Annotated in this window: 54 protein-coding genes, 1 tRNA gene and 1 pseudogene (2 of these 56 cut by a window edge); 22 read left to right on the top strand and 34 right to left on the bottom strand. The window is 70.7% G+C overall.

What is annotated here, in order from left to right:
• Positions 1–750, bottom strand: the 5' portion of a protein-coding gene (gene hmgA, locus JHB91_RS11930; protein WP_199373560.1) for a homogentisate 1,2-dioxygenase. Its footprint begins 555 nt before the window's first position; the window shows 750 of its 1,305 coding nt (coding positions 1–750); its start codon is at positions 748–750; the stop codon falls past the left edge of the window.
• 24 nt (positions 751–774) lie between these two features.
• Positions 775–1,887 carry a 4-hydroxyphenylpyruvate dioxygenase gene (gene hppD, locus JHB91_RS11925; RefSeq protein WP_199373561.1) on the bottom strand — a complete coding sequence of 371 codons (1,113 nt, stop codon included), beginning with the start codon at positions 1,885–1,887 and terminating at the stop codon, positions 775–777.
• Positions 1,888–1,971: 84 nt separating this feature from the next.
• Between hppD and JHB91_RS11920 the strand changes: the two genes are divergently transcribed.
• Entirely contained in the window at positions 1,972–2,448 is a 477-nt protein-coding gene (locus tag JHB91_RS11920) for a MarR family transcriptional regulator (RefSeq protein ID WP_199473018.1), read from the top strand.
• Positions 2,449–2,520: 72 nt separating this feature from the next.
• Positions 2,521–4,152: a sulfotransferase gene (locus JHB91_RS11915; protein WP_199473017.1), complete on the top strand. Its 1,632-nt coding sequence runs from the start codon at positions 2,521–2,523 to the stop codon at positions 4,150–4,152.
• Between the two features lie 313 nt (positions 4,153–4,465).
• Here JHB91_RS11915 and JHB91_RS11910 read toward each other — a convergent pair whose 3' ends face one another.
• The 4 genes from JHB91_RS11910 to JHB91_RS11895 all read right to left on the bottom strand — a co-directional run bounded on the left by JHB91_RS11910 (position 4,466) and on the right by JHB91_RS11895 (position 9,414).
• The gene (locus JHB91_RS11910) at positions 4,466–6,040 is read right to left on the bottom strand and encodes a peptide MFS transporter (RefSeq protein ID WP_199373564.1); all 1,575 of its coding nucleotides are present in this window, start codon (positions 6,038–6,040) and stop codon (positions 4,466–4,468) included.
• 163 nt (positions 6,041–6,203) lie between these two features.
• The gene (locus tag JHB91_RS11905) at positions 6,204–7,697 is read right to left on the bottom strand and encodes an oligopeptide:H+ symporter (RefSeq protein WP_233398727.1); all 1,494 of its coding nucleotides are present in this window, start codon (positions 7,695–7,697) and stop codon (positions 6,204–6,206) included.
• Between the two features lie 180 nt (positions 7,698–7,877).
• Positions 7,878–8,531, bottom strand: a complete 654-nt coding sequence (locus JHB91_RS11900; RefSeq protein WP_199473015.1) for an energy-coupling factor ABC transporter permease — start codon at positions 8,529–8,531, stop codon at positions 7,878–7,880.
• A gap of 7 nt (positions 8,532–8,538) precedes the next feature.
• Positions 8,539–9,414, bottom strand: coding sequence for a tryptophan 2,3-dioxygenase family protein (locus JHB91_RS11895; protein ID WP_199473014.1), 876 nt, complete (start codon positions 9,412–9,414; stop codon positions 8,539–8,541).
• A gap of 133 nt (positions 9,415–9,547) precedes the next feature.
• Between JHB91_RS11895 and JHB91_RS11890 the strand changes: the two genes are divergently transcribed.
• The 5 genes from JHB91_RS11890 to JHB91_RS11870 all read left to right on the top strand — a co-directional run bounded on the left by JHB91_RS11890 (position 9,548) and on the right by JHB91_RS11870 (position 17,617).
• Positions 9,548–13,231, top strand: a complete 3,684-nt coding sequence (locus tag JHB91_RS11890; RefSeq protein WP_199473013.1) for a Calx-beta domain-containing protein — start codon at positions 9,548–9,550, stop codon at positions 13,229–13,231.
• 365 nt (positions 13,232–13,596) lie between these two features.
• Positions 13,597–14,670: a pyruvate dehydrogenase (acetyl-transferring) E1 component subunit alpha gene (gene pdhA / locus JHB91_RS11885; protein ID WP_199373569.1), complete on the top strand. Its 1,074-nt coding sequence runs from the start codon at positions 13,597–13,599 to the stop codon at positions 14,668–14,670.
• Positions 14,667–15,674 (top strand): alpha-ketoacid dehydrogenase subunit beta, encoded by a 1,008-nt coding sequence (locus JHB91_RS11880; protein WP_199473012.1) that lies wholly within the window; start codon positions 14,667–14,669, stop codon positions 15,672–15,674. Before pdhA ends, JHB91_RS11880 begins: the two co-directional genes overlap by 4 nt.
• Positions 15,675–15,749: 75 nt before the next feature.
• Complete coding sequence (locus tag JHB91_RS11875; protein WP_199373571.1) at positions 15,750–17,162, top strand: dihydrolipoamide acetyltransferase family protein; 1,413 nt, start codon at positions 15,750–15,752, stop codon at positions 17,160–17,162.
• 71 nt (positions 17,163–17,233) lie between these two features.
• The gene (locus tag JHB91_RS11870; RefSeq protein WP_199373572.1) at positions 17,234–17,617 is read left to right on the top strand and encodes a VOC family protein; all 384 of its coding nucleotides are present in this window, start codon (positions 17,234–17,236) and stop codon (positions 17,615–17,617) included.
• A 19-nt stretch (positions 17,618–17,636) separates the two neighbouring features.
• Here JHB91_RS11870 and JHB91_RS11865 read toward each other — a convergent pair whose 3' ends face one another.
• The 6 genes from JHB91_RS11865 to rocF all read right to left on the bottom strand — a co-directional run bounded on the left by JHB91_RS11865 (position 17,637) and on the right by rocF (position 22,039).
• A complete protein-coding gene (locus JHB91_RS11865; protein WP_199473011.1) occupies positions 17,637–18,575 on the bottom strand; it encodes an MBL fold metallo-hydrolase in 939 nt (312 codons plus the stop codon).
• 4 nt (positions 18,576–18,579) lie between these two features.
• Entirely contained in the window at positions 18,580–18,906 is a 327-nt protein-coding gene (locus tag JHB91_RS11860) for a hypothetical protein (protein WP_199473010.1), read from the bottom strand.
• Positions 18,903–20,240, bottom strand: a complete 1,338-nt coding sequence (locus JHB91_RS11855) for a tryptophan--tRNA ligase (RefSeq protein WP_199473009.1) — start codon at positions 20,238–20,240, stop codon at positions 18,903–18,905. Before JHB91_RS11855 ends, JHB91_RS11860 begins: the two co-directional genes overlap by 4 nt.
• A 142-nt stretch (positions 20,241–20,382) precedes the next feature.
• Positions 20,383–20,583 carry a CsbD family protein gene (locus tag JHB91_RS11850; RefSeq protein WP_199373576.1) on the bottom strand — a complete coding sequence of 67 codons (201 nt, stop codon included), beginning with the start codon at positions 20,581–20,583 and terminating at the stop codon, positions 20,383–20,385.
• A 222-nt stretch (positions 20,584–20,805) separates the two neighbouring features.
• Entirely contained in the window at positions 20,806–20,961 is a 156-nt protein-coding gene (locus tag JHB91_RS11845; RefSeq protein ID WP_199373577.1) for an entericidin A/B family lipoprotein, read from the bottom strand.
• A gap of 154 nt (positions 20,962–21,115) precedes the next feature.
• Entirely contained in the window at positions 21,116–22,039 is a 924-nt protein-coding gene (rocF, locus tag JHB91_RS11840) for an arginase (RefSeq protein ID WP_199373578.1), read from the bottom strand.
• Between the two features lie 146 nt (positions 22,040–22,185).
• Between rocF and JHB91_RS11835 the strand changes: the two genes are divergently transcribed.
• Positions 22,186–22,728, top strand: a complete 543-nt coding sequence (locus tag JHB91_RS11835; RefSeq protein WP_199473008.1) for a hypothetical protein — start codon at positions 22,186–22,188, stop codon at positions 22,726–22,728.
• A gap of 3 nt (positions 22,729–22,731) precedes the next feature.
• Here JHB91_RS11835 and JHB91_RS11830 read toward each other — a convergent pair.
• From JHB91_RS11830 to birA, 4 genes are all read right to left on the bottom strand, one after another.
• Positions 22,732–22,807 (bottom strand) — tRNA-Thr (locus tag JHB91_RS11830).
• Positions 22,808–22,840: 33 nt separating this feature from the next.
• Entirely contained in the window at positions 22,841–23,698 is an 858-nt protein-coding gene (locus JHB91_RS11825) for an SPOR domain-containing protein (RefSeq protein WP_199473007.1), read from the bottom strand.
• A 9-nt stretch (positions 23,699–23,707) separates the two neighbouring features.
• Positions 23,708–24,451, bottom strand: coding sequence for a type III pantothenate kinase (locus tag JHB91_RS11820; RefSeq protein ID WP_199473006.1), 744 nt, complete (start codon positions 24,449–24,451; stop codon positions 23,708–23,710).
• Positions 24,448–25,488 (bottom strand): bifunctional biotin--[acetyl-CoA-carboxylase] ligase/biotin operon repressor BirA, encoded by a 1,041-nt coding sequence (gene birA / locus JHB91_RS11815; protein WP_199473005.1) that lies wholly within the window; start codon positions 25,486–25,488, stop codon positions 24,448–24,450. Before birA ends, JHB91_RS11820 begins: the two co-directional genes overlap by 4 nt.
• A gap of 116 nt (positions 25,489–25,604) precedes the next feature.
• On the opposite strand from birA, the gene JHB91_RS11810 reads away from it, so the two are divergent.
• Together JHB91_RS11810 and JHB91_RS11805 are read left to right on the top strand one after the other, a co-directional pair.
• Positions 25,605–25,874 (top strand): hypothetical protein, encoded by a 270-nt coding sequence (locus JHB91_RS11810; protein ID WP_199473004.1) that lies wholly within the window; start codon positions 25,605–25,607, stop codon positions 25,872–25,874.
• Positions 25,841–26,636: pseudogene (locus JHB91_RS11805) on the top strand (M90 family metallopeptidase). The gene JHB91_RS11810 and the pseudogene JHB91_RS11805 overlap by 34 nt, the downstream one beginning before the upstream one ends.
• Before the next feature lie 6 nt (positions 26,637–26,642).
• On the opposite strand, the gene JHB91_RS11800 reads toward JHB91_RS11805, so the two are convergent.
• The 5 genes from JHB91_RS11800 to dusA form a co-directional block, all read right to left on the bottom strand.
• A complete protein-coding gene (locus tag JHB91_RS11800) occupies positions 26,643–28,058 on the bottom strand; it encodes a sensor histidine kinase (RefSeq protein ID WP_199373583.1) in 1,416 nt (471 codons plus the stop codon).
• Positions 28,059–28,107: 49 nt separating this feature from the next.
• Positions 28,108–28,794: a response regulator transcription factor gene (locus JHB91_RS11795; protein WP_199373584.1), complete on the bottom strand. Its 687-nt coding sequence runs from the start codon at positions 28,792–28,794 to the stop codon at positions 28,108–28,110.
• 82 nt (positions 28,795–28,876) lie between these two features.
• Positions 28,877–29,281 (bottom strand): hypothetical protein, encoded by a 405-nt coding sequence (locus JHB91_RS11790; protein ID WP_199373585.1) that lies wholly within the window; start codon positions 29,279–29,281, stop codon positions 28,877–28,879.
• A 138-nt stretch (positions 29,282–29,419) separates the two neighbouring features.
• On the bottom strand, positions 29,420–30,331 hold the full coding sequence (locus JHB91_RS11785; protein WP_199473003.1) for an arginine deiminase-related protein: 912 nt from the start codon (positions 30,329–30,331) through the stop codon (positions 29,420–29,422).
• A 7-nt stretch (positions 30,332–30,338) separates the two neighbouring features.
• Positions 30,339–31,343 (bottom strand): tRNA dihydrouridine(20/20a) synthase DusA, encoded by a 1,005-nt coding sequence (gene dusA, locus JHB91_RS11780; RefSeq protein WP_199473002.1) that lies wholly within the window; start codon positions 31,341–31,343, stop codon positions 30,339–30,341.
• A gap of 119 nt (positions 31,344–31,462) precedes the next feature.
• Here dusA and JHB91_RS11775 point away from each other — a divergent pair, with 119 nt between their 5' ends.
• Complete coding sequence (locus JHB91_RS11775) at positions 31,463–31,957, top strand: acyl-CoA thioesterase (protein ID WP_199373588.1); 495 nt, start codon at positions 31,463–31,465, stop codon at positions 31,955–31,957.
• On the opposite strand, the gene JHB91_RS11770 is transcribed toward JHB91_RS11775, so the two are convergent.
• The 4 genes from JHB91_RS11770 to JHB91_RS11755 all read right to left on the bottom strand — a co-directional run bounded on the left by JHB91_RS11770 (position 31,954) and on the right by JHB91_RS11755 (position 34,459).
• Positions 31,954–32,478 (bottom strand): hypothetical protein, encoded by a 525-nt coding sequence (locus JHB91_RS11770; RefSeq protein WP_199473001.1) that lies wholly within the window; start codon positions 32,476–32,478, stop codon positions 31,954–31,956. The two genes, JHB91_RS11775 and JHB91_RS11770, sit on opposite strands and share 4 nt — an antisense overlap.
• 19 nt (positions 32,479–32,497) lie before the next feature.
• On the bottom strand, positions 32,498–32,923 hold the full coding sequence (locus JHB91_RS11765; RefSeq protein ID WP_199373590.1) for a copper resistance protein NlpE N-terminal domain-containing protein: 426 nt from the start codon (positions 32,921–32,923) through the stop codon (positions 32,498–32,500).
• Positions 32,924–32,998: 75 nt separating this feature from the next.
• Positions 32,999–33,712, bottom strand: a complete 714-nt coding sequence (locus JHB91_RS11760) for an HAD family hydrolase (protein WP_199473000.1) — start codon at positions 33,710–33,712, stop codon at positions 32,999–33,001.
• A 384-nt stretch (positions 33,713–34,096) separates the two neighbouring features.
• Positions 34,097–34,459, bottom strand: coding sequence for an EF-hand domain-containing protein (locus tag JHB91_RS11755; protein WP_199472999.1), 363 nt, complete (start codon positions 34,457–34,459; stop codon positions 34,097–34,099).
• Positions 34,460–34,891: 432 nt separating this feature from the next.
• On the opposite strand from JHB91_RS11755, the gene JHB91_RS11750 reads away from it, so the two are divergent.
• A complete protein-coding gene (locus tag JHB91_RS11750; RefSeq protein WP_233398726.1) occupies positions 34,892–35,986 on the top strand; it encodes a PQQ-dependent sugar dehydrogenase in 1,095 nt (364 codons plus the stop codon).
• Between the two features lie 12 nt (positions 35,987–35,998).
• On the opposite strand, the gene JHB91_RS11745 is transcribed toward JHB91_RS11750, so the two are convergent.
• Positions 35,999–36,409, bottom strand: a complete 411-nt coding sequence (locus tag JHB91_RS11745; protein ID WP_199373594.1) for a hypothetical protein — start codon at positions 36,407–36,409, stop codon at positions 35,999–36,001.
• Between the two features lie 127 nt (positions 36,410–36,536).
• Here JHB91_RS11745 and JHB91_RS11740 point away from each other — a divergent pair, with 127 nt between their 5' ends.
• Entirely contained in the window at positions 36,537–36,806 is a 270-nt protein-coding gene (locus JHB91_RS11740; protein WP_199373595.1) for a hypothetical protein, read from the top strand.
• 24 nt (positions 36,807–36,830) lie between these two features.
• On the opposite strand, the gene JHB91_RS11735 is transcribed toward JHB91_RS11740, so the two are convergent.
• Both JHB91_RS11735 and JHB91_RS11730 read right to left on the bottom strand, forming a co-directional pair.
• A complete protein-coding gene (locus JHB91_RS11735; RefSeq protein ID WP_199472997.1) occupies positions 36,831–37,301 on the bottom strand; it encodes a YbjN domain-containing protein in 471 nt (156 codons plus the stop codon).
• Positions 37,302–37,330: 29 nt separating this feature from the next.
• Positions 37,331–38,191 carry an EcsC family protein gene (locus tag JHB91_RS11730; protein WP_199472996.1) on the bottom strand — a complete coding sequence of 287 codons (861 nt, stop codon included), beginning with the start codon at positions 38,189–38,191 and terminating at the stop codon, positions 37,331–37,333.
• Between the two features lie 184 nt (positions 38,192–38,375).
• On the opposite strand from JHB91_RS11730, the gene JHB91_RS11725 reads away from it, so the two are divergent.
• Positions 38,376–40,316: a pyridoxal-dependent decarboxylase gene (locus JHB91_RS11725; RefSeq protein WP_199472995.1), complete on the top strand. Its 1,941-nt coding sequence runs from the start codon at positions 38,376–38,378 to the stop codon at positions 40,314–40,316.
• Positions 40,317–40,331: 15 nt separating this feature from the next.
• Here JHB91_RS11725 and JHB91_RS11720 read toward each other — a convergent pair whose 3' ends face one another.
• Entirely contained in the window at positions 40,332–41,459 is a 1,128-nt protein-coding gene (locus JHB91_RS11720; RefSeq protein WP_199472994.1) for a hypothetical protein, read from the bottom strand.
• Between the two features lie 108 nt (positions 41,460–41,567).
• On the opposite strand from JHB91_RS11720, the gene JHB91_RS11715 reads away from it, so the two are divergent.
• A complete protein-coding gene (locus tag JHB91_RS11715; RefSeq protein ID WP_199472993.1) occupies positions 41,568–42,056 on the top strand; it encodes a hypothetical protein in 489 nt (162 codons plus the stop codon).
• A gap of 48 nt (positions 42,057–42,104) precedes the next feature.
• Here the strand turns inward: JHB91_RS11715 and JHB91_RS11710 are convergent, their stop codons facing one another.
• The 3 genes from JHB91_RS11710 to JHB91_RS11700 form a co-directional block, all read right to left on the bottom strand.
• Positions 42,105–42,884 (bottom strand): NrdJb, encoded by a 780-nt coding sequence (locus JHB91_RS11710; protein WP_199373600.1) that lies wholly within the window; start codon positions 42,882–42,884, stop codon positions 42,105–42,107.
• Between the two features lie 63 nt (positions 42,885–42,947).
• Positions 42,948–43,541: a hypothetical protein gene (locus JHB91_RS11705; RefSeq protein ID WP_199472992.1), complete on the bottom strand. Its 594-nt coding sequence runs from the start codon at positions 43,539–43,541 to the stop codon at positions 42,948–42,950.
• A 132-nt stretch (positions 43,542–43,673) separates the two neighbouring features.
• Complete coding sequence (locus JHB91_RS11700) at positions 43,674–45,833, bottom strand: adenosylcobalamin-dependent ribonucleoside-diphosphate reductase (protein ID WP_199472991.1); 2,160 nt, start codon at positions 45,831–45,833, stop codon at positions 43,674–43,676.
• A 455-nt stretch (positions 45,834–46,288) separates the two neighbouring features.
• Here JHB91_RS11700 and JHB91_RS11695 point away from each other — a divergent pair, with 455 nt between their 5' ends.
• From JHB91_RS11695 to JHB91_RS11665, 7 genes are all read left to right on the top strand, one after another.
• On the top strand, positions 46,289–47,743 hold the full coding sequence (locus JHB91_RS11695; RefSeq protein WP_199472990.1) for a Do family serine endopeptidase: 1,455 nt from the start codon (positions 46,289–46,291) through the stop codon (positions 47,741–47,743).
• 22 nt (positions 47,744–47,765) lie between these two features.
• On the top strand, positions 47,766–48,128 hold the full coding sequence (locus JHB91_RS11690; RefSeq protein WP_199373606.1) for a hypothetical protein: 363 nt from the start codon (positions 47,766–47,768) through the stop codon (positions 48,126–48,128).
• A 99-nt stretch (positions 48,129–48,227) separates the two neighbouring features.
• The gene (locus JHB91_RS11685) at positions 48,228–48,776 is read left to right on the top strand and encodes a phage holin family protein (protein WP_199472989.1); all 549 of its coding nucleotides are present in this window, start codon (positions 48,228–48,230) and stop codon (positions 48,774–48,776) included.
• A gap of 13 nt (positions 48,777–48,789) precedes the next feature.
• Positions 48,790–49,266, top strand: coding sequence for a hypothetical protein (locus JHB91_RS11680; RefSeq protein WP_199472988.1), 477 nt, complete (start codon positions 48,790–48,792; stop codon positions 49,264–49,266).
• A gap of 17 nt (positions 49,267–49,283) precedes the next feature.
• Positions 49,284–50,432, top strand: coding sequence for an AI-2E family transporter (locus tag JHB91_RS11675; RefSeq protein ID WP_199472987.1), 1,149 nt, complete (start codon positions 49,284–49,286; stop codon positions 50,430–50,432).
• A 20-nt stretch (positions 50,433–50,452) separates the two neighbouring features.
• Positions 50,453–51,199: an HAD-IA family hydrolase gene (locus tag JHB91_RS11670; RefSeq protein WP_199472986.1), complete on the top strand. Its 747-nt coding sequence runs from the start codon at positions 50,453–50,455 to the stop codon at positions 51,197–51,199.
• The gene (locus JHB91_RS11665; RefSeq protein WP_199472985.1) at positions 51,196–52,572 is read left to right on the top strand and encodes a leucyl aminopeptidase family protein; all 1,377 of its coding nucleotides are present in this window, start codon (positions 51,196–51,198) and stop codon (positions 52,570–52,572) included. The genes JHB91_RS11670 and JHB91_RS11665 overlap by 4 nt, the downstream gene beginning before the upstream one ends.
• Positions 52,573–52,578: 6 nt before the next feature.
• Here the strand turns inward: JHB91_RS11665 and JHB91_RS11660 are convergent, their stop codons facing one another.
• Positions 52,579–53,181 carry a response regulator transcription factor gene (locus JHB91_RS11660; RefSeq protein ID WP_199472984.1) on the bottom strand — a complete coding sequence of 201 codons (603 nt, stop codon included), beginning with the start codon at positions 53,179–53,181 and terminating at the stop codon, positions 52,579–52,581.
• Positions 53,178–54,176, bottom strand: the 3' portion of a protein-coding gene (locus JHB91_RS11655; RefSeq protein WP_199472983.1) for a sensor histidine kinase. The gene runs 294 nt beyond the window's last position; only the last 999 of its 1,293 coding nucleotides appear in the window; the start codon falls outside the window, past its right edge — the gene reads right to left on this strand; its stop codon occupies positions 53,178–53,180. Before JHB91_RS11655 ends, JHB91_RS11660 begins: the two co-directional genes overlap by 4 nt.

Genomic DNA, 54,176 nt, shown 5'->3' with positions numbered 1-54,176 from the left:
GTGGCCCTGGAACTTGGCGATGAGCGCGAAGTCGCCCTCGGCTTCCTCGTACGCCGCGACCGGCGTGAGGAAGTCGCGCGCGTTGGCCAGGCCGTTGGAGCCGATCGGGCCGAGGTCGGGCAGGCGCAGCAACGCGCCGAAGTTCTCGCAGACATAGCCGCGCGCGTGGCCGTCGGGCAGCTCGACGCGGAAGCGCAGGCCGCGCGGGATCACCGCGATCTCCTGCGGCTCGACGTCGATCACGCCGAGTTCGGTGGCGATGCGCAGGCGACCCTGCTGCGGAACGATCAGCAGTTCGCCGTCGGCGCTGTAGAAGAACCGGCCGCGCATCGGCGCATTGGCCGCGTACAGGTGGATGCCCACGCCGGTACCCGCGGCGGCCCCGCCATTGCCGGCCACGGTGAACAGCCCGTCGACGAAATCGACCTGGCTGCCATCCGCCGGCATCGGCAGCGGGTCCCAGCGCAGCTGGTCGGGCGTGACCGGCCCGTGCCCGAAGTCGTCATGGAAGCGCGGCTGCACGTACGGTTCGAAACTGCCGTGCATCGCCGCCGGGCGGATCCGGTACAGCCAGCTGCGCCGGTTGGCGTGCCGCGGCGCGGTGAACGCCGTGCCCGTGAACTGCTCGGCATACAGGCCGAACGCGACCTTCTGCGGCGAGTTGCGCCCCACCGGCAGCGCACCGGCGATCGCCTCGCTGGCGAACTCGTTGCCGAAGCCGGACAGGTAACGGTCGGTCGATGCGGTCATGGCAGGGCTCCCGGAACCCGTCGGTCAGAGCACGCCGCGCTTCATCTGGTCGCGCTCGATGCTCTCGAACAGCGCCTGGAAGTTGCCCTCGCCGAAGCCTTCGTTGCCCTTGCGCTGGATGATCTCGAAGAAGATCGGGCCGAAGCAGTTCAGGGTGAAGATCTGCAACAGCTTGCGCTGCTTGGTCTCCGGGTCGGCGTCGATCAGGATGCGGTTGCGCGCCAGGCGCTCCACGTCTTCGCCATGGTTGGGGATGCGCTGGTCGATGACCTCGAAGTAGGACTCCGGCGTATCGAGGAATTCAACGCCCGCGTCGCGCATCTTCTCCACCGTGGTGTAGATGTCGTCGGTGAAGCAGGCGATGTGCTGGATGCCCTCGCCCTTGTAGGCGTCGAGGTATTCGTTGATCTGGCTCTTCGGGTCGCTGGACTCGTTGAGCGGGATGCGCACGATGCCGTCCGGCGCGGTCATCGCCTTGGACACCAGGCCGGTCTTGGCGCCCTTGATGTCGAAATAGCGGATCTCGCGGAAGTTGAACAGCTTCTCGTAGTAGTCCGACCACTTCTGCATGTTGCCGAAGTAGAGGTTGTGGGTCAGGTGGTCGATGAAGGTCAGGCCGAAGCCTGTCGGGTTCGCGTCCGCGCCTTCGACCGGCACGAAGCCGTCGTACATGCTGCCCGCGTCGCCGTAGCGGTCGACCAGGTACAGCATGCAGTCGCCGATGCCCTTGACCACCGGCGCATCGACCGCCTTGGTGGACTCCTTGTTGTCGATCGCCTCGCCGCCGTTGGCCAGCACCTTGGCGTACACCTCGCCGGCAGGCTGGCGGAAGCGGATCGCGAAGCCGGCGGCGCAGGGGCCGTGCGCGCGCGCGAAGTCGGCGGCGAACGAATCCGGATCCTCGTTGACCAGGAAGTTCACCCCGCCCTGGCGGTACACGGTGATCGCGCGCGTGGGGTGGCGCAGCACCGGGCTGAAGCCCATCTTGCGGAAGTAGTCGTGCAGCAGCGCGCCCTGGCCCTCGGGCGCCGCGAACTCGACGAATTCGAAACCATCGATGCCCATCGGATTCTCGAAGGTGGTGACCTCCATGCCGAGGTTGGGCGCGCTGCTGGCGGATGTGGTCTGGGCGCTCATGGCGGCTCCTGGAAAGCGAAGAGTGGACGTGCGAGGGCTGTTGTTATAGTTTCATGTGAAACCGCTTGCAAGGCGCAGCGCAGCATGAGCGACCCCTCCCGCCCTGATCCGGATGCGACGGACGAGTCCGCGCTTCTCGAGCTCGATCGCTTCATTCCCTACCAGCTCAGCGTGCTTTCCAACCTCGTCAGCCAGGAGATCGCGCAGGCCTACGGCGAACGCTTCGGGCTGGCTGTCACCGAGTGGCGGATCATCGCCGTGCTCGGGCGCTTCCCCGGCCTGTCGGCAGTCGGCGTGGCCGAACGCAGCGCGATGGACAAGGTCGCGGTGAGCCGCGCGGTGGCACGGCTGCTGGAGCGCGGCCTGCTGCATCGCGAGACCCACGACGACGACCGCCGGCGCTCGGTGCTGGAGCTGAGCGAAGCCGGGCGTCGCGTGTACGAGGAGGTCGCGCCGCAGGCGCTGGCCTACGAGCGCGACCTGCTGGCGCCGCTGGACGCGGCCGAGCGGCGCGTGCTGTCCGAACTGCTCGACCGCCTCGGCGAACGCTACGGCGTCTGACCGGCGCGACGACGGCAGGGCCCGATGGCCCACGATCGGTGACAATCGGGCGGTCCATCGCCTGATCGCGCCATGACCCCGCCCGCCTCCACCGACGAAGGCACATCCGCCAGCGCGCCTGTCGCGGCGCACGCTGCCACCGACGCGTGGCGGCAGGCCAACGCCTTCGCCGCGGCTGCCGACTGGCCCGCCGCGGCGGACTGCTACGCGCGCATCGCGGCCGCGGCGCCGGGCGATGCCGCGGCCTGGATCGGGCTGGCCAAGGCGCGCGGCCGCAACGGCGAATACCGCGCCATGCACGCCGCGGCGATGCGCGCGGCGGCCGCGGGCCCGCGCACCTGGCCGCACGCGCTGGCCCTGGCGCGCCTGCTGCGCGACCTGCACGAGACGCGCGCACTCGACGCACTCGCCGCCGACCTGGTGCCGCGCGCGCACGAAGCTGCGACCGACGACATGGTGGCGCTCGCCGACCTGCTCGGCGGCGAGGACCTGCACCGCACCGCGCTCGACTGGCTGGACCGTGCAAGCGCACGTGATCCCGCGCACGCACCCGCCGCATACCTGCGCGGCAGCACGCGCCTGTTCCTCGGCGACATGCCCGGTGCACGCGACGACCTGGAGCGCGCGATCGCGAGGGCGCCACATTTCGCCCACGCCCATCGCCGCCTGTCGCAGCTGCGCGCCACGGATCGCGGCGGCGCGCGCGCGCGCGTCGACCGCCTGCTGGCCGAGCGCGCGCAGGTCGCACCGGGCAGCGAACACGACATCCACTTCAGCCACGCCCTGTTCGACGAGCTGCATGACCTCGGCGAACACGAGGGCGCCTGGCAGGCACTGGCGCGCGGCGCGGCCGCGAAGCGCGCCAGCCTGCGCTACGACGCAGCCGATGACGCGCACCTGTTCGAAGCCATCCGCGCGCACGGCAGCCGCGATTTCCTCGCAGGCCCCGGTCACGCCAGCGATGCGGATGCTCCGCGCCCTCTGTTCATCGTCGGCATCTTCCGTTCGGGCACCACGCTGCTGGAACGCATGCTGGGCGGACATTCCGCGATCGCCGAAGGCGGCGAGAGCATGGGCTTCGCCGCCGCGCTGCGCCATGCGCTGGACCATCGCGCACGCGGCGTGGTCGACCTGGAAACACTGCGCCGCGCCGATGACATCGACTGGCCCGCGCTTGGCGCGGCCTTCATGGCCGGCAACGCCTGGCGCGCCCAGGGCCGCGCGTGGTGGACCGAGAAACTGCCGACCAATGCCCTGCTTCTGGGCCTCGTGGCGCGCGCGCTGCCCGATGCACGCTTCGTGCACGCGTGGCGGCCACCGATGGACGTCTGCTTCTCGAACCTGCGCATGCTCTATGGCGGCTTCGCGCCGTGGTCCTACGAGCAGCAGGAGCTGGCCGCCTGGCACCAGGGCCACGCCGCGCTGATGGCGCACTGGCGCGCCGTGCTCGGCGAGCGCCTGCTCGACGTCGCGCACGCGGACCTGGTGCGTGCGCCCGAGCACGAGCTGCGGCGCGTGCTCGCGCATTGCGGCCTCGCATTCGAACCGGGCGTACTGCAACCACAACGCGATGGCGGCGCGGTCGCCACTGCAAGCGCGGCCCAGGTGCGCGACGGCATCCGCACGCCGCGCGAGCCTGACTGGTCACCCTACCGAGCGCATCTCGGCCCGCTGGCGGCGGGCCTGGGCATCACGCTGGACTGAGCGTCGCGCAGTTCGAGGAAGGACGCGGCAGGTCAGGCACCGGGTACCAACGCCCTTGAGGACTCATGTCCCCCGGCGATGACCTCTCGGCCATCGCCTCCTCCTTGACTTCGCCCTCAAGGCCCTGGCACCCGGTACGCCGCACTGCGCGGTGGCTTGAGGAGCAAAGCCAGACACCGCGATCCCGTGAAGTGCTCTCCGGCACCTGCAGCGCAGTGCAGAGCCCCGAAGTGGCCGTGAGGCCGAACAAAAAAAACCGCGCCCCGAAGGGCGCGGCGTGTCACTCAAGCCGGGGAACGGCGTGCGGGGTCGCTCAGCGACGCTCCTCGGTCACGTCGACACCGGCGGCAATCGGCTCGGCAAGCTCCATCTGCCCGGCCAGGTCATCGTCGCGCAACGTGTCGAGATGCATGAGCCGGCGCACGAACGGCGCGATCACCAGCATCACCACGCCCACGCCCACCGCGAGCCAGCCGACGTTCGCGTACACCTCCATCACCCGCGCCACGCCCCCGCCCTCGCCGCCGGTGGCCGCCGAGATCAGGCCCGCCGCGAAGTTGCCGGTGGCCGAAGCGAAGAACCACGCGCCCATGATCAGGCTCGCCATCTGCGCCGGGGCCAGGCGGTTCATCGCCGACAGGCCGACCGGCGACAGGCACAGCTCGCCCATGGTGTGGATCAGGTAGATCAGGAAGATGAAGATCACCGGCGTGGCGCCGGCGCCCGCGGCCTTCGCGCCTGCCACCAGCACCAGGAAGCCCAAGCCCACCATCACTACGCCAAGCGCGAACTTGGCCGGTGCCGACGGTTCCCAGCCGCGCTTGGCCAGCCACAGCCAGAACATCGCGAACAGCGGCGCCAGCGCGATGATGTACATCGAGTTGAGCGACTGGAACATGGAGGCCGGCACTTCCCAGCCGAAGATCGCGCGGTCCACCGAGCGGTCGGTGAACAGGTTGAGCGATGCGCCGGCCTGTTCGAACAGCGCCCAGAACAGAATCGAACCGACAATCAGGTAGAGCGCGGCGATGATGCGGTTGCGCTCCTCGCGGCTGAGCTTGAATACCGCGGTGATCAGCACGTAGCCAAGCAGCACCACACCCGCGCCGCCGAGCAGGAACCCGACCAGCTTCTGGTGCTGGATCATGAACCAGACCAGGCCCACCGACAGGAAGGCCAACGCGTACAGCATCCACTCGAACGTGATGCCAGCCACCACCGGCTTCGCGAGGCGCTCCGGCGCACGCGACTCGCCGCGCCCCATCAGCATCGGCTTGCCGATGACGAACACCACCAGGCCCAGCAGCATGCCCACGCCGGCCGCACCGAAGCCGTACTTCCAGCCGTAGGTCTGGCCGAGGTAACCGGCGATCAGCGACCCGAGCATCGCGCCCAGGTTGATGCCCATGTAGAAGATCGTGTACGCCGGGTCGCGCCGGATGTCGGTGCGCGGGTACAGCTGCCCGACCATCACCGAGATGTTGGCCTTCAGGAAGCCCGAGCCGACGATGATGAACGACAGGGCCAGCCAGAAGATGTTGATCTCCGCGGCGTCCTGGCCACCGGTGCCCTCGAACGCCATCAGGAAATGGCCGAAGGTCAGCAGCACGGCACCGAACAGCACCGCCTTCCGCTGCCCCAGGTAGCGATCGGCGAGATAGCCGCCCACGACCGGCGCGATGTACACCAGCGCGGTGTAGGCGCCGTAGATCACAGACGCCTCGGAGTCCGAATACATCCAGTGCTGGACGAGGTAGAAGATCAGCAGGGCGCGCATGCCGTAGTAGGAGAAGCGCTCCCACATCTCGGCGAAAAACAGCACGAACAGGCCGCGCGGATGCCCGAGGAGGGTCTTCTGCGCTTCAACAGCGTGGTCTGGATGGGACACTCGGTACTCCGTCTGTATGCCGCACGTATCGCGGGCGGAATCGGCCAACTTAACGCGATCACAGGTTGCAAGGGAAGCTGAACAGGCGATCTCGCAAGAGAAACGGCGGCCCGAAGGCCGCCGTTTCAAGTGGATCGGCGGGCGCGTCCCGCGCCTCGCGCGATCACTTCACGCCGTGCATCAGCTTCTGGATGAGCGGTGCGATCAGCAGCAGCACCACACCCGCACCGAGCAGCGCCCAGAACCCGAACGTGTAGCCCGCCTGCGCGGAAGCGACGGTCATGCCGCCCTCGCCGCTGACGCTCGAGGCGAAGATGCCCGACAGGTTGTTGCCGATCGCGATCGACAGGAACCAGCCGCCCATCGCCAGGCCGGTCAACTTGGCCGGCGCCAGCTTGGTGGTCATCGACAGGCCGATCGGCGACAGGCACAGCTCGCCCACCGACTGGATCACGTAGACCATGAACAGCGTCCAGAACGGGATCTTGAGCGACGCGGGATCCACCAGGCTCGACAGCGCGAACACCAGCAGCAGGAACGCCAGGCCGTTGAAGATCAGGCCGAGGCCGAACTTGCGCGGGATCGACGGGTTGGCGCGGCCCATTGCGACCCACAGCCAGGCCATGACCGGCGCCAGGGTGATGATCGCGATCGAGTTCACCGACTGGAACCAGCCCACCGGGAAGATCCAGCCGTTGAGGTCGCGGTCGACGATGTTCTGCGCCAGGAAATTGAACGAGCTGCCGGCCTGCTCGAAGAACATCCAGAACAGCACGTTGAAGCCGAAGATGATCAGCATGGCGATGACCATGTCGCGCTGCCGCGAGCCCTCGCGGATGCCCTCGACCAGCAGCATGACCGCCGGCACCACGAACAGCGCGAGCAGGATCCAGTTCAGCACGGCGGCTTCGATGGTCAGCAGGAAATAGAACACCGGGATCGCGACCAGCGCGCCCACCGCCACCACCAGCACGCGCGCCAAGCCTGGCGCATCCGCCGGTGCCGCGCCGATGCCCTTGAGCTGGCTGCGGCCGAACCAGAACCACACCAGGCTGAGCAGCATGCCGACGGCCGAGGCGATGAACACCACCTTGTAGGCCGGCATGCCGTCGGCGCCGAACACCTTCTCGGCCAGCCAGCCGGTCAGGATGGGCGCGATGAACGCACCCATGTTGATGCCCATGTAGAAGATGGTGAAGCCGGAATCGCGCCGCTGGTCATCGGTGGCGTAGAGCTTGCCGACCATGGTCGAGATGATCGGCTTGAACAGGCCGTTGCCGACGATCACCGTGGCCAGGCCGAGCTTGAGCCACTGCTCGCTGGGCGTGGTGATGAGGAACAGGCCCGCGGCCATGAAGATCGCGCCCAGCAGGATCGCGCGCTGGTAGCCGATCAGCTTGTCGGCGACGTAGCCGCCGAAGATCGCCGCCGCGTACACCAGCGCGAGGTACGCGCCGTACAGCTGGCTCGCCGGCGCTTCGCCGGTGGCGTCGCCGTTGTAGAACTGCGCCACGATGTACAGCACCAGCGCCCAGCGCATGCCGTAGAACGCGAAGCGCTCCCAGAATTCGGTCATGAACAGCATCCACAGCGGACGCGGATGGCCCATGACCTGGGCGAACTCGGGAATGGCGCTGCCGTTGGGCGGCTTTTCCATGCCCGGCCCTGCAGGCTCGACGCGATTTGAACTCATGACGTGCACTCCCCCGGTGGATGGATCGATCTCCGCCCATCCCGACCCGCGGGCTCCGGCGGCGCCACGGCCGCGCTTTCGCCGGTCGTTCCGGTCGCAACGTTAGCCCGGAGCGGGCGGTGTTGGATACCCGCCGCTGCCGATCTACATCGACCGCCCGCGCCCGAGGTAGACGCGGTCGTCGAAACTGACGCACCAATGCGGCCGGTAGACGACCACAAGCACCATGATCCCGCCGGTCAGGAAGGCCTCGCCGAACATCAGCAGCGGGGTCGCGGCGAGGTAGGCGGCCGCCGGCCCGCCGATGGCAGCCATGGTCGCCGCCTTGGCCAGCGACGAGGCCGCCATGGCCAGCGCGGCCGCGCCGAAGGCATTGGCCATGACATAGGTGAAAATGTTGGCCGGCACCCAGCGCATCGCGACGAGCTGTGCCAGCACGGTCACCGCGACCGGCAGGGCACCGGCCAGCAGGAAATCACCCGCCCAGCCCTGCCAGGCCGCGCCCAGCAGCACGCCGGCCAGGCTCGCCAGCGCCATCATCCAGCAGGCGACGCGCGCACCGAACATCAGCGTGGCGATGGTGGCCCCGAGGAAGTGCAGCACCACGCCCTGCAGCGCCGCGGTGTTGAACCAGCGGATCGCCATGACCGCCACGGTCGCGGCCAGCAGCACGCGGCGCGCCCCAGTGTCGCGGTAGCGCTCCAGGCCCAGGCCGCGGATGGACGCCGCCAGCACCCCCAGCGCCAGCGCCCAGGCCAGGGCCGTGGCCCAGGCGGGAAGCGCGGCGCCGGCATCCATCGCGTGCTCAGTACGCGGCGTCGGCGGGCGCGCCGCCGATCCGCGTGCGGACCTCGAACAGTTCCGGGAAGAACGTCAGTTCCAGCGCCTGCTTCAGGAATCCGACGCCGCTCGACCCGCCGGTGCCGCGTTTGAAGCCGATGATGCGCATCACCGTGCGCATGTGGCGGAAGCGCCAGAGCTGGAACTCGCTCTCCAGGTCCACCAGGTCCTCGCACAGGTGGTAGGCGTCCCAGTGCGCGGCGGTATCGGCGTAGATGCGCTCGAACACCGGCACCAGCGCCATGTCGGCGACGTGCGGGCGGGTCCAGTCGCGCTCCAGGTGCGCGGCCGGGATGGCATGTCCGTGGCGCGCCAGGTGGCGCAGCACCTCGTCGTACAGGCTCGGCGCCTCGAGCGCCTCGGCGAGCATCGCGTGGGCCTCGGGATCGTGCGCGAACACCTTGAGCATGCCGGCGTTCTTGTTGCCGAGCAGGAACTCGATGGTGCGGTACTGCGCCGACTGGAAGCCCGACGACGGCCCCAGCAGGTCGCGGAACTCGGCGTATTCGGAGGGCGTGAGCGTCTCCAGCACCGACCACATCGCGGTCAGCTGGCGCAGCACCACCTTGCAGCGCGCGAAGATCTTCTGGCAGGGCTCCAGCCGGTCCGCGCGCAGGTGCACCACCGCCGCGCGCAGCTCGTGGATCATCAGCTTCAGCCACAGCTCCGACACCTGGTGCTGGACGATGAACAGCATCTCGTCGTGGTGCGGCGGGTCGGACAGCGGCTGCTGCGCCGACAGCAGGCGCTCCAGGTGCAGGTAGCCGCCGTAGGTCAGGCGCCCGGACAGCTCGGTGTGGATGCCGGCTTCCAGCGCGCGTTCGTTGTCTTCGATGCTCATGCGCAAAGGGTAGCGCAGGGCGACCGTACGGGGCGGAACGGAAATCGTGTCACTCCGCTGCAGTGCAGCTGGTGCACAATCCGCCGATCGCGGCGGGGGCCGCGACCATCACCATTCCAGGGGAATACACCACATGCAACCGTTGCCTCGCCGCCTGGCGCTTGCCATCGCTCTGTCCGCCGCCATCGGCGCGGCCCACGCCGACACCACGCCGCAGACGTTGCCGTTTGCCCAGGACTGGACCGATATCGCGCAGATCACCGCGAACGACAGCTGGTCGGGCGTGCCGGGCATTGTCGGTTACCGCGGCGACGGGCTCGCGGCCGGTTCCGGCGTGGATCCCCAACTCGTGCTCGGCGCGGACGCGGCGGGCGTGGTCGACGTCAACGCCAACCAGGCGCTGCCCAATACCTTCAGCACGGGCGGCGTGACCGAGTTCCACCTGGCCGACGCCGTGGTCGCGCTGTCGGGCAGTGGAACCGCGCGGGCACCGTACATCCGCATCCACCTGAACACCGTGGGCGCGACGGGCATCCAGGTGTCGTACAAGCTCCGCGACCTCGACGGCTCGACCGACAACTCCGTCCAACCGGTGGCGCTGCAGTACCGCGTCGGTGGCAGCGGCGACTTCACCAACGTGCCCGCCGCCTTCGTGGCCGACGCCAGCGCCGGACCGAGCCTGGCCACCCTGGTGACGCCGGTCTCGGTCACCCTGCCCGCCGCGGTCGACAACCAGCCGCTGGTCGAGCTGCGCATCATGACCACCGACGCGGTCGGCAACGACGAATGGATCGGCATCGACGACATCAGCATCGTCGCCGCCGGCGGCGGCGGTGACGACCCGGCGATCAGCGTCTCCAATGGCTCGGTCGCCGAGGGCGACGCCGGTACATCGCCGATGTTCTTCCAGGTCACGTTGTCGGCACCCGCCGGCGCCGGCGGCGTGGAGTTCGACTACGCCACCGCCGACGGCAGCGCCGTCGCCGGCAGCGACTACGTCGCGGCCTCCGGCACCGCCACCATCGCCGAGGGCGCGAGTTCGGTAGCGCTGTCGGTGAGCGTGAACGGCGACACGGCGGTCGAGCCCGATGAAACCTTCTCGCTGGTCCTGTCCAGCTTCACCGGCGCGGTCGCCGGCAGCGTCGAAGGCACCGGCACCATCGTCAACGACGACTTCGTGATCGTGCCGATCGCACAGATCCAGGGCCCGGGCGCGCTGTCGCCCTTCGCCGGCCAGGTGGTGGTGACCGAAGGCATCGTCACCGCGCGCAAGAACAACGGCTTCTTCATGCAGACCGCCGACGGCCAGGACGATGGCGACGCCGCGACCTCCGAAGGCATCTTCGTGTTCACCGCCGGCGTGCCGTCGGCGGCGGCCACGGTCGGCAACCGCGTGCGCGTGCAGGCCAAGGTCGAGGAATACATCCCGGCGGCCGATCCCTGGCAGCTGCCGATGACCGAACTCACCTTCGCCACCGTCACCCAGCTCGGCACCGGCCACGCGCTGCCGGCGCCCGTGGTGCTGGCGGTCGACAGCGTGCTGCCCGATGGCGGCCTCGACCAGCTGGAGCCATACGAGGGCATGCGCGTCAGCATCCCCAGCGCCACCGTCGTCGCGCCCACCCGCGGCAACACCAACGAGGCCAACGCGACGGCGACCGGCAACGGCCAGTTCGCGGTGGTGGTCACCGGCGTGCCGCGCCCGCTGCGCGAGTCCGGCATCCAGGTGCCCGACCCGGATCCGAGCGGCAGCACCGCGACCGCGATCCCGCGTTGGGACTTCAACCCCGAGATCATCGCAGTCGACAGCGACACCATTGGGGCGCCGCAGGCCAACCTCGCCGCCGGCTGCAAGATCATCGACAGCACGCTCACCGGCCCGCTGGACTACACCTTCCGCCGCTACACGATCTATCCGGAAGGCGCGCTCCTCACCGCCTGTGACGGCCTGGACCAGCCGCGCGGCTCGGTGGTGCCCAGCGAGGACCACGCCACCTTCGCCACCTACAACCTGCAGCGCTTCTTCGACACGGTGAACGACCCGGCCACCAGCGACCCGGTGCTGACCGCGGACGCATTCGCGAGCCGGCTCAACAAGGCCTCCCTCGGCATCCGCGCCTACATGCACGCGCCGGACGTGATCGGCGTCAGCGAAGTGGAGAACCTCGGCGCACTGCAGGCGCTGGCGGCCAAGATCAACGCCGACACGGTCGCGCTGGGCCAGCCCGACCCGGGCTACGTCGCCTACCTCGAGGAAGGCAACGACGTCGGCGGCATCGACGTCGGCTTCCTGGTGAAGGCCGGCGAGATCGGCGCGGCGCTGCCGCGCGTGGACGTGCTCGCGGTCGAACAGGTGGGTGCCGACATCACCTGGACCTACGCCGGCACCGGCGCCAGCAGCCTGCTCAACGACCGCCCGCCGCTGGTGCTCGACGCCGTGGTGAACTTCGCCGACGGCCGCGCGCTGCCGATCACCGTGGTCACGGTGCACCAGCGCTCGCTCAGCGACGTCAACAGCGAGGACGCGGCCGGCACCGGCACCCTCGGCGATCGCGTGCGCCAGAAGCGCCAGCTGCAGGCGGAGTTCCTCGCCGGCATGCTGCAGGACATGCAGGTCGCCGATCCGGCGCGCGCCATCGTGGTGCTCGGCGACTTCAACGCGTTCGAGTTCAACGACGGCTACGCCGACATCATGGGCACGGTCATCGGCATGCCCTCGGCCGATGCCACCACCGCGGTCAACGGCGACGGCGCCGACCTGGTCGACCCCGACCTGTTCAACGCAACGCACATGCTGGCGCCGTCCGAACGCTACTCGTTCGTGTTCGACAACAACGCGCAGTCGCTCGACCACGTGCTGGTGAACAATGCGGCGCTCGGCTCGGCGATCAACTCGTGGACCATCAGCCACGCGCGCCTCAACGCCGACTTCCCGGAGACCGCGCGCAACGACGCCAACAGCGCCGCACGCCTGTCCGACCACGACCCGTCGGTGCTGATGCTGCGGCTGAACGCGTTGACCTTCGCCGACATGGCGGCGGTGGTGACCACCCCGCAGCCGGCGATCGCCGTCGGCGGCACGCTGCGCTACGTGGTGTCGGCGTCGAACGCCGGGCCGGATGCGGCGCAGTCGCCGGGCGTGGGCTTCGCGGTCAATGCCGCACTGCCCGACCTCACCATCGTCGCGCCCAGCGGGTGGACCTGCGATCCCGCAAGCGTGGCCGGCAACCAGACCAGCAGTGCGTGCAGCGCCGACAGCCTGGCGGCATCGCAGTCGGCGTCGTTCGACGTGTCGGCAACCGCCACGCCGGCCACCGGCGGCACCGTGGTCACCCTGACCGCGGCCGCGACCTCGCAGACCGAAGACACCGATGCCACCAATGACAGCAGCAGTGGCGCGGTGTCGGTCGAGGCGCAGGCCGACCTGGGCGTGATGGTGTCGGGGCCGACGAGCTACGTCCGCGGCGCGGCAGGCCCGGGCTACGCGGTGGCCGTCGCCAACCACGGGCCGTCGGGTGCCGCGGAGGCAAGCGTCGCGATCAACGTGTCGCTGGCCAAGGCACGCGTCGCCCTGCTGCCGGCGCCCGGCTGGACCTGCGAGGCACTGCCGACGCAGCTGTTCGCGGTGACCTGCAGCCCGTCGGGCGGCTCGCTTGCGAATGGTGCAACCGGACAGTTCACCCTGACCGTGGACACCAGCGGCAAGCTCATGGCGCCGGTGTTCGACGTGCGGGCCGACGTGTCGTCGGCGGCGACCGATCCGGTTGGCGCCAACAACGCCGCCGCGGTCCGGGTCCAGGGCACGCGCGCGCCCTGATCCGCACCATCGACCTGCTGTGACAAGGGAGCGCGGCCTCGGCCGCGCTCCTTTTTTGTGGGCGGCTGTAGCGCCCCGTGGTGGGCGTGGGCTTTGGGCATCGCGCTGCAGCTACCGGAGAGCCACGCACGAGATCGCGGGGTGTGCTTCTCAACCCACCGCGTAATGCGGCGGACCGGGTGCCAATGCCCTTGAGGGCGAAGTCAAGGAGGAGGCGATGGCCGCAGGCCGTCGCCGGGGGACATGAGTCCTCAAGGGCATTGGCACCCGGCACGGCGGCGCAAGCACTTGCCGCAGCGCGCAACGGCCGCAATCCGGCCACCGGGTATCATGGCCGGCCCGTTGTTGACCGAGCACGTGACCGCATGAGCGTCGCCGCGACCTTCGAAATCGAATACCTCCAGTACCTGGGGCCAGACGGCACCCTGGTGGCCGAACTGCCGCCCGAAGCCCCGTCGGCCGCCGACCTGGTGCCCCTCTTCAAGCAGATGCTGCTGGTGCGCACCTTCGACACCAAGGCCATCGCGCTGCAGCGCACCGGCAAGCTCGGCACCTATGCCGCCTGCCTCGGCCACGAGGCCACGCACGTCGGCATTGGCGCGGCGATGCGCCCCGAGGACGTGTTCGCCCCCAGCTACCGCGAGTACGGCGCGCAGTTCATGCGCGGCGTGCAGCCGCGCGACGTGCTGATGTACTGGGGCGGCGACGAACGCGGCAACGATTTCGCCGGCCCGAAGCACGACTTCCCCTGGTGCGTGCCGATCGCCACCCAGTGCCTGCACGCCGCCGGCGCCGCGCTGGCGTTCAAGCTGCGCGGCGAAGACCGCGTGGCCGTGACCTGCTGCGGTGACGGCGGCTCGTCCAAGACCGACACCTATGCCGCGATCAACTCGGCCGGCGCCTACGCGCTGCCGTTCATCCAGTGCATCATCAACAACGGCTGGGCGATCTCGGTGCCGCGCTCCGCGCAGACCGGCGCGGAGACCCTGGCCCAGAAGGGCCTCGCCGGTGGCCTGCACTGCCTGCAGGTGGACGGCAACGACCTGTTCGCCGTACTCGAGGGCATGCGCCGCGCCATGGAGCGCGCGCGCTCGGGCAAGGGCGGCAGCGTCATCGAGTTCATGACCTACCGCCTGCACGACCACACCACCGCCGACGACGCGCGCCGCTACCGCGGCGAGCAGGAGGTCAAGGACGGCTGGACCCGCGAGCCCATGACCCGCCTGCGCACCTGGCTCACCGCCCAGGGCGCGTGGGACGAGGCGCAGGAAAAGACCTGGCTCGAGGAATGCGGCCGCGTGATCGACGTGGAGATCAACGCCTATCTGGAGAGCAAGGTGCAGCCCGTGGAAGCGATGTTCGACTACCTCTACGCCGATCCGCCGCAGGACCTGCTGGACCAGCGTGCCGATGCGATCGCCCTGGAGAAGCGCGCATGAGCGCCGTGGCCAAGGACGCGGCACCGGCCGCCATCACCCTGATCGAGGCGATCACCCAAGCGCTGGCGTACGAGATGCGCCAGGACGAGTCCGTGGTGGTGCTGGGCGAGGACGTCGGCGTCAACGGCGGCGTGTTCCGCGCCACCGCCGGCCTGCAGGCCGAGTTCGGCGACAAGCGCGTGATCGACACCCCGCTCGACGAGACCACCATCGCCGGACTCACCGTCGGCATGGCCGCGCAGGGCATGAAGCCGGTGGCCGAAGCGCAGTTCGACGGCTTCGTGTACCCGATGGTCGACCACATCATCTGCCACGCCGCGCGCTTCCGGTACCGCACACGCGGCCGCCTGACCTGTCCGATGGTGCTGCGCGTGCCGTGGGGCGGCGGCATCCGCGCGCCCGAGCACCACAGCGAGGCCAACGAATCCATCTTCACCAACGTGCCGGGCCTGCGCGTGGTGCTGCCGTCGTCGCCGGCGCGCGCCTACGGCCTGCTGCTGGCCGCGATCCGCGAACCGGATCCGGTGATCTTCATGGAGCCCAAGCGCATCTACCGCCAGTACAAGGAAGTGGTGCCGGATGACGGCGAAGCGCTGCCGCTGGACGTGTGCTTCGTGCTGCGCGACGGCACCGACGTGACCCTGGTGACCTGGGGCGCGCAGGTGAAGGAAACGCTCGAGGCCGCCGAGGCGCTGGCGAAGGACGGCATCAGCGCCGAGGTGATCGACGTCGCCACGCTCAAGCCGCTCGACTTCGCGACCATCGCCGAGTCGGTGGCCAAGACCGGCCGCTGCGTGATCGTGCACGAGGCTCCGAAGACCGCGGGCTTCGGCGCCGAGATCGCCGCGCGCCTGGCCGAGGAGTCGATGTTCGACCTGCTCGCGCCGGTCCAGCGCGTCACCGGCTACGACACGCACATCCCGCTGTTCCGCCTGGAAATGAAGTACCTGCCGAGCGTCGAGAAGATCGTGACCGCCGCCAAGCGGGCGCTTGCCGCGGGCTGACCCGCCGGGCGCGACTGCACCACGCACATTGCACGCCGCGCGCGAACGCGCGGCACATGGAAAGACGAGGATCACATGGCTGACAAGAAGACCTTCCACCTCCCCGACCTCGGCGAGGGCCTGCCGGACGCCACCATCGTCGAGTGGTTCGTCAAGGAAGGCGACACCATCCGCCTGGACGAGGCCCTGGTGTCGATGGAGACCGCCAAGGCGGTCGTCGAAGTGCCGTCGCCGGTCTCCGGCAAGGTGCTCAGGCTCGCCGGCGCCGCCGGCGACATCGTGGTGACCGGCAGCATGCTGGCCGAATTCGAGGTCGACCCCAGCCTTCCGCAGCGCGCCGAGGGCCAGGACACCGGCCACCACCACGGCGGTGGCGGGCACGGCGTGGGCAGCGAGGATCCGGCGCCCGACCACAAGGTCGTCGCCTCCGATGACGGCGGTGCGATCAGCGCCGGCGAAGAAGCGCCCAAGAGCACGTCAGGCAGCGAGCGCAGCGACAGCGGCACCGTCGTCGGCGCCATGCAATCGTCCGATGCGGTGCGCAGCGAGCAGGCGCTCGCCGTCGGCGGCGTGCGTGCGATGCCCGCGGTGCGCGCGCAGGCGCGCAAGCTCAAGGTGGACATCACCCGCGTGCGCGGCACCGGCGCCGACGGCACGGTGACGATGGCCGACGTCAAGAACGCCGCCGCCAACGGCTCGGCGGCGATCGGCGCCGCGCCGGCAGCCGCCCCCGCCGTGGCACGGAGCGCGCCGCCGGCGCCTGCCGCAACCTCCCGCGACGCGGCGCAGCGCACCCAGCTCTCCGCCAGCGGCAAGCCGATGCGCACCCAGCCGCCCGGCGTCACCGCCAGCGGCCAGCCGGAACAGCTCAAGGGCGTGCGCCGCAACATGGCGCGCGTCATGGCCGATGCCCACAGCAAGGTCGTCCCGACCACGTTGGTCGACGATGCCGACCTGCACGGTTGGGTGGGCAAGCAGGACATCACCGCGCGCCTCATCCGCGCGATCTGCGTGGCGGCCAGGGCGGTGCCCGCGCTCAACGCGTGGTTCGACGGCGACAGCCTGACGCGCACCCTGCACCCGCAGGTCGACATCGGCATCGCGGTGGACACCGAGGAGGGCCTGTTCGTGCCCGCCCTGCGCAACGCCGACGTGCTCGATGCCGGTGCCGTGCGCTCCTCCATCCAGCGCCTGCGCCAGCAGGTCGAGGACCGCAGCATCCCGGCCAGCGAGCTGTCGGGCTACACCATCAGCCTGTCGAACTTCGGCATGTTCGCCGGCCGCTACGCCACCCCGGTGGTGGTGCCGCCGTGCGTGGCGATTGTCGGCGCGGGCAAGCTGAGCCAGGACGTGGTTGCGGTGATCGGCGGCATCGAAGTGCACCGCCGGATGCCGATCTCGCTGACGTTCGACCATCGCGCCGCGACCGGTGGCGAAGCCGCGCGCTTCCTCAAGGCGATGCTCGACGACCTGGCGCTCGCCAGCTGAGGCCTGCCGGCGGCACTTGCCGCCGCCATGCGCGGCCCGGAAGATCGGTTGTCCCGATCGAGGGCCGCGCCATGGCACACCGCAGCCGCCTCTCCACCTTCGTCCTTGATTGCCGGGTCGACGACCTGGCGCCGCACGTCGCGTTCTGGAGCGCGGCGCTGGGCAAGCCGGTGGCCAGCGCCGACGAGGACGGCGACGGCAAGTACGCAAGGCTTGCGACCGCGGCCGACGAGCCCGTCCTGCTGCTGCAGAAGGTCGACCACGACAGCCGCATCCATCTCGACATCGAGGCCGACGACGTCGACGCCGAAGCCGCGCGCCTCGAAGGACTCGGCGCGCGTCGCATCGAAAAGCGCCATACGTGGTGGGTGATGGAAGCGCCGAGCGGGCACCGCTTCTGCGTGGTCCGCCCGCAGCGCACGCCGTTCGGCCCGCACCTCAACACCTGGGAATAGGCGCGCGGCGCCGCGCGCCTCAGACCGCCTGCGGCGCCTGCCTGCGCTCGCGCTCCAGCCACACCGCAAGGCCCTGCGCGTTGAGCTCGATATCCATCTCCAGCAGCGCGGGCACTTGCACCTCCGCATCGGCGACGCCGTGGCGTCGCGCGCGCTCCATGTAAAGCGCGGTCAGCTCGCGCTTCAACACGTCATGGCGGTCCGGCGCGTCGTCCAGCGCGCGCGCGATCGCCACCATCGCATCGACCTGCTCGATGAGCCCGGCGCCGACACGCGTTACGTCCGCAACCCGGCCGTAATGGGTGGCGAAGCACGCCTCGGGTGACTCCGCGAGCATGCGCTGCACCGACGCCTTCATCTGCGCGGGATCGAACTGCACCGGCGAGGTGGTCGGGATCGCGAACGGACGGCCGTCGACGTCGAACTCGCGGTATGAAATGCCGAAGATGTCGCCGCTGAACCAGCTGCGCGTGCGCGCGTCCCACACCGACAGGTGGTGCAGCGCATGGCCCGGCGTGTGCGCGAGCAGCAGCGGCCGGCCGGCCAGATCGATCACCTCGCCATCGGCGGCTTCGACCACGCGCGCCGCGGGCGCCGGCACCAGCCCGCCATAGGCAAGGTCGAACAAGTCGTCGCCATAGACCTGGCGCGCGCTGGCGATCAGTCTGGCCGGATCGACCATGTGCGGCGCGCCGCGCGGGTGCACCACCAGCCGTGCACTGGGCAGCTCGCGCAGCAGCGCGCCGGCACCGCCGGCATGGTCGAGGTGCACGTGGGTGACGATGAGATGGTCGACCGCGTCCCGCGCGACGCCGGCAGCGTCGAGCGCCGCCAGCATGCGCGGCACGCTGTGCAGGGTGCCGCAGTCGATCAGCGCCGCGCGCCCGCTTTCGACCAGCAGGTAGGCCGCGCAGAAGTCCGGCCGCTCGCCGAAGCCGGTGTCGATGATGGTGACCATGCATCTAGCCTCCGCGTGCGGTCCGACGCCTGCCGAACAGCCGCATGCGCACGAAGAACGCGACCGTCATCACCGCCAGGAACACGCCGTAGCCCACCGCGGTGGCGAGGATCTGGTGCCACATGCGGCCATGGCTGCTGTCGGCGGTGGCATGCGCCCAGTACAGGCTGGCGACGAACGCCGCGACCGCGAGCAGCAGCGACGCGATGTCGAACAGCCGCCGGCCGACACCGCGCGGCTGCCGCGGATACACCCAGAACAGCACCGCGAGGATCAGGAACCACGGCAGGAACAGGATCAGCGCCAGGTTCATTTCCACCAGTGCGGTCATGCCGCATCTTCCGCGAAGCGCGCGAGCGCGGCACGCAGCGCGTCGCCATCGACATCGGTGCCGAGCATGCCCACGTCGACCTCGCCCAGGCGCACGCGGCCGCCATCGGCCACCAGCAGGACGCCATCGCCGGACTTGAGGCGCGCGACCAGCTGGCCGGCGTCGCGCGGCGAAGCGAAGCCGTCACCCTGCAGCAACAGCCGCTCGCCATCGACCAGCTTGAAGTGGAAGCGTCCGTCGGCCTCGCGGTACTGCTTGAACACCGGGGGCGCCGCGGCGGCAACCGCCGCATGCTCCGCGGTGGTGTGGAGCGCGGACAGGTCACGCAGCCCGACCGCATGCCGCAGGCGCGCGACGAACGGCGCCGCGTGCCGCTCACGCAGGCGCGCGGCACCCGCGCGCAGCGTGCGCTCGATGGCCGCCGGGTCCGCCATCAGCGCTTCATAGCGCGTGCGCAGCGGTGCGATCTCGGCATCGATGCGTTCGAACAGGCGCTCCTTGGCCTCGCCCCAGGCGATGCCGTCGGCGAAGGCCTGGCGCATGGCCGCGGTCTCCGCGTCGCTGGCGAACGCCTGGTAGAGCTGGAACAGGGCCGAGCCCCCGGTGTCCTTGGCTTCGCCGGGCGCGCGCGAATCGGTGACGATCGAAAAGATCAGCTTGCGCAGCTCGGCTCGCGGGGCGAACAGCGGGATGGTGTTGTCGTAGCTCTTGGACATCTTGCGGCCGTCGAGGCCTGGCAAGGTGGCCACCTGCTCCTCCACCACGGCTTCCGGCAGCACGAAATACGGCTCGGCGCCCGGCGTGGCGTACAGGTGGTTGAAGCGCTGGCCGAAGTCGCGCGCCATTTCGATGTGCTGCACCTGGTCGCGCCCCACCGGCACCTTGTGCGCGTTGAAGATCAGGATGTCGGCGGCCATCAGCACCGGGTACATGAACAGCCCGGCATTGATGCCGGCATCGTCGTCGGCGCCGTCCTCGCGGTTGCGGTCCACGGCGGCCTTGTAGGCGTGCGCGCGGTTCAGCAGCCCCTTGCCCGCGACGCAGGTCAGGAGCCAGGTCAGTTCGGTGGTCTCCGGCACGTCGGACTGGCGGTAGAACCAGACCCGGTCTGGCTCCAGGCCACAGGCCAGCCAGCTGGCGGCGATCTCCAGCGTCGAGCGCTGTACGCGCAGCGGATCCTGCGTGCTGATCAGCGCGTGGTAGTCCGCAAGGAAGAAGAAGCTCTCCACGCCGGGCGCGCCACTGGCGGCGACGGCCGGGCGGATGGCGCCGACATAATTGCCGAGGTGCGGCACGCCGGTGGGCTTGATGCCAGTAAGGACGCGGAGGCTCATTCAACGGCCAGGCTGGGAACGGTCCGCCATTTTAGCCCGCGATGCGGCGCGTGCCCCGCCGCACGAAGAAACGGGCCGGCGATTGCCGGCCCGTCGGTCCAGGTCGCGCCCCGCGCATCAGTGGCGAGGCACCGCGGCTGGATCAGTGCAGCGACTTCTCGAAGTCACGGACTTCGCGCTCGGCACGCTCCTGCTCCCAGCCGTACTGCTCCTGCAGCTTGCCGGCCAGGTACTTGCTGTCGCCCTTGGCCACGTCGAATACGTCGTCGGTCAGGTCGCCCCACTTGGCCTGCGCCTGTCCCTTCAGCTGCGTCCACTTGCCGGCGATGATGTCCTTGTTCATGCGATACACCTTCTGTTGCATGGGGGAATGCGATCGCCGCACCGCGGCGGATCACGCAAGCATCCTGCCGCATCGCGCGTCCCCGTCCGGTCAAGGTTTCGTTGCGCGCTCTTTCACACCGATGAAGGGTTCAGGCCGCAGGCCGCGACGCGACGTGCGCGCAACAAAAAGGCCGGCACATGGCCGGCCTTTTCGCACCCCGGAACAGCGGGTCGGGCAAACTCAGCGCGGGTCGGTGGCGCCGGTGTCCTCGGCGGCATCCTCGACCTTCTCGCCGACCTTCTGCACGTCCTTGCCGGCACCCTTGACGGTGTTGCAGGCAGACAGGAAACCAACCGAGAACATGGCGAGCAGCATCAGGGCGAACAAACGCTTCATATGAATCTCCTTCGGGTCGTGGGCCGCGGGAGTGGTCCGCTGGCGCAGGGTGCATGAGACCCCACCGAGGCGTGAAAGGAGCGTGCATTCACCGCCATCGAGGTCGCGCGACGCTGCAGTGGAAGGAATGCATTCAGTTTGCCGATGCGCGCGATCATTCGCGCATCAGGGTGGACTTTCCGAACAGGCTCTCCACCAGGTCCACGGCGAGCTTCGCGGTCCTGTTGCGGATATCGAGCGCGGGGTTCACCTCGACGATATCCAGCGAGCCCAGTCGTCCACTGTCGGCGATCATTTCCATCAGCAACTGCGCCTCGCGGTAGTTCACCCCGCCCGGCACGCGCGTGCCGGTGCCCGGCGCGATCGACGGGTCCAGGACATCGACGTCGAAGCTGACGTGGAGGTGGGTGTCCGCGCCGATGCCGTCGAGGGCCTCCTCGACCACGCGCTTCATGCCGACTTCGTCGATGTAGCGCATGTCGTAGATGTCGAGGCCATGGTCGCGCACCAGCCGCTTCTCGCCGGTGTCGACCGAGCGGATGCCGATCTGGCGCACCTCGCCCGGGCTGATCGCCGGTGCATCGCCGCCGAGCCGGGTCAGGACATCCGGCCCCATGCCGCACAGGCAGGCCACCGGCATGCCGTGCACGTTGCCCGAGGGGGTGATGGCACTGGTGTTGAAGTCGGCGTGGGCGTCGAGCCAGAGCACGCGCAGGTGCTTGCCCTGCTCGCGGCAGTGGCGGGCGACCGCGGTGATCGAGCCGATCGCCAGGCAATGATCGCCACCCAACATCACCGGCATCCGCCCGGCGGCGAGTTCGGCGGCGCTGGCGGCCATCACCGCGCGGTTCCATTCGACCACTTCATCCAGGTGACGGTAGCCCGCGTCCGGCGGCAGCCATGGGTTGCGCGGCCCGGCCAGGTCGCCGCGGTCGACCACGTCGACCCCGCGGGCATGCAAGGCTTCGACCAGCCCCGCGACGCGCAGGGTCTCGGGACCCATCGACGCTCCGCGCGTGCCGGCACCGATGTCGGTGGGCACTCCGAAGATGGAGACGCGCTGCGGTGCGATGGGCATGGACCACTCCAGGACGACGGTTGCCGCCATGATCAGGCAGCGGCCGGGCCGGGTCCACAATCCCGCGACGCGGCGTGTGCGAGTGTCGCGCGGCGTGCGGCCGACGTACCCGGGCCGCGCGCATCCCTCAGGAAAAGGAATACGACATGAATGTCTTTACACCATCGCTCGTTGGCGGCCTGCTGCTCGCGGCCGTGCTCCCGTCCGCCAACGCCGCAATCGAAGACCTGCAGATCCAGAGCAACGCCACCGGGCTCTGCCAGGGCGCGCTGCCGGTGATGGACACCAACCTGCGCAAGCGGCCGCTGGCAATCGTGAACCAGGGCACGTCCGACGCGTATGTGAGCTGTGCCTTCACCACGATCATGGCGCAGTCGGGGGTCGGCACCATTCCGTCCGACGAGGTGGTGCGGTGGTTCGGCATGTTCTTCGGCAGCAGCGTCGCAGCGCCGCAGACGGTGAGCTGCACGGGCGTGATCGGATACGAGGGTTCGCCCGACCTCCAGTACGTGTCGCTCGAGGTCGACGTGTCATCGGAAACCCCCGGCGACAACTACCTGTACTTCTATCCCTCCGACGCGGACCCGGAGCAGCTGGCCTTCCACCAGCTGACGTCGTTGAGCTGCCGGCTGCCGCCCGGCGTGAGCATTGGCGACACATACGTCGGCATCCGGATGGACGACGCCTGAGGATGGTGCCGGCACCCGGGTTCGAACTGGGGACCTACCGCTTACAAGGCGGTTGCTCTACCAACTGAGCTATGCCGGCAACGTGCGACGCCCGCGGGGCGCGCGCGGCATTCTAGCCTGCCGCGCCACCGGCGATGAAAGTGGCGCAATCCAGGTCGGTCACGCGGGCGGCGCCGCCCGCACCGCGCGCGGCCGCGGCGTCGAAGCCTGCACCTGCGGCGACGTCCAGCCAGTGCCGGGTGCTGGTGTCGCCGAGGGGCTGCGCCTGCACCGGGAATCCGGCGCTGCGCAGCGATGCCTCGCGGCGGCGCGCGGCGGATTCGCTGCCGTAGCGGCCCAGGGCGATGGAGTTGGCATCGTCGCCCGCCGGCACCACCAGGAGATCATCGAACCCGGCTTCGCGGATGCGTGCCGCGAGCGCGTCCGCGGCGGCGCGGTCGGCCTGCGGCGGGATGACCACGCGCCAGCCGCGCGGCGATTCGACCACGTCGCGCACCCGCATCCGCTGCGCGCCGAGCGGCTGCAGCGCGGCACGCGCGGCAGCCACCGACCCGGCGTCGATGAAGGGACCGAACGACATGCAGCGCAGCGACGCGGCGGACGCCGGCGCCCGCACCGCGGCGGGCACCGCCGCCACGGCGACGGGCGTACCGCCATCCGCGGCGCCTGCATGGCTGCCGGCTTCGCCATTCGACGCGCCGCCTGCCGACGCGTCGAGGGCGATCACGCCGGCCTCGCGCGCCTGCGCCGCAACCGCGGCGTCGCCGTCGGCGGCCGCGTCATCGGCCACGGGACCCGCGCCCGCCGTGTCCTGCCGGGCATCCACGGCCTCACCGAGCAGTTGCAGCCGCGGCACATCGGCAGGCTGCACCCAGGGTGTCGGCGGCAGCGGCTCGGGACGCAGCAGCCACCACGTCGCGACGCCGAAGTTGAGCATGAGCAGGAGGACGACGAGGGCGCGCGCGGGCATGGCTGGATTCTAGCCTGCGACCGAAGGGCGTCGCGCCAGGCGCGCGAGGCCTTCGATCACCAGCGACGGCGCATGCGTCGCGGCAACGAGGTGCGGCAGCAGCGCCGCGGCGCCACCGCCATGCAGCCAGGCGCGCGGGACTTCGCCGGCCAGCGCCGCGGCTTCGCGCAGGCTGCGTTCCACCAGGCCGAGCGCCGCGCCCAGGCAGCCGGACGCGAGCGCCGCGTCGGTATCGACGCCGAACTCCGCGTAGTCGCCGCCGGCACGCGGCAGGTGCGGCGCACGCGCGTGCAGCGCCTCGCGCATCAGCTCGGGCGACGGCGCGATGCGGCCCCCGCGATGGCGGCCATCGCCATCGACCAGATCCACGGTGAGCGCCGTGCCCACGCCCACCACCAGCGACCAGCCCGGCGCGCGTGCATGCGCGGCCACCATCGCCAGCGCGCGGTCGATGCCGAGCCGCGCGGGCTCCGGATAGGCGATGCGCACCCCGCCCATCTCGCGCTGCACCGTGGCCTGGACCACGCGCAGCGCGCGCGGCGCCAACGTCTGCAGCAGCCGCGCGCGCAGCGCCGGCGGCCCGACACTGGCCACCCAGGCGACATCGATGCGCGGCGGCAGCGCCGCCAGCCAGCCGTCGGCGAACGCCTCGCCGTCGTGGCTCACGGCGATCGTCTCGCCAAGCCCGGCAGCCGACGCCAGTGGCGCGTGCTTGAGCCGGGTATTGCCGAGGTCGAACAGCCAGTCGCTCATGCCGCGGCCATGCGCGCACGCAGGCTGGCTTCGCCGGCGTGGAAACGACGCTCGTCGCCGCCGACCTCCACGCGCAGCGCGCCGTCGTCCGCCAGGCCGAGCGCGCGGCCGCTGTGCACGCCATCGCCCGCATGGATGTCGACCTCGCGGCCGACCAGCGCATCGCAGGCCGCATGGCGCGGAAGGAATGGCGCCAGTCCATCGCGATCGAACAGGTCCAGGGCCGGCAGCAGGTGTGCGAGCAACAAGGCGGCGAACGCATCCCGGGTTGGTGGCGCCGCGTGCGGCAGCGCCGCCAGGTCGCACCAGGGCTGGTCGATCGAAGCCGCGGCGCCGGCTGGCATGCGCAGGTTCAGGCCCAGGCCAACGACCGCGCGCACCGGCCCGGCGTGCTCGCCACCGCCTTCGACCAGCAGGCCGCCAAGCTTGCGCAGCGCAAGCGCGGCTTCGTCCACCACCACCAGGTCGTTGGGCCACTTGAGCCGCACCGTGCGGTAGCCGAGCGCATGCAGCGCCTCGACCGCCGCCACGCCGGCGACCAGGCTCAGGCCGCCGAGCCGCGCCAGGCCGCCGTCGAAGCGGCGCGCCAGCGACAGGTACAGGTTGGCTGCCAGCGGCGACGCCCAGCTGCGACCGCGCCGGCCGCGCCCCCCGGTCTGGCGCTCGGCGAGCAGCACGTCCACGCCGCTGGAGGGCGTGTCGCGGCGCAGCAATTCGGCGTTGGTCGAGTCAATCGACCAGGCCACCTCGAGCCCGGCCACGCCGGCGCGCGCGTTGCCAGGCAGGCGCGCCAGGATCGCCCCGGCATCCAGCAGCTGCAGCGGTGCATCCAGCGTGTAGCCGCGGCCGGGCCGCGCGCTGATCGCAACGCCGGCGGCGCGCAGGGCCTCGATGCGCTTCCACACCGCGGCGCGGGTCTGGCCGCTTTCACGCGCCAGCACGTCGCCAGGCACCGGCCCGTCCTGCAGGCGCAGCAGCAGCGCGCGCTCGGGGCTGGTGTCTTCACATGCGGGGCGGGTCAGGCGGGACACGGTCATGCGTCGATTATGGTGGCCGTGCCGCGTGCTGCAACGCCGGCATGCAACCGTCCTCCGGCCTGGCGCATCCCATGTATGATCCGGGTCTCGACCCGCCACCGTGCAGGCCTGCCGCCATGTCCGTCCGAACCGCGCTTCTGGTGATGACACTTGTCCTGCCGCTGCTGGCACTGCCGGCGCAGGCACGCGATGTACGCATGTCCGCCGCAGGTGGTGGTGGAGGCGGCACCGATTGCCCCGGGCAGGCCGAGGACGACGAGGCCGAAGTCGATCCGACGCGCGTCGGCAAGCGTGCCAGCCGCGACAAGCCGGTCATGACCCGCGGCGCCGAGCCGCAGGTGACGCGTCCGCGCTGGCACAGCTTCCTGCCGGGGATGTTCCGCTAAAGGCATGGCGTGATCAGGCGCCTGTTCCGGCGCCCGCCGCCGGATGTCGATGCATCGCTGTGGCGCGCACTGCGCCGTGACATTCCGCTGCTGGCCGCGCTCGACGACGAGCGCGCCGACCGCCTGCGCGGCCTGACCGCGCTCTTCCTCCGCGACAAGGTCATCACCCCGCTTGCCGGCCTCGCGCTCGACGACGCGCAGCGCGCGACCCTCGCCGCGCTGTGCTGCCTGCCGCTGCTCGAATTCGGCGCCGAAGGCCTGCATGGCTGGGCGCAGGTGCTGGTCTACCCCGATGCCTTCCGCGTCGACCGCCGCCACGTCGACGCCGCCGGGGTGATGCACGAATGGCAGGACGACCTGGCCGGCGAGTCGTGGGAGTACGGCCCGCTGGTGCTGTCCTGGGCCGATGTCGCCTCCGACCTCGCCAACCCCCGCGAGGGCTACTGCGTGGCGGTGCACGAGATGGTGCACAAGCTCGACGCGCTCGACGGCGCGCTGGACGGCACGCCGCCGCTGCCGCGCGCATGGCAACGCGAATGGGCGCGGGATTTCCAGCAGGCCTACGACGCGTTCGCGGCGCGCGTGGACCGCGACGAGGACACCGCCATCGATCCTTACGCCGCCGAGGCGCCGGAAGAGTTCTTCGCGGTCTGCAGCGAGTACCACTTCAGCGACCCCGTCATGCTCGAGCGCGAGATGCCGGTGGTGGCCGCGCAACTGCGGCGCCTGTACGGCGCGTCGCCGTTCGCGCCGGTCGCCTGACGCGCCTTACAGGCCGGGCGGCAGCCTGACCAGGAAGCGCGCCCCGCCCAGCTCCGGCGAGGCGCCGACCTCCAGTTCGCCGCGGTAGCTGCGCACGATGTCCTGCACGATCGACAGGCCGATGCCGTGGCCATGCACGCGCTCGTCGCCGCGCACCCCGCGCTGCAGCACGTGCGCGATGCGCTCGGGCGGGATGCCTGGACCGTCGTCGTCCACGGCGACCACCAGGCCCGGGCGACGGTTGGCGGCGGTGGCCCCGGGCGTGACGGTGAGCAGCACGCGCGAGCCCGCCCACTTGAAGGCGTTTTCCAGCAGGTTGCCGAGGAGCTCCTGCAGGTCGCCGACCTCGCCGTGGAAGCGCGCAGCGCTATCGATCTCGAATTCGCAGATCGTGCCCTTGGCGGCATAGATCTTCTCCAGGCCGCGGACGATCTGCTCCGCGTGGGGCTCGATCTCGACCGGCGCCGCGAACAGCTTGTGGCCGCCAGCGGCGCCGCGGCCCAGCTGGTAGGTGACCAGGTCGTTCATGCGCCGCACCTGCATCGCGACTTCGTCGCGCAGCTCGTCATGGCTGGCATCGTTTTCCAGCCGCGAACGCAGCACCGCCAGCGGCGTCTTCAGGCTGTGCGCGAGGTCGGCCATGGTGTTGCGCTGCTGCTCCAGGTTCTCGCGCTCGCTCTCCACCAGCGCGTTGATGCTGTCGGTCAGGGGCTCGAGCTCGCGCGGGTGCAGCTCGCTCATGCGGTGCGCCTGCCCGCGCTGCACGCGCTTGAGCTCGGCGACCACCTTGCGCAGCGGCCACAGGCTCCAGCGCAGCACCAGGCCCTGCAGCAGCAGCAGGATCACGCCGGCAATGCCGAGGTAGCGCCACAGCGCGGCGCGGAACACGCGCACCTGGCGCGGCAGCGTGCCGGCGTCCTCCATGATGTAGATGGCGTACGGGAATTCCGCATCGGGGCCGCGACTCGCGTCGACCAGCCCGATACCGAAGCGGAACACCTCGCCCGGCTGGCCGTCGCTGCGGGTGATCGCCAACGGACCCTCGAAGCGCTCCTCGAGCGGATCGAGCATGACGGCTTCGGGCAACTGCGGGCCGCGGGCCGAGCCGGAGCTCCAGCTGTCGTTGGGCAGCACGATCTCGGCGTACAGGCCGCTGCCGGGGCGGTCGAAACGGCCATCCGGGGGCACGTACGGCGCGATCAGCGACCCGTCGCGGGCGAACTCGGTGGCGCCGGCGTACGCGTAGGCATAACTTTTCAGGCGTTCGCGCAGGCCTTCGCCGGCCACGTCGACGAACGCCCGGTCAAGCGCGAAGCCGGCCAGCGCCAGGAACGCCAGCAGGCCCATGCTCGCGGCCAGCAGCTGGCGCGACTGCAGCGAGCGCGGCCGCCAATGCAGTCTCCGATGGCCCGCCTGCGGCATGCCGCCTTCCCCTCCCCGTCACGCGGGCGCCGCCGGGCGCCCGCACCGCTCAGGCTTCGCTGCTGCGCGGAATCGCGAAGCGGTAGCCGCGACCGCGGACGGTTTCGATCGGCTTCAGCGTGCCCTCGGGATCGAGCTTCTTGCGCAGCCGGCCGATGAACACCTCGAGCACGTTCGAGTCGCGGTCGAAGTCCTGCTGGTAGATGTGCTCGGTGAGGTCCGCCTTCGAGACCAGCTCGCCGGCGTGCATCATCAGGTACTCCAGCACCTTGTACTCGTAGCTGGTCAGGTCGACGTTGGCGCCGTTGACGGTCACCGTCTGCGCGGCCAGGTCGAGCACCACCGCGCCGCATTCCAGCGTCGGCTTGCTCCAGCCCGCGGCGCGGCGCACCAGCGCGTTGATGCGCGCCAGCAGCTCTTCGACGTGGAAAGGCTTCACCAGGTAGTCGTCGGCGCCCTGCTTGAGGCCGTCGACCTTGTCCTGCCAGCTGGACCGCGCGGTGAGGATCAGCACCGGGAACTGCTTGCCTTCGTCGCGCAGCGCCTTGACCAGCTCCATGCCCGACATCCGCGGCAGGCCGAGGTCGATGATGCCGACGTCGAACGGGACTTCGCGCCCCATGTACAGGCCTTCCTCGCCGTCCTGCGCGGCATCGACGGCGTAGCCTTCGCGCTTCAGGCGCGCGGCAAGGGTTTCCCGCAGGGGGGCTTCATCTTCGACCAGAAGAATGCGCATGTGCGTCTCCATGAAATAGCGTGCGGCGGCGGCCCGGGGCATCGGGCGCGGTGATGCCCACCATGCTACCTAGGTTGCGCATTCAGTCGTCGTCACCGCGTGTACGGCGCAGCGGACGGCTGGACTGCGGATCATCCATGTACACACGGACGCGGCCGCGCTCGTCGATGACCTTGACGCGATTGATGTTGCGACCGTCATAGGGAACGCTCTCGGCGCTCAGCACCTGGCCGCGTCGCGACGCTTCGCGCACCGAATCGGCGAGCGCATCGCGCTGGCGCTGGCGCGGGCTCTGGCCACGCGCGTCGGAATCGCTCCGCCGGGCCTGCGCGGCCTCCCGGGCTGCGCTGTCATCGGCGCTGCGCGCCCCCCCCTGGCCCTTGCCGCCGCGACGCCCGTCGTCGGCATGTGCCATGCCACCAGCCGCCACCGTCGCAAGGACGGCCATCAGGCACAGGGTGGAGGCGCGGACGCTACGGACGGGCATAGGTGCAAATCCAAGTGATTACAGAAGGTTACACGGAACAGCGGTACGGCATCGAACAGGCAGGCATTCTCGGAAGCGGGCGGTGAATTGGTCCTTAACTTTTCCAGGGGCCAATGCGGCGGTTCAGGCCCGGGGCAATCAGAAGATCTCGGCGACACAGCAGCGCAACGACCCGCCCGCGGCCTCGATCGCATCCAGCGGCACGCTGCGGACCACGAACCCGGCCGCAGCGAGCGCCGCCAGGCTCGCCTGCGACAGCGCCTGCGCGGCACGCGCGCTCATCCACACCGCGTCGGCCGACAGGCTGATGGCATTGCCGGCAAACGCGGCCTGCTCCGCCGCCGAGAGCCGGATCGCGTGCGGCGCGTACAGCCGGGCGACGGCGTCCACCACGCCGGGATCGGCGAAGCCGGCCGGACAGATCAGCGCCGCGCGCCCGGCGAGCACCGCCAGCACCACGTTGGCGTGGTACTCGCCCGGCGCCAGGTCGAACATCAGCGTCGCGCGCAGGCCGAGCGCTTCGTGCATCAGGCGGGCGCCGGCTTCGTCGCAGCGCTCCGACAGGCCGCACAGGCCCAGGCCGCGGGCGCGGTCGATCACCAGCGCGCCGGTCAGCTCGCAGGGATGCGGCTGCGGCGAGAGGTCGCGTTCGGCATAACCGAGGACGTCGCGGAAGAATCCGCGGATATCCGGCCGTGCGGCCTCGCGCCGGCGCACCGCATGGCGCATGCGGCCGACCACCAGGGTGTCGCGCGCGGTCGCGAACACGTTGTTCGGGAACAGTGCGTCGGGTGCTTCCGGATCACCGGGGAAGCAGATCGTCGGCAGCAGCTGCGACAGCGCGCGCTGCAGGTCGCGGTGCTGCGCCGACGCGCGCGCGGCGTCGAAGCCGGCGGCCCCGGCCATGTAGCGGTTGTCGGATGCCGATTCCTCGGCGTGGCCGAAGCCGTCCGGCGCGACCAGGAACGCGGCACGCGCGGTGGCGGGACCGAAGTCCGCTTGGGCATCGGCGGCGAGCGCGAGGAAGGCGGCGGTGTCGCGGGTCAGCATCGTGGTGTCAGGCGGCGACGCGCGCGTCGCCCTGTGTCGGTGCCAGCGCCGCCTCGACGAGGTCCCAGCCGGCACCCGGCTTGTGCGCGCCCTCGCTCAGCACCTGGCGGAAGGCGCGGCCGCCGCGCTCGCCATGGAACAGGCCGAGCAGGTGGCGGCTGATGTGCTTGAGCTGCGCGCCGCGCGCGAGCTGGGCTTCGACATAGGGGCGCATCGAACGCAGCACGTCGGCACGCGTGGACAGTTCGCCGCCGAACCAGGCCACGTCGAGCCGGTGCAGCAGCCACGGGTCGTGGTACGCCGCGCGCCCCAGCATCGCGCCATCTGTGTGCGCGAGGTGCGCGGTCGCCTCGCCGGCGTCGGCGATGCCGCCGTTGACGATCACCGTGAGCTCCGGGCGCTCGCGCTTGAGCGCGTAGGCCCAGTCGTAGCGCAGCGGCGGCACCTCGCGGTTCTCCTTCGGCGACAGGCCCTTCAGCCAGGCATTGCGCGCGTGCACCACGAACGTGCGGCAGCCGGCCGCTGCGATGGCGTCGACGAAGGCGAGGAAGCGCGCGTACTCGTGGTCGTCATCCACGCCCAGCCGGCACTTCACCGTGACCGGCACGTCGCAGGCGGCGATCATCGCCGCCACGCAGTCGGCGACCAGCGCCGGCTCGCGCATCAGGCAGGCGCCGAAGCGCCCGGCCTGCACGCGGTCGGAGGGACAGCCGACGTTGAGGTTGACCTCGTCGAAGCCGTGGCCGGCGCCGATGCGCGATGCCTGCGCCAGCAGCGCCGGTTCGCTGCCGCCGAGCTGCAGCGCCACCGGGTGCTCGACCGGGTCCAGCGCCAGCAGCTTGGCGCGGTCGCCGTGGATCACCGCGTTGGCGTGCACCATCTCGGTGTACAGGCGCGCGTGCGGCGCGAGCAGGCGGTGGAAGACACGGCAGTGGCTGTCGGTCCAGTCCATCATCGGCGCGACCGAGAGGCGCGCGGATGCCGCGTAGCGCGCGTGTTCTGTGTTCTTCATGGACCTGCTGTCTGTCGAATCGATGCGATTGGCGGCCGCCCGCTAGGGTACACCGCGGCAATCCGGCCCCGCCCGGGGATCCGACGTAGACTCGGGACTCCCCGCAACAGGGCTGCCGGATGGCCGAACGCACGCACCATCTCACCCTGCGGTTCCTTGCCGAGCCCACCGACGTCAACTACGGCGGCAAGGTGCACGGCGGCACCGTGATGAAGTGGATCGACCAGGCCGGCTTTGCCGCAGCCGTCGGATGGAGTGGCCACTACTGCGTCACCGTCGCGGTCGGCGGCATCAGGTTCGTGGCGCCGATCCGCATCTCGGACCTCGTCACCGTTTCGGCGCGCCTGGTCCGTACCGGGCGCACGTCGATGCAGTTCGGCGTGGACGTGCGTGCGCGCGACCCGATGGGTGGCGACGACCGCCTGTGCACGCACTGCGTCATCGTCTTCGTCGCCGTCGATCGCGATACCGGCACGCCGCTGGAAGTGCCCGGCTGGACGCCGACCAGCGATGACGACCTGCGCCTCTGCGAATACGCCGAGAAGGTCATGGCGCTGAGCAAGGGCATCGAGGACACCGTCGCGCATTTCTCGCCGCGGAATGTCGCGGGCTAGCGCGTATCCACCGGCAGCGGCCGCGCCCAGCGCTCGTAGCTCTCGGCGATGCCCCCGCGCAGGCGCCGCGCCTGCGGCGAGCCCTTGGCCACGCCCATGCGCGCGGCGATCGGCGCCCAGCCCTGCGAGCTGTCCGCCGCCCAGGCGTCGAGCAGCGCGCGGCAGGGCCGGCCGGCGACGCGTGCCAGCGCGCAGGCGTAGTACACGTCGCCCGCGCTCCAGCGGCGCTCGCCCACCAGCAGGTCGGTCACCAGCGGCCGCGGCGCATCGAAATAGCGCACCAGCTCGTCGATGAAGGCGTCACGATGGCGCGCGGCGTAGGCGTCGATGTCCGTGAGCAGGTGGTCGATGGCGGGATCGCCCGTGCCGGGCCTGGCATCGGGCGCGGACGCCGGCGTGGCGGCGGCGCCTGCTGTGCGTTCGGCATCGCTGCCGGCAACCGGCGCGGTGGCCTGCGGCGACGCGTGGGCGAGCGCCGACAGGCCGAACACGGAAACGAGCAGCAGGCTGCGGGGGATCATGCGTGGCTCCGGAAACGGGTCATGGCCTCGCGGCCACGGGTTGCAGGATGTCGCCTTCGCGCCCGGGGAACGCCAGGCCCGCGGCATCGCGTGCCTGCAGGGCGCCATCCTGAAGCAGCGCGTAGCGGCGCAGGCCGCCGGTGGCCGGCTCCAGGCTGAGCAGCGCGTCGTCGAGCCGCCAGGCGCCGGTTTCCTCGAAACGCACACTGCCATCCAGCGCGATGTAGACCTCGACCAGCGCGTAGTGGCTGGCGTCGCCCTGGCGCTCGAGCACCAGCAGCGTGTCGATGCCCTCGCAGTCCGCGCAGGGCAGCGTGCCACGCCATTCGATGCTGCCATCCGCGCCACCGAGCGCGGGCAGCTGCGCATCGGGCCCGCGCGCAGGCTCGCAGCCACCACCGGCGACGACGAGTGCGATCAGCAGGACGGCAGGAAGGCGTGCCATGCGCTGATTGTGCCGCAGGCGGCGCGGCGCGTGGCACGCCGCCGCCCCGCGCCGTGCGATGGACGCACGCGGCATTCAGCCGGCGGCGATCGCGCGCAGCGCCCCGGGAAGTTCGTCTGCGTGGGTGAGGCTGCGCAGCCGGCGCGCGGCATCGGCGGGAATATCGGCCTGCCGCTCGTGCTCCCAGGTCAGGTGGTAGGGCACGTGCACGCCCCAGCCGCCCAGTTCCAGCACCGGTGCGATATCCGAGCGCAGCGAATTGCCGACCATCACGAAGCCTTCGGGCGGAATCGCGAACTCCTCCAGCAGGCGCCGGTAGGTGGGCACGTCCTTCTCGCTGACGATCTCGATGCGCCGGAACAGGTGCGACAGACCTGAATCGCGCACCTTCGCCTCCTGGTGGAACAGGTCGCCTTTGGTGACCAGCACCACGGGGTAGTCCGCAGCCACCTGCTCGACCGCTTCGCGCACGCCCGGCAACAGGTCGACGGGATGGCGCAGCATTTCCTTGGCCATCTGCACGATGCGCTGCAGGTCGCTGGACGAGATGCGCGACTCCGTGATCTCGATCGCCGCCTCGACCATCGACAGCGCCATGCCTTTCACGCCATAGCCGAATACCGCGAGGTTGGCCTTCTCGATTGCGTAGAGGCGCTCGGTGGTGCGCGCGTCATCGCCGACGTAGGCGCCGACGATCGATTCGAACGTGGATTGCGCGGCGGCGAAATAGTCCTCGCTGCGCCAGAGGGTATCGTCGGCATCGAAGCCGACCATGCGGATGGTGGTCATCGCGACATTATCGCTGGGTGGCTTCCGGCCCGGGTGCATTAGCGACGCCTGCAGGACGAGCAAAACGCATGGAGGCCCCTGTGGTGGCCGGGAGGCCTTCGCGGCTCATGTCCCCCGGATCCGCCTACGGCGGATGCCTCCTCCTTGACTTCCCCGCGAAGGCCTCCCGGCCACTTCGGGGCTTTGGGCCGGCTGCCAGTACGCGGGCCATGCGCGAGATTGCGGCCGTGGGCTTTGCTTCTGGAGCAACGCGTAGTCCAGCGGACCCGGCACCCGCGTCGCAGCGTAGCCGCGGTACCGCACCCGTCGGCCGGATGCGAGATGGATCAAAAAAAGGGGCGGCCTTGCGCCGCCCCTCCTGGAGAAACGTCGTGCCGGAAAGCCTCAGCCTTCGTCGTCCGCCTTCGGTGCGGCAGGACCGGCCTTGGCCACAAAGGCCTTGTACTCGTCGGCGGTCAGCTCGCCGTCGGCATCCACGTCGGCCTGGGCGAAGACCTGCGCGAGGCTGGCGATCTCCGCGGACTCGGTCAGCGAGATCGAGCCGTTGCCATCGGTGTCGACATCGGCCCAGCTCAGCTGGCGCGGCTCGGCGGCCGGCGCCGCGGCAGGTGTCGCCGCCGTGGCGGCGGCAGCGGACTGCGCTTCGCGGACTTCGGGGCTGGGCTCGCTCTGCGCAAATGCGACCGGCAGGGCGAGCACGGCGCCAAGGGCGATGAGGGCGGCAAGCGGCTTGGGGGAAATCTGCATCAGGGCGTCTCCTTGGTGGACGCGGGGGCGTCCATTGGGTTCGGTGGTGATTGCGGTGATCGTCGATCCGTTCCGCACCGCCACCCTGCCCACGCGCTCATTAACGTTTCACCCTCCACGATCCGGCACCTCCACACGGCATTAACCAACTCGCCGCCGATCCACGCTAGGCAGGTGCCCACGCCACGCCACTGCGCGCCTGCGGACGCCGCGCCGCACACGCGCGACGGTGAACCCAACACAACGTTTACATCCGGGGATGCGCCCGGCGCATCGCTGCCGGATACTTGCGTGCCACCGCCACGGAGACCCGCGATGAACCGACTCGTCCTCACCGCAGCATGCGCGCTCGCCCTTGCCGGCGCCGCCTGCCACCGCGACGGCGAGGCCGGTGTCCCCGGCTCCGCGCCGGTCGACGCTGCAGCCGCATCGCTGGCCGACGCCGCCACCGACGCCGGCCGCGCCGATGCCGATGCGCGCCCGTTCGCGGTCGACGTCATCGCCAAGTTCGACGAGCCGTGGGCGATGGCCTTCCTGCCCGACGGCCGCCTGCTGGTCACCGAGAAGAAGGGCACGCTGCGCCTGGTCGACGTGGAGAGCGGCGCCAGCACGGCCATCACCGGCGTGCCGGAGGTTGCGTACGGCGGCCAGGGCGGCTTGGGCGACGTGCTCCCGCACCCGGACTTCAGCAACAACGGCCTGGTGTACCTGAGCTATGCGGAGCCGGGACGCGGCGACGAGCGCGGCGCGGCGGTGGCGCGCGCGCGGCTGGTGACCGGTGCCGACGGCGGTCGCCTCGAAGGCCTGCAGGTGATCTGGCGCCAGGTGCCGAAGATGACCGGCAACGGCCACTACGGCCATCGCCTGCTGTTCGGCGCTGACGGCAAGCTGTGGATCAGCTCCAGCGAGCGCCAGGCGTTCGACCCGGCGCAGGACATGGCCTCCAACCTCGGCAAGATCATCCGCCTGGAGGACGACGGCAGCGTCCCGGCCGACAACCCGTTTGCCGCACAGGGCGGCGTGGCAGCGCAGGTCTGGTCGCTGGGCCACCGCAACGTGCTCGGCATCGATTTCGATGCGCAGGGCCGGCTGTGGAATACCGAGATGGGGCCCAAGGGCGGCGACGAGCTCAACCTCGTCGCGCGCGGCGCCAACTACGGCTACCCGATCGTCTCCAACGGCGACCACTACGACGGCCGCGACATCCCAGACCACGACACGCGGCCCGAATTCGAGGCGCCGGCGATCTCGTGGACGCCGGTGATCTCGCCCTCGAGCCTGCTGTTCTATTCCGGCGGCGTCTTCCCGGAGTGGCAGGGCAACGCGTTCATCGGCGGACTGTCATCGCAGTCGCTGGTGCGCGTGGCGTTCGACGGCGACACCGCCCGCGAAGCGGAGCGCTTCGACATGGGCGCGCGCATCCGCGCCGTGGAACAGGGCCCCGAAGGCGGGCTGTGGCTGCTCGAGGACGGTGGCCGCGACGGCTCGCTCGGCCGGCTGCTGAAGCTGGTGCCCGCGGGCGACTGACCCGCGCTGCGGTCAGGGCAGCACCACCCCGCTGCCCACCTCCCGGCCGTCCTCGATGAGGCGGAAGCCGCGGCTTCCGCCTTCGGCAAGGCGCACCGCATCGCCGCACATGAGCGCGACCTCGTGGCGGCTGCCGGGGGCGATTTCGGGAATGTCGCCGCGGCTCACGGCGCAGCGCGTGGTGGCGGTGCCCTCGAACTCGACGTCCACGCGATAACCGCCCGCGAACGGCGCGACGCGACCACCATCGGCCGTCGCACGCATCTCCAGCCGCACCGGCACGCGGCTCTTGGCGGCGAAGTCCAGGCGCGGCGGTCGCGCGGCATTGTCGGCATCGCCCACCTGCTCCGGCGGCTGTGCTCCGCAGGCGACGAGCCCGGACGCCAGCACCACCGCAAGCCAACCCGCTCCCGCTCCACGCATGGCAACTCCACGTTTGGCCAAAGCCGCATTATCCGCGTTTGCGGCGGTGATTCATGCACCCTGCACGGCGTACTGACATAGTGGGCGCGCAACCTCCGCCATGTTCCGTAACCGGCAGCCGCTCCCGATGTCCGACGCCAGCCCCGCCATGACCGAATCCGAGCTCGACGATGCGATCGCCGAACTCGAGGACCAGATGGCCGACTTGCAGCTGCGCCACAAGGACCTGTTCGCCTACGCCAACGCCTGGGCCGAGCGCCATGACGCGATCATGCGCCGCGCGCCCGAGGAGCTGCGGCCCGACGCCTCCGCGCGGCTGCGGCGCATCGGGATCCGCTGGGGGCTTGCCGACGGCGCGCGGATGACCACGCAGTTCCCTGCGCTGCGCCGCGCCTGACCCGCCCCCGCGCCACCGGCGCGATCAGAAGTCGATCGCTTCGGTGACCTTTTCCAGCAGTCCGCCGTATATCTCGACCTGGCTGGTGATGTGCTCGGCGTGGTCGGTGTGCAGCACTTCGAAGTCGTACTGGATGAACGGGTCCATCTCGTCATCGAGGTAGATCCGCGTGTAGCGGTAACGCGTGTTGAGCATGTTCGCCATCTGCAGGCTGAGGCCGTCGGCCATGTCGATGCCGACCTCGAGCTGCATCGAGCCGCAGGTGCCGTTGTCGCAGTCATAGAAGTTGGCGTAGGCATTCAGCCCGTTGATCTTGAACTTCACCATCGGATCGCCGACGGAGTCGGTGGTGAGCTCGGGTTCGAGATCCATCTGTGCCAGGACCGCCACGACCTCCGGGCCGGTCACGCCCTTGCTGGCGGCGTGCGCAGGCACAAGCACCATTCCCGCGCCCAGCAGCAGTGCCAGCGCGCCCTTCATTCCGATCTTCGCCATGTTCAACCCCCTGTGGTCAAGCGGCGATCTTACCGGGGCTGCGGTGGCTTGGCATCCGTGGCGGGGGTCTCCGCGGCCAGCGACTCGTACGCGCGCCGGACCGTCTCCGCGCCATGGCGGCGCTCCAGCCTGCGCACCACGAAATGGCCGCGCGCCATGCGCTGGAAGTGCCGCATGAACACCGTGTTGAGCGTGGCGCCAGTGACCGCGCCGACCACCGGCACGGCCTGCAGCGCCAGCTTCTGGCTGACGTTGACCGAGAACCGCGAGGCGATGGCCGACAGCAGCTGCACGATCGCCGGCCCGCCCTTCCCGGCCATGCCGTGCACGGCGACGTACTGGGCGGCGGCCGCGACCTGCTGCGCAAGCAGCGCGCGCGCGGCGAAGTAGCCGGATTCGCTGCCGTCATCGGCACTGCCGCGCCCGCCCATGGTCAGCACTTCGAAGCACGCGAACGTCGCCTGTGGATCATCGAGCGCCTCGCCCTCGCTGCGTGCCACGTCGGCGATCGAACGCAGGATCAGCGTGGTGGTGACCGGAAGCTCCAGCGCCAGGCCCGCCATGCCGAACGCACCCCCGACCGCGCCGGTGGCCGCGGCGGCGAAGGTGTGGCTGCGCGTGCGCGCGGCGCGCGGCGCCCCGCCCTTGGCGAGCGTGGCCATGGCCACGCGCAGCGACTGGTCCAGCGCCTTGCGGGTGGCGGTATCGACCAGCCGCGACACCGCGGCCGGCAGGCGCCGCGCAAGCACGTACTCCAGCGGCGCGCCGACGGCGTTGGCGAGCTGCGCGGCGAGCCCCGGGTTCTCAAGCAGCGCGCGCGCCTCGCGCAGTGCGGCCAGGTCGTCCGCATCCAGCAGGGGCGACGGCAGGGGCACGGGCACCTCAGGCATCCGCCCCACCGTGGACGGCGGACGCAGGTATGGCGATGCGGCACATGGCGGGTCTCCAGCGGGTGCAACCACGCTAGCAGCCTCGCGCGTGGGCGCACCGTCACGGCTGCGCTTGACCTCGCTCAATGCGCGCGCGCAGCGGCCGCGACAAGCTCACCCTCGCCGCCGTCCGCCTGCCGCCGCCATGACCGATCCCGCGCTCCATCCCTGCTTCCTCGGCCCCTACGGCGAGAACGACCAGCTGCTGGAGTCGCTGGTGGTCGAGTTCCTGCGCGACCACGTGTACTGGCGCCGCAACCTGCACCCCGAGGATCCACCGGCCATCCCCACCGGTGCCAACCGCCGGCCCGACTACATCGACTTCGAGTCGCGCCTGCGCCGCGAGCTGCACCTGCTGTCGGCGGCGCTGAAGCGCAGCGTGCCGTTCCACAGCCCGCGCTACCTGGGCCACATGGTCAGCGACCTGCTGATCCCGGGCCTGGCCGCGCAGATGCTCGCGCTGCCCTACAACCCCAACAACGTCAGCGCCGATGCCGCCCCGATCACCATCGACCTGGAGCTGAAGGCCGGGCTGCAGCTGGCGGCGATGGTCGGCTACCCCGCCGACCCGGCCGCCGCCGACTGTGCATTCGGCCACCTCACCTCCGGTGGCACGCTGGCCAACGTGCAGGGCCTGCGCCTGGCGCTCGCGCTCAAGGCGTTCCCGGTCGCGCTGCGCGCGGCGTCGGTGCCGCTGGCCGGCGTGCCAGGCGACGACTGGGAGGCCTTCAACACCGGCCCGACCGAGGCGACCACGCTGTATGCGGCCTGGTGCGCGTGGCGCGACGGCCTGCCGGCGCGCGAGCGCGTGGCCTGGCAGCGGCGCGTCGATGCGCAGCGCATCGAGACCCTGGGGCTGGTCGGCTTCCTCGAGCGGCATCCGGCCCTGTCCACGCCGCTGGTGTTCGCGCCCGCCACCGCGCACTACTCGTGGAGCAAGGGCATGAAGATGCTCGGCCTGGGCCGTGCGCAGCTGAAACTGGTGCCGGGGCGCGCGATGCGCCTGGACGTCGATGCGCTGGAGGACGCGCTGGACGGCTGCCTGCGCCACCGGCAGGCGGTGCTGATGGCGGTCGGCGTGCTCGGCAGCACCGAGTTCGGCACGATCGATCCGCTCGACCGCCTGGCCGACGCGCGCGCGCGCATGCAGGCGCGCGGCCTCGGCCTGTCGCTGCACCTCGACGCCGCCTGGGGCGGCTACCTCGCCGCACTGTTCCGCGACCAGGATGGGCGCCTGCGCACGCAGGCGGAGGTCGGCACGGGCTTCCACGACTTCCCGCGGCGCAAGGTGCACGCCGCGTTCGCCGCCATCCCGCGCATGGATTCGATCACCATCGACCCGCACAAGCTTGGCCACCTGCCCTATGGCGCCGGTGCGTTCCTGTGCCGCGACCAGCGCGCGATCGGGCTGCTCGCGGAGGACGCGGACTACGTCTTCGACGGCGCGGCCGGCAGCGACTATTTCCAGCGCCACGGCCAGCTCGGCCGCTATATCCCGGAAGGCTCCAAGCCCGGTGCCAACGCCGCGGCGGTGTACGTGACGCACAAGGTGCTGCCGCTGGACCACGCCCACTTCGGCCGGCTGCCCGCGCAGGGGCTGCTCGCCACCGAGGCCTTCATGGACGAAGCGCGTGGATTCGTCGCGCGCATCGCGCCGCTGGCCACCGCGCTGGTGCCGTTCACGCCCGACTGCAACCTGGTGTGCCTGGCCCTCAATCCGCGCGGCAACCGCGACGTCGCGCGCATGAACCGCTTCGTGCGCGGGCTGCACCGCGCGCTGCGCGCCGACCCCGTGCAACCGACGCAGCGCGGCGAGTACTTCGGCTCGATGACCACGCTGCGGCCCGACGCCATGGGCGCGTCCGACACCGCGCGCGTGCTGCACGCGCTGCAGCTCGACGCCGACGCGCTGGACGACGCGAGCGAGGACCGCGACCGCATCGCGATCCTGCGCCATGCGCTGATGAACCCGTTCCTGCTCGACGCCGGCCCCGCCGGCGGCGGCTACATCCGCGGCTACTTCGACCACCTCGAGCGCCTCGTCGCGGCGGCACTGGCGTCCGACGCGCGGCCGGCCTGCGCCTGAGACGCCTGGCGCGGCCTACGCCGCGTCGGCCGGCTCCTCCGCGGGCGTCGGTGCGTCGTCGCCGGCCCACTCGTGCCGGTGGTCGTCATCGAGCAGGCGCATGCGACGGCGCTCGACCTTGAGCTGGCCCGCCGCACGCACGGTGCGCGTGGCCTCGAGCATCTCGACCACGCCCGTGGAGCGGCGGAACAGCACGAACCCGCTCTCGATGATCGACAGCTCCGCGGGCAGCTGCGCACGGGCCTCCTCGGGCATCGACTCGAGCAGCATGCCGAGGAAATGCCGTGCCGCCTCGGCGGCCTTCGCCGGGTCCACGCGCGTCGTCCACTCCAGGAACACGTCATCGGGATCGGACTCGCGCAGGTGGATGCCGAACGTCACGCGCGCCGGCAGGCTGCCGCCTGAAAGGGGATTGTCGAGGTCGACGTCGATTTCGTACTCGCGGCCGTCCTCGAGCTCGACGCCGACGAAATCGTTGTAGCGCACGGCGTCCTCGGACAGCAGCCGCTCGAGCACCTCGGGCGAGGTGAGCCGTTCGACCATGCCGTCGACCGTCTGCAGCGCGGCCGAACGTGCCGCCTGCAGCACCGTGGGGTCGGCTGCCGCTTCGGCGTCGCCGGGGGCCGCGGCGGCGAACTCGGCGTCCAGCGCCGCGGCGGTCGCTGCAACCATTGCCTCCTTCATGACCGGGCGCATGCGCGCGGCGACCCCGGTCAGGTTGCGGATGCGCTGGTAGTTGCCTTCGCCATCGAGCTCGACCTCGAGCACCAGGTCACCCAGCGATTCCATCAGGCCCTGCGTCACCTCGACACCGGCCGGCTCGCCCTCCAGTACCTCGAACCGCGTGTCCGCGAACGACCACTCCTGCAGGTAGCCGTCCTCGCGCGCCTCGCGGATGCTGACGGTCTCGATGCCGGTGATGCGCGTGCGCTCGCGGCTGTCGCCGTCCTGCTCGTCGTCGTAGTCCTCGGTGGCATAGCGCAGCGTGACGCCCTCGCGCCACGGCAGCATCCAGCCGATGACGTCCCCGGCGGGCGCCGCGGCACCCTTGCCGTTGCCGACGTTCTTGTCGGCCGCGTGCGCGCCGGCCGACCACGCCAGCATCAGCAACATCACGGCACACAGGCCCTTTGCGCGTCCCATCGCGTTCCCCTTGCCGCGCCCCCCGGCGCAATGCGGCGGATTCTACGCGAAGCGGCCCAGCCGCCCGACGGCGTTGCCGGCGCAACGGCCAGCGAGCATGATCGCGACATGTCCCGATTGCCGCCGCAACTGCCGCGCAATTCACGATACGCATGGGTGATGTGTGCGGTGCTGCTGGCCGCGGGCTGCAGCACCGCGCCGCGGATCGATGGCGCGGCGGACAGCGACCGGGTCGCACCCGTGCAGGCGCCGCCCGCCATGCGCGACGGCTTCCTCATCACGGCCGACAGGCTTGATACCTGGAATGCGGTCGGCCAGCTGCTGGTGCGCAGCAGTGACATCCGGCTCGAAGGCCGCTCGGAGATGCTCGACCTCCATGCGGTCACCTATCGTGGCCAGGACATCCTGCTGCTGACCCGTGCCGTGCCGCTGTCACCCGACGTCCGGCGATCCACGACCCGCGTCAGCGCCGTGGCCGGGAACGGCGCGGCGCTCGACGGCACCGCCGCCGCGGACCTGCTCACGATGCTGCAGCGCAAGCTGCCTGCGGAGATCGAACGGGTCAGGGCGTTGCAGGCGTCCAGGCCCGCGCGCTAGGCCGCAGTCCGGCGCTCGACCGTCGGCGGCCCTGCTGCGATCGCTGCCTCACCCGCACTTCGAGTAGCCGCAGTTCAGGCACGTCGCGCAGCCATCCATCATCACCAGTGCCTTGGTGCTGCACTTGTGGCACATGGTGGCCGACGGCGGGAACACGGCACCGTCGCCGGTGACTTCGATGTCCTCGCGCGCACCCTGGCTTCCAGCGGCGGAGGCCCCGCGCGGGCTCACGTCAGCGTTTTTTTTTAGGTCCAGCTTGGCGAACGCGGCGCGCTTCTCGGCGATGAGCGCCCGGGTGGCATCGCTCATGTCAGGGTCGTGCATCATCCCGATCGACTTCAGGTGGTCCTCGACGATGCTGCCGAGTTCGGCGACCAGCGACGGCATGTACACGCCACCGGCCTTGAAGTAGCCGCCCTTCGGGTCGAACACGGCCTTCATCTCGTCGACGATGAAGGTGACGTCGCCACCCTTGCGGAACACCGCGGACATGATGCGGGTGAGCGCGACGATCCACTGGAAGTGTTCCATCGACTTGGAATTGATGAAGATCTCGAACGGGCGCCGCGACTCGTGTTCGGTGTCGGCGTTGAGCACGATGTCGTTGATGGTCACGTACATCGCGTGCTCGACCAGCGGCGATTTGATCTTGTAGGTGTTGCCGATCAGGATCTCGGGGCGCTCGATGCGCTCGTGCATCTGGATCACTTCGGCGGTGGGCAACGCGGGTCCGGACAGCGCGCGGTCGGCGGCATCGGCGCTTGCGGCCTTGTCCGCTGCGCTGACGACGGCGTATCCGGTGATTTTCTTCTCGATCTTGACGGCCATGACGCGGGTTCCTGGTGTTCGTTGGTGCCCGTCCTCCCCCATGCGGGGGAGGACCTGGCGGGATTACCTGGCGGCGGACTTCCGGGCGCCGGCCTTTTTCGCGGCCTTCTTCGGTGCGGCCTTGCGGACCGCCTTGCCGACGGCCTTCTTCGCCGCGGCCTTCCTGGGGGCGGCCTTCTTCGCGACCTTCTTCGCGACCTTCTTCACCGCGGCCTTTTTCGTGGCCGCCTTCTTCACCACCTTGCGGGTGGCCTTCTTCACCGCGGCCTTCGTCGCCGCCGTCTTCCGGGCCACCTTCTTCGCGGCCTTCTTCACCGCTTTCTTGGCAGTCGCCTTCTTCGCCGCCTTCTTGGCCGTGGCCTTCTTCGCAGCCTTCTTGCCCACGCCCTTGCGCTTGAGCGTGCCTGCCTCGGCCTTGGCGCTGGCGCTGGTCGCGGCCAGGCTGCTCTTGGCCTTGGCCACGCGCTTGGTCACGGCCTTCTTCGCCTTGCCGGCGGACTTGGCGACGGCCTTCTCGGCCTTCTTCGCCGTGGTCTTCGCCGTCTTCACCGCGCTGGAGGCGCGCTTGGACACCGCGGCACCAAGTTCCTTCGCCTTGTCGGCGACGGCCTCGGCGGCATTGCTGAGGGTCGTGGCGACCCCGTTGCCGTTGCTCATCTTGTTCCCCTCGTCGGTCGTGTGGCGGGCAAAGCGCCCGCGGGGCGAAATGTAGCGCGAAGCCGTTCCGTGCATGCAAACGCGGAGTGCACAGCCGTCCGCCCCGTCGACCCGGGGCGGGCGGCGACCGGGCTAGAACTTGCCGTAATAGCCTTCCTTGAGCGCGTCGAAGAGGTTGGCGGCGCTGTGCATCTCGCCGTCGTACTCGATCTCCTCGTTGCCCTTCACCTCGACAGTGCTGCCGTCCTCGAGCTCGAAGCGGTACAGGGTGTTCTCGAGGTCGGAATCCTTGACCAGCACGCCCTGGAACGCGGCGGGATTGAAGCGGAACGTGGTGCAGCCCTTCAGCCCCTGCGCGTGCGCGTACAGGTAGATGTCCTTGAAGTCCTCGTAGGGGTAGTCGGTCGGGACGTTGGCGGTCTTGGAGATCGACGAGTCGACCCACTTCTGCGCCGCGGCCTGGACGTCGACGTGCTCCTTCGGATTGATGTCGTCGGCGCTGATGAAATAGTCCGGCAGCTTCGCATCCGCCTCCTCGCTGAACGGCATCGCCTTCGGGTTGACCAGCACCCGGTAGGCGAGCAGCTCGTACGAGAACACGTCGACCTTTTCCTTCGACTTCTTGCCTTCGCGGATCACGTTGCGGCTGTAGTGGTGCGCAAACGACGGCTCGATGCCGTTGGAGGCGTTGTTGGCCAACGACAGGCTGATCGTGCCGGTGGGCGCGATGGAGCTGTGGTGTGTGAAGCGCGCGCCGGTCTCGGCGAGCTGCTCGACGAGTTCGGGGGCGACCTCGGCAATGCGCTGCATGTAGCGCGAATAGCGCGCGTGCAGGACCTTGCCGGGGACCTCCTGGCCGATCTTCCAGCCGTCGCGCGCCATCTCGGGGCGCTTGCGCAGCATTTCGGCGGTGACCTCGAAGCGCTCCTCCATGATCGGCGCCGGGCCCTTCTCGCCGGCCAGCGCGAGGCCGGTTTCCCAGCCCGCCACCGCCATGTCGCGGGCGATGCGCTCGGTGAACTCGCAGCTCTCCTTCGAGCCGTACTTCATGCGCAGCATGGTCAGCGTGGAGCCGAGGCCGAGGAAGCCCATGCCGTGGCGACGCTTGCGGATGATCTCGCGGCGCTGCTCCTCCAGCGGCAGGCCGTTGACCTCGACCACGTTGTCGAGCATGCGCGTGAACACGCGCACGACCTCCTTGTATTCCTCCCAGTCGAACGTCGCCTGGTCGGTGAACGCGCCGTGCACGAAGCTGGTCAGGTTGACCGAGCCGAGCAGGCAGGCGCCGTACGGCGGCAGCGGCTGCTCGCCACAGGGGTTGGTGGCGCGGATGGTCTCGCACCACCAGTTGTTGTTCATCTCGTTGACGCGGTCGATCAGGATGAAGCCCGGCTCGGCGTAGTCGTACGTCGAGACCATGATCATGTCCCACAGGTGCCGCGCGCGGATGTGGCCGTAGACCTTGCACGCCACCAGGCCGTCGTCGCGGACGATGTAGCCGGCGTGCTGCGGCCAGTCGCGCCACACCACCTGCGCCGGGTCGGCCATGTCGATGTCGCCGGTTTCCTTGTCGCTCACCGGGAACACCAGCGGCCAGTCACCATCGGACTTGACCGCGTCGATGAAGCCGTCGGTGACCAGCAGCGACAGGTTGAACTGGCGCAGGCGACCATCCTCGCGCTTGGCGCGGATGAAGTCGCGCACGTCCGGATGTCCGACGTCGAAGGTGCCCATCTGCGCGCCGCGGCGGCCGCCGGCCGACGACACCGTGAAGCACATCTTGTCGTAGATATCCATGAACGACATCGGGCCGGAGGTGTACGCGCCGGCGCCCGCGACGAACGCGCCGCGCGGGCGCAGCGTCGAGAACTCGTAGCCGATGCCGCAGCCCGCCTTGAGCGTCAGGCCGGCCTCGTGGACCTTTTCCAGGATGCCGTCCATCGAATCGACGATGGTGCCGCTGACCGTGCAGTTGATCGTGCTGGTGGCCGGCTTGTGCGCCAGCGCGCCGGCGTTGGACGTGATGCGGCCGGCGGGGATCGCCCCGCGGCGCAGCGCCCAGAGGAAGCGCTCGTTCCAGTACTTCTGCTTTTCCGCGCTCGGCTCGGCCTCGGACAGCGCGCGGGCCACGCGCTGGTAGGTGCCATCGATGTCGGCATCGACGGCGTCGCCCTGCTTGGTCTTCAGGCGGTACTTCTTGTCCCAGATGTCGGCCGAGGCCGGCTGCATCGGGATGTCCTGTTCCTTGCCGGCCATGGTGTTCTGTACAGCCTCCAGGCGAACCGTGCTCATGCTGCTCCTATCTCCTTGTCGCTGCCCGGCTGCGCGTGCACAGGCCCGTTCTTGTTGTGATGCCGGTCGCGGACCGCTGTGGGCGGATCGCGCCGACGGCAAAGCCACAGGCGCGCAACGCGCGCCATGCGACAGGTCATCGTTTGTGGTGGCCGGCTGCGAGGTCCTGCATGCGGAACCACCCCCCCGTGGATTCTGCGGTGCCGGCGCCCATTCAACAACCACTGGGCCCTGCGTTGCTTTCCGACCCCAACATGTTGTGGCCGCGGGTACGGACGTTAAGCGCGAGCCGGGACGAAGTCAAATGCATTTCACGGCCTGCGCGGGAAGTACGCGCGGCTGCGATTCGCACTGAACATGAGACGTACGACACACCCGTACGGCCTCGACCCGCCCGTGTCCCCGCGCGACACTTCACGGCCCCCAGACCTTGCAACCTGCATAAAGAGACACCGATGCGCCCATCCGCCCGTGCCACCCTGCTCGCCCTGACCGCCGCCGCCGCCTTCGGTGGCTTTGCCGCGACCGCGATCCGCAGCGGGCTCGAGAGCCCGGCGCGCGCCGCGCCGGCTTCGGCCGTGGCATCGGTGCCGATGGCCGCGGGCTTGCCAGGCCAAGTGGCCGGCCAGCCGTTGCCCTCGCTTGCGCCGATGCTGCGCCGGGTCACGCCGGCGGTGGTCAGCGTGCATTCCCGCCAGCGCGTGCGCATCAACAACCCGTTCGCCAACGACCCCTTCTTCCGCCGCATGTTTCCCGACATTCCCGAGGAGCGGATCAACGAGTCGCTGGGCTCGGGCGTCATCGTCGACGCCGCGCGCGGCTACGTGCTGACCAACCACCACGTGATCGAGGGCGCCGACGAGGTGTCGGTGACGCTGGCGGACGGCCGCACCCTGGCGGCCGAGTTCGTCGGCTCCGATGGCGACACCGACATCGCGCTGATGAAGATCCCGGTGGCGCCCGACGGCACCCCGCTGCAGGCGATGCCGCTTGCCGACAGCAGCGCGCTGGAGGTCGGCGACTTCGTGGTCGCGGTCGGCAACCCGTTCGGTGTCGGCCAGACGGTGACCTCGGGCATCGTGTCCGCGGTAGGGCGCAGCAACGTGCCCGGCGTGGGGTTCCAGAATTTCATCCAGACCGACGCCAGTATCAATCCCGGCAATTCCGGCGGTGCGCTGGTCAACCTGCGCGGCGAACTGGTCGGCATCAACACCGCCAGCTTCAATCCGCGCGGCAGCATGGCCGGCAACATCGGCCTGGGCTTCGCGATCCCGGCAAACCTGGCGCGTGACGTGCTGCAGCAGCTCGCCTCCACCGGCGAGGTGCGCCGCGGCTCGCTGGGCCTCGACAGCCAGGATCTCGACGACCGGCTCGCCGCCAGCCTCGGGCTGGAGCCGGGCAGCCGGGGCGCGGTGGTGACCCGCGTCTATCCCGGCTCCGCCGCGGCCGAGGCCGGCATCCGGCCCGGCGACGTGATCGCCGCCGCCAACGGCCAGCGCATCGCCAACAGCGAGTCGCTGCGCAACTTCCAGGGCCTGCAGCCGGCCAATGCGCGGGTCACGCTCGAGGTACGCCGCGACGGCACGACCCGCCAGGTCGCCACCACGCTGCGCGAGCAGCCGCGCATGATCGCCGGACAGCAGCTCGACCCGCGGCTGTCAGGCGCGTCGTTCGCCGACCTGCCCGAGGCGCTGCGGCGCAGTGGCGCGGGCGGCGTGCTGGTCGAGAGCGTGGCGCCGGACAGCCGCGCCGCTCGCAGCGGACTGCGCGAAGGCGACGTGGTGCTGGCCGTCGGCCGCGCCCGCGCCGCCGACCTGGCCGGCCTGCGCACCGCGTTGTCCGATCCACCGCAATCGCTTGTGCTGCGCATCCAGCGCGGCCGCAGCCAGGGCAACCTGGCCATCGAATGACCCCCCAACGGAGATGACCGCAATGACCCCGACCCACACCGAAAACCTGAAGTCCAACCTCTCCACCGCCGGCGGCCACGTGAAGCAGGCGGCCGTCGATTCCGCCGACGCGCTGCGCGGCGCAGCAGCGGCGGCCGGTGAAGAACTCCGCCTCGGCAGGGCCAACCTGAAGTCGGACCTGGCCGACGGCGCGCTGGCCGGGCTGTCCGCACTGGAAGAGGCCGCCGGCGCCGGCGGCGAGCAGGTGGACCAGCTGCTCGACAAGGGCCGCGACCTCCTCGACAGCGCCGCCGACCTGATCCGCGAGCGTCCGATCGCGTCCTTCGGCGTCGCCTTCGCCGCCGGCTGGATCATCGCCAAGCTCGCACGCAGCGGCGGCAAGTAATCCGGCGTGCAGGGAACACCGCCCCCGTCCGCACCACCGCCGGGTCCCGCACCCGGCGGCTGGCATGGCCCGTCGGCACCCGGTCCCGATGGCAACGCCATGCCGGATGACGGCGCGCCCGACCGCGCGACGGACGGTGCCCCGCCGCCCGACCTGATCGAATCCCTCCGTGGCCTGCGCGACACCGGCAAGTCCGGCCTGGATGCCGCGGGCGAAGCCGCCAAGGCGTTCCGCAGCCTGCTGGTGGCCGACGTCTCGCTCGCGCGCAGCGCGGCCGGCCGCAGCATCGCGTTCGCGGGCGTGGCGGTGGTGTTCGGGGCGTCGTCATGGCTGCTGCTGATGGCGGCGCTGATCGTGCTGCTCAGCAGCCAGCTAGGGCTGCCCTGGTGGGTCGCGCTGTGCGGCTGCGCCGTGCTCAGCGCGCTGGGCGCATGGCTGGCCGTCCGCAAGGCGGCCGATTATTTCGAACATACCCGCCTGAAAACCACCCGGCGCCAGCTCGCTCGACTTGGCATCGGCGAGTTGTCGGAACTCGTGCCCGGCGCCGCATCCGCCGAATCCGCACGCGCGGCCGAAGTCCGCGTGCGCGAGGAGGCCAAGCGTGCACCGGTGCGCGACGAGCGCGGCGTCGACGTCACCCCGCCATGAGGAGACCGCGTCCGTGAGTTTCGACAAGCTGCTCGCCAAGGTGGAACAGGCCGAGGATGCGCTGGAGGCCCGCGAGCGTCAGGTCGCCGCCGACCTGCGCGTGCTGGGCACCGCGTGGCGCGAGACCCTGACGCCGACGCGCATCGTCATCGCCGGCCTCATCGCCGGTTTCCTCGCCGGGCGCGCGCGGCCGGTGCATGCCGGCGCGGCGATCGGCGGCCTGGGCGGCACCCGCTGGCTGCAGCTGGCCAGCAGCGTGGCCGGCCTGGTCGGCGCGCTGCAGGCGAAGTTCGCCGCGGAGGGCGCGGAAAGCGCCGCGAAGGGCGCCGAGGCCGAAGTCGCGGCCGCCACCGAGGCGCCGGCGGGCGCCGCGGACGCGGCTTCGGCGCCGACGCTGTCGCCGAGCGAACGCCGCTACAGCGCCGATCCGGCGTGGGATGTTCCACCGGTTGCGGCCGAAGCCGCCACCGAACTCTCGGAACGGCGCTGACCCGCGGGAGCGGATCCATGAGCGAAGCACCAACACCCGTCACCAAGGTGCCGGTACCTGCCTCCGCGCCGGCGCCTGCGCCCGCTGCCGCGGGCGTGGCGGATGCCGCGCCGGCACGCCGACCGCCGGCATCGCTCGCCGTGCTGGTGCTGGCCACGCTCGCGATCGGCTACACGCTGTGGGTGGCGCAGGACGTGATCCTCCCGGTGCTGCTGGCGATGTTCTTCGCCCTGATCGGCAACCCGGTGATCCGGGCGCTGCGCCGGCTTTACCTGCCGCGGTCCCTGGCCGCGCTGCTGGTGCTGGCGGGCGGGCTTGCCGCGGCGGGGCTGCTCGGCCAGCAGCTGCTGGCACCGGCGATCGACTGGATGCAGGAGGCGCCCAAGCAGATGCGCCAGCTCGGCGGTGAGTTGCGCGACCTGGCCAAGCCCATGCACGAAGCCAACCGCGTGGCGGAAGACATCGCACGGCTGGCTGGCGGCGAAGGGGCGGGCGGCCGCCGCCCCGAAGTGATCCGCACCCAGGAGGACGACCCCTACGCGATCTTCAACAAGGCGCCCAAGGCCGTGGCATCGGTGCTCGCGGTGGTACTGCTGACGTTCTTCTTCATGGTGTTCGGCGAAGACCTGCAGCGCCGCGCCATCGCGCTGCTGCCAACGCGGCAGCGGCAGCGGGTCACCGTGGAGATCATGCAGTCGGTGGAGCGCGAGATCTCGCGCTACGTGTTCACCATCAGCCTGATCAACGCCGCCGTCGGCCTGCTGCTGGCGGCGATCCTGCATTTCGCACTCGGCGTGGGCATGCAGGAGGCGTTGCTCTGGGGCACGCTGGCGATGCTGCTCAACTTCGCGCCGTACGTGGGGCCGATGATCGGCATCGTGGCGATGCTGGTGATGGGTTTCGTGACCTGGAAAGAGGTCGGACCGTCGCTGCTGCCGGCCGCGATCTATCTCGGCCTGCACACCCTGGAAGGCCAGATCCTCACCCCGCTGGTGCTCGGCCAGCGCATGCGCCTGTCGCCGCTGGTGCTGATCCTCGCGCTGATGGTGTTCGGCGCGCTGTGGGGCATCATCGGCCTGCTGCTGGCGGTGCCGCTGCTGGCCTGCGCGAAGCTCGTGGTCTCGCGCATCGACGGACTCGAAGGCTGGGCCCGGCTGCTGGAGTGAGGCCCACGTACAATGGCGCCATGGCCTTCGACGTCCGCGCCATCACCCTCGACCTCGACGACACGCTGTGGCCGTTCGCCCCGATCGGCGTGCGCATCGAACACGCGCTCGACGACTGGATGCGCACGCACTGCCCCGCCACCGCGGCGATGTTCCCGGTCGCCGCCATGCGCACGCTGCGCGAGCAGATGTTCGCCCGCCACCCGCAGCTCGCGCATGACATGTCGGCGCTGCGCCGGCTGACCATCGAACACGCGCTGCGCGAGAGCGGCGCCGACCTGGCGCTCGCCGGACCCGCCTACGAGGTGTTCTTCGCCACGCGCAACGAAGTCGAGTTCTATCCCGAGGCGCGCGACGCCCTTGCGCGCATCAGCGCGCGGGTGCCGGTGGTGGCGCTGAGCAACGGCAACGCCGACCTCGACCGCATCGGCATCCGCCACCACTTCACCGCCTGCGTCAGCGCGCAGGAACACGGCGCGGCCAAACCCGACGCCAGCATCTTCCTCGCCGCCTGCGAGCGCGTGGGCCTCGCGCCCGCCGAAGTGCTGCACGTCGGCGACCATCCCGAGGCCGATGTCGCCGGCGCCGCGCGCGCCGGGCTGCGCAGCTGCTGGATCAACCGCCGCGGCGCGGATGGCCGCCGCCCGCCGTGGCGGCACCGCAGCGCCACGCCCGACCTCAATTTCGACACCCTGTCCGGACTGGCCGACTGGCTGGAGGCGGCGACCGCCGCGCCGGGCGATGACACACGGAGCACCCCCGCATGAGTTCCACGCCCGTCACCGGCACTGCCGACGCCACTTCCGCACAGCCGCTGCACCTCGTCGACCGCGACGGCCTCGCCGCCTGGCGCGCCGCGCAGCCGGCTGCCGTCGTTGCCTGGCTCGACGCCAATTGTTTCGACGCGGCGCCGGGCAGCCACCTGCTGCTGCCCGCCGGCGACGGCGGGCCGGCGAGCGCCGTGCTCGGCATCGGTGACCGCCTCGACCCCGCCAGCTACGCGCACGCGCCGATGTCGCTGCCGGGCGGCGACTGGGCGCCGGCGGCAGCACTCGATGACGCCGCATGCCACGCCCTGCAGCTCGGCTGGGGCCTGGGCAGCTACGGTTTCGACCGCTACAAGGCACGCACGCGTACCCCGGCGCGGCTCGTGCTGGCGCAGCCCGATGCCGAAGCCGCCGACATCCTCGCCGCCTGCGTGCGCGTGCGCGACCTGGTGAACACGCCGACGCAGGACATGGGGCCGGAACAGCTCGAAGACGTTGCGCGCGGCATGGCCGAGGCGCACGGCGCCGCGTTCGAGGCGATCACCGGCGACGCGTTGCTGGCGCAGAACTTCCCCGCCATCCACGCCGTCGGCCGCGCCTCGCACCGTGCGCCGCGCCTGCTGGCGCTGCGCTGGGGCGACGCCGCGCATCCGCATGTGGCGATCGTCGGCAAGGGTGTGTGCTTCGACACCGGCGGCCTGGACATCAAGCCGGCCGACGGCATGCGCAACATGAAGAAGGACATGGGCGGTGCCGCGCACGCGCTGGCGCTTGCCGAGCTGGTGATGGCGCGCGGGCTGCCGCTGCGCATCACCCTGCTGGTGCCGGCGGTGGAGAACGCGATCGGCCCGGACGCGTTCCGCCCCGGCGAGGTGATCGCCACGCGCACCGGCGTGAGTGTCGAGATCGACAACACCGACGCCGAGGGCCGGGTGATCCTCGGCGACGCGCTGGCCTATGCCGGCGAACAGGCGCCCGACCTGATCCTCGACTTCGCCACGCTCACCGGCGCCGCGCGCATCGCGCTCGGCCCCGACCTGCCGGCGCTCTTCAGCAACGACGACGCGCTGGCGCAGGCCTGGCTCGACGCCGGCATGCAGGTGCGCGACCCGCTGTGGCGCATGCCGCTGTGGCGGCCGTACCTGCGCTACCTGACCAGCAAGGTCGCCGACATGGCCAACGCCGGCTCGAAGATGGCCGGCAGCGTGACCGCGGCGCTGTACCTGGAGCGCTTCGTGCCCAAGGACATGCCGTGGGCGCACCTCGACACCTACGCCTGGAATGACAGCGACCGCCCCGGCCGCCCCGCCGGCGGCGAGGCGCTGGGTCTGCGCGCGGCCTACGCGATGCTCAAGGCGCGCGCGGCCCGCTGAGGCCGGCTACAGCCAGCCCTTCTGCCGCGCGAGGCGATACGCCTCGATGCGGTTGCCGACGCCGAGCTTGCCGATCGCCTCCGACAGGTAATTGCGCACGGTGCCATGCGACAGGCCGAGCGCCGCTGCGATGTCGGCGGCCGCCTGGCCCTCGCCGGCCAGGCGCAGCACCTGGCGTTCGCGCTCGTTGAGCGGGTCGGCTTCGGACCAGGCTTCGAGCGCGAGCTGCGGGTCGATGGCGCGACCACCGGCGTGCACCCGGCGCAGTGCCTCGGCAAGCCGCTCGATCGGCGCGTCCTTCAGCAGGTAGCCGTGCACGCCGGCATCCAGCGCGCGGCGCAGGTAGCCGGCGCGGGCGAAGGTGGTGACGATGACGACCTTGGTCGCCAGCCCGTGGCGCTGGATGCGCTGCGCAAGCTCCAGGCCGGTGAGGCCGGGCATTTCGATGTCGGTGACCAGCAGGTCGGGCGAGGTGCGCTGCAGGTCGCGCCATGCGGCCTCGCCATCCGCCGCCGCGGCCACCACCTCGATGTCGGCCTCCATCGCGAGCAGCGCGGCGAGCGCGCCGCGCAGCAGGGCCTGGTCCTCGGCAAGCACGATGCGGATCATGCGCCGCCATCCGTGGTGCGGCGCACGCCAGCGTCGGCAGTGCCACCAGGATTTTCGTGGTCGTGGTCGTGGTCGTGGTCGTGGTCGTGGTCGTGATCGTGATCGCCGGCAGCGTGCGCCGACAGCGGCAGCCAGGCCTCCACCACCGTGCCTCCGCCGGGCGCCGGGCCGATATCCATGCGCCCGCCAAGCGACTCGATGCGCTCGCGCATGCCGCCCACGCCGTTGCCCGGCACGATCGCGCCGCCACGACCGTCGTCGCGGATGCGCAGCGTGATGCCCTCACCCGCGGCACGCATGGTGATCTCCGCGCTTTGCGCGCGGGCGTGGCGCTGGATGTTGGTCACGGCTTCGCGCAGCACCAGCGCCAGCGTGGTCTCCACGCGTGCCGGCAGCGCGCCGCCGGCCAGGCCGCGCTCATCCCAGTCGTGGCGCAGCCCCACGCCGTCGCATTCCAGCAGCAGCTTTGCCGATGCCAGCTCGGCGGCGATGCCCGCCGCGCGGATGCCGCTGACCGCCGAGCGCACCTGCGCCAACGCATCGCGCGCGACACGGCTCACGGCATCGATCTCCGCACGCGCCGCCGCGGGGTCGCGCTCCATCAGCCGCGCGGCCAGGTCCGACTTCAACGCGACCAGCGACAGCGTGTGCCCGAGCAGGTCGTGCAGGTCGCGGCCGATGCGCTCGCGCTCGGCGAGCGCGGCCAGCCGGCGCACTTCGTGGTGCGACAGCCTGAGCGCCGCGTCCGTGGCACGGCTGGCGTGTTCGACGTGGACGATGGTGCCGACGATCAGGGCGACCAGCGGCAGCCACACCACCGCCTGCCACGGGTAGCCGAGCCACAGCGCGAAGCCGACGAACGCGGCGTTGAGCACGGCCAGCAGCAGCACGTAGCGGACCAGCGAGCGCGCGCGCTGGCTGCGCAGCATCACGCAGCCGAACACGAAATAGCTCATGCCCGATGGATACCAGGGCAGGAGCAGCATGCCGAGCGC

Origin of the sequence: Luteimonas sp. MC1828, from assembly GCF_016461615.1 — a bacterium.
GTDB lineage: Bacteria > Pseudomonadota > Gammaproteobacteria > Xanthomonadales > Xanthomonadaceae > Luteimonas.
Note: the sequence above shows the minus strand (reverse complement) of the source record. Positions and strands in the feature narration are given on the sequence as shown.

What these genes read in the sequence shown, in the direction of transcription:
- JHB91_RS11860 (WP_199473010.1), bottom strand. Translation starts at nt 18,906, where the DNA reads ATGACCGCACTGGTGGAAATGAACCTGGCGCTGATCCTGTTCCTGCCG.
- JHB91_RS11915 (WP_199473017.1), top strand. Translation starts at nt 2,521, where the DNA reads ATGACCCCGCCCGCCTCCACCGACGAAGGCACATCCGCCAGCGCGCCT.
- JHB91_RS11850 (WP_199373576.1), bottom strand. Translation starts at nt 20,583, where the DNA reads ATGAACAAGGACATCATCGCCGGCAAGTGGACGCAGCTGAAGGGACAG.
- JHB91_RS11745 (WP_199373594.1), bottom strand. Translation starts at nt 36,409, where the DNA reads ATGCGTGGAGCGGGAGCGGGTTGGCTTGCGGTGGTGCTGGCGTCCGGG.
- JHB91_RS11895 (WP_199473014.1), bottom strand. Translation starts at nt 9,414, where the DNA reads ATGAGCATCGAAGACAACGAACGCGCGCTGGAAGCCGGCATCCACACC.
- JHB91_RS11870 (WP_199373572.1), top strand. Translation starts at nt 17,234, where the DNA reads ATGGCACACCGCAGCCGCCTCTCCACCTTCGTCCTTGATTGCCGGGTC.
- JHB91_RS11705 (WP_199472992.1), bottom strand. Translation starts at nt 43,541, where the DNA reads ATGAGCAACGGCAACGGGGTCGCCACGACCCTCAGCAATGCCGCCGAG.
- JHB91_RS11865 (WP_199473011.1), bottom strand. Translation starts at nt 18,575, where the DNA reads ATGGTCACCATCATCGACACCGGCTTCGGCGAGCGGCCGGACTTCTGC.
- JHB91_RS11835 (WP_199473008.1), top strand. Translation starts at nt 22,186, where the DNA reads ATGAATGTCTTTACACCATCGCTCGTTGGCGGCCTGCTGCTCGCGGCC.
- JHB91_RS11675 (WP_199472987.1), top strand. Translation starts at nt 49,284, where the DNA reads ATGAGCGAAGCACCAACACCCGTCACCAAGGTGCCGGTACCTGCCTCC.
- JHB91_RS11820 (WP_199473006.1), bottom strand. Translation starts at nt 24,451, where the DNA reads ATGAGCGACTGGCTGTTCGACCTCGGCAATACCCGGCTCAAGCACGCG.
- JHB91_RS11825 (WP_199473007.1), bottom strand. Translation starts at nt 23,698, where the DNA reads ATGCCCGCGCGCGCCCTCGTCGTCCTCCTGCTCATGCTCAACTTCGGC.
- JHB91_RS11685 (WP_199472989.1), top strand. Translation starts at nt 48,228, where the DNA reads ATGCCGGATGACGGCGCGCCCGACCGCGCGACGGACGGTGCCCCGCCG.
- JHB91_RS11790 (WP_199373585.1), bottom strand. Translation starts at nt 29,281, where the DNA reads ATGCCCGTCCGTAGCGTCCGCGCCTCCACCCTGTGCCTGATGGCCGTC.
- hppD (WP_199373561.1), bottom strand. Translation starts at nt 1,887, where the DNA reads ATGAGCGCCCAGACCACATCCGCCAGCAGCGCGCCCAACCTCGGCATG.
- JHB91_RS11760 (WP_199473000.1), bottom strand. Translation starts at nt 33,712, where the DNA reads ATGACCACCATCCGCATGGTCGGCTTCGATGCCGACGATACCCTCTGG.
- pdhA (WP_199373569.1), top strand. Translation starts at nt 13,597, where the DNA reads ATGAGCGTCGCCGCGACCTTCGAAATCGAATACCTCCAGTACCTGGGG.
- JHB91_RS11735 (WP_199472997.1), bottom strand. Translation starts at nt 37,301, where the DNA reads ATGGCGAAGATCGGAATGAAGGGCGCGCTGGCACTGCTGCTGGGCGCG.
- JHB91_RS11670 (WP_199472986.1), top strand. Translation starts at nt 50,453, where the DNA reads ATGGCCTTCGACGTCCGCGCCATCACCCTCGACCTCGACGACACGCTG.
- JHB91_RS11765 (WP_199373590.1), bottom strand. Translation starts at nt 32,923, where the DNA reads ATGGCACGCCTTCCTGCCGTCCTGCTGATCGCACTCGTCGTCGCCGGT.
- JHB91_RS11845 (WP_199373577.1), bottom strand. Translation starts at nt 20,961, where the DNA reads ATGAAGCGTTTGTTCGCCCTGATGCTGCTCGCCATGTTCTCGGTTGGT.
- JHB91_RS11660 (WP_199472984.1), bottom strand. Translation starts at nt 53,181, where the DNA reads ATGATCCGCATCGTGCTTGCCGAGGACCAGGCCCTGCTGCGCGGCGCG.
- JHB91_RS11710 (WP_199373600.1), bottom strand. Translation starts at nt 42,884, where the DNA reads ATGGCCGTCAAGATCGAGAAGAAAATCACCGGATACGCCGTCGTCAGC.
- rocF (WP_199373578.1), bottom strand. Translation starts at nt 22,039, where the DNA reads ATGCCCATCGCACCGCAGCGCGTCTCCATCTTCGGAGTGCCCACCGAC.
- JHB91_RS11730 (WP_199472996.1), bottom strand. Translation starts at nt 38,191, where the DNA reads ATGCCTGAGGTGCCCGTGCCCCTGCCGTCGCCCCTGCTGGATGCGGAC.
- JHB91_RS11700 (WP_199472991.1), bottom strand. Translation starts at nt 45,833, where the DNA reads ATGAGCACGGTTCGCCTGGAGGCTGTACAGAACACCATGGCCGGCAAG.
- JHB91_RS11880 (WP_199473012.1), top strand. Translation starts at nt 14,667, where the DNA reads ATGAGCGCCGTGGCCAAGGACGCGGCACCGGCCGCCATCACCCTGATC.
- JHB91_RS11770 (WP_199473001.1), bottom strand. Translation starts at nt 32,478, where the DNA reads ATGATCCCCCGCAGCCTGCTGCTCGTTTCCGTGTTCGGCCTGTCGGCG.
- dusA (WP_199473002.1), bottom strand. Translation starts at nt 31,343, where the DNA reads ATGAAGAACACAGAACACGCGCGCTACGCGGCATCCGCGCGCCTCTCG.
- JHB91_RS11695 (WP_199472990.1), top strand. Translation starts at nt 46,289, where the DNA reads ATGCGCCCATCCGCCCGTGCCACCCTGCTCGCCCTGACCGCCGCCGCC.
- JHB91_RS11855 (WP_199473009.1), bottom strand. Translation starts at nt 20,240, where the DNA reads ATGAGCCTCCGCGTCCTTACTGGCATCAAGCCCACCGGCGTGCCGCAC.
- birA (WP_199473005.1), bottom strand. Translation starts at nt 25,488, where the DNA reads ATGACCGTGTCCCGCCTGACCCGCCCCGCATGTGAAGACACCAGCCCC.
- JHB91_RS11690 (WP_199373606.1), top strand. Translation starts at nt 47,766, where the DNA reads ATGACCCCGACCCACACCGAAAACCTGAAGTCCAACCTCTCCACCGCC.
- JHB91_RS11755 (WP_199472999.1), bottom strand. Translation starts at nt 34,459, where the DNA reads ATGCAGATTTCCCCCAAGCCGCTTGCCGCCCTCATCGCCCTTGGCGCC.
- JHB91_RS11740 (WP_199373595.1), top strand. Translation starts at nt 36,537, where the DNA reads ATGTCCGACGCCAGCCCCGCCATGACCGAATCCGAGCTCGACGATGCG.
- JHB91_RS11785 (WP_199473003.1), bottom strand. Translation starts at nt 30,331, where the DNA reads ATGCTGACCCGCGACACCGCCGCCTTCCTCGCGCTCGCCGCCGATGCC.
- JHB91_RS11905 (WP_233398727.1), bottom strand. Translation starts at nt 7,697, where the DNA reads ATGGAAAAGCCGCCCAACGGCAGCGCCATTCCCGAGTTCGCCCAGGTC.
- JHB91_RS11775 (WP_199373588.1), top strand. Translation starts at nt 31,463, where the DNA reads ATGGCCGAACGCACGCACCATCTCACCCTGCGGTTCCTTGCCGAGCCC.
- JHB91_RS11725 (WP_199472995.1), top strand. Translation starts at nt 38,376, where the DNA reads ATGACCGATCCCGCGCTCCATCCCTGCTTCCTCGGCCCCTACGGCGAG.
- JHB91_RS11890 (WP_199473013.1), top strand. Translation starts at nt 9,548, where the DNA reads ATGCAACCGTTGCCTCGCCGCCTGGCGCTTGCCATCGCTCTGTCCGCC.
- JHB91_RS11720 (WP_199472994.1), bottom strand. Translation starts at nt 41,459, where the DNA reads ATGGGACGCGCAAAGGGCCTGTGTGCCGTGATGTTGCTGATGCTGGCG.
- JHB91_RS11920 (WP_199473018.1), top strand. Translation starts at nt 1,972, where the DNA reads ATGAGCGACCCCTCCCGCCCTGATCCGGATGCGACGGACGAGTCCGCG.
- JHB91_RS11665 (WP_199472985.1), top strand. Translation starts at nt 51,196, where the DNA reads ATGAGTTCCACGCCCGTCACCGGCACTGCCGACGCCACTTCCGCACAG.
- JHB91_RS11900 (WP_199473015.1), bottom strand. Translation starts at nt 8,531, where the DNA reads ATGGATGCCGGCGCCGCGCTTCCCGCCTGGGCCACGGCCCTGGCCTGG.
- JHB91_RS11795 (WP_199373584.1), bottom strand. Translation starts at nt 28,794, where the DNA reads ATGCGCATTCTTCTGGTCGAAGATGAAGCCCCCCTGCGGGAAACCCTT.
- JHB91_RS11800 (WP_199373583.1), bottom strand. Translation starts at nt 28,058, where the DNA reads ATGCCGCAGGCGGGCCATCGGAGACTGCATTGGCGGCCGCGCTCGCTG.
- JHB91_RS11715 (WP_199472993.1), top strand. Translation starts at nt 41,568, where the DNA reads ATGTCCCGATTGCCGCCGCAACTGCCGCGCAATTCACGATACGCATGG.
- JHB91_RS11875 (WP_199373571.1), top strand. Translation starts at nt 15,750, where the DNA reads ATGGCTGACAAGAAGACCTTCCACCTCCCCGACCTCGGCGAGGGCCTG.
- JHB91_RS11810 (WP_199473004.1), top strand. Translation starts at nt 25,605, where the DNA reads ATGTCCGTCCGAACCGCGCTTCTGGTGATGACACTTGTCCTGCCGCTG.